Raw genomic sequence first — 55,172 nt, 5'->3', positions numbered from 1 at the left:
ATCCTGGTCGTGATCGCCGCCGCCCGCACGATCCCGTCCGTCCGCTCGGCGAGCAGGCCGGTCGTCGACTACGCCGGCATCGCGCTCGTCGCCGTGGGCTCCAGCGCCCTGATCCTGGCCACGAGCTGGGGCGGGAACGAGTACGCCTGGGGCTCCGGCGTCATCATCGGGCTCTTCGCGGGCGGGATCGTCGCCCTGGGCCTGTTCTGCCTGGTGGAGACCCGGGCGGCCGAACCGATGCTGCCCATGCGCCTCTTCGGGAACCCGGTCTTCACGGTCTGCTCCGTGCTCAGCTTCGTCGTCGGCTTCGCCATGCTCGGCGCGATGACCTTCCTGCCGACCTACCTCCAGTACGTCGACGGGGACTCCGCGACCGTCTCCGGTATCCGCACCCTGCCCATGGTCGTCGGCCTGCTCATCGCCTCGATCTTCAGCGGCAACGTGGTCAGCAAGACCGGCCACTACCGAATCTTCCCCATCGTCGGCTGCCTGGTGATGGGCGTCGGGCTCTATCTGCTCTCGCTCATGGAGCCGGGCACGAGCACCTGGCTGGCGTCGCTGTACATGTTCGTCCTCGGCACCGGCATCGGCCTGTGTATGCAGGTCCTCACCATCGCCGTGCAGAACACCGTGGACTACGCCGACCTGGGCACCGCCACCTCGGGCGTCACCTTCTTCCGTACGCTCGGCAGCTCCTTCGGCACGGCCGTCTTCGGCACGATCTACGCCAACTCCCTGGAGCCCCACCTGACGACCGGGGTCCGGGAGGCGGCCGCCGTCGCCGGGGGCCTCGGGCTCGACCCCGCAGCCGTGGGACGGGCCGCGCAGAGCCCCGCCGGGGTGCACGGCCTGCCGGACGCGGTCGCGGAGCCGATCGTGAACGCCTACGCCGACACCCTCCACACCGTCTTCCTGTGGACCGTGCCCGTCGCCGCCGTCGGCTTCGTCGTCGCCCTCTTCCTCAAACAGGTGAAGCTGCGGGACTCGGCGCGCGCCGCCGCCCCCGACATGGGCGAGGGCTTCGCCTCCCCCACCACGTCGGGCGACTCGGCGAGGCTCCTCGAACTGTCCGTCGGACGGATCCTGCGCCGCACCGACCTGGACACGGCCCGGCGGATCGTCGACGCGTCCGACACCCGGCTCGACGTGGCGGGCGCGTGGGCGGTGATGCAGGTCGAGCTGTACACCCTGACCGTCGGGCACGCGAGCCTCGGCCTGATCGCGGCCGGCCGGCGGGTGCCGCCCGAGGTGCTCCTGCCCGTCTTCGACCGGATGGTCGACGAGGGCTTCCTGACCCGCGACGGCAACCTGCTCTCCCACACCCCGGCGGGCCGCCGGGAGGCGGACGTCATCACCCGCGCCTGGGGCACCTGGCTCACCGACCGCGTCGAACGCGAACGCGGCCGCCCCAGCGGCCCCGAACTGCGGGCGGCGACGGACGCCATCGCGAAGAAGATCGTCGCCGAGGACCTGGCGAACGGCCTCCCGCGCTCGGGGTCGCGCGCGGTGGCGGGCACCCGCTGAGGACGGGTTACTCCGTGAAGTCCCCGTCCACGTACACCCACGCCCCCTCGTGCCGGGCGAAGCGGCTGCGCTCGCGCAGGGCGCCCGGGGCGCCGTCGTGGGTGTAGCGGGCCGTGAAGGTGACGGTGCCGTGCTGGTGGAAGGCGGTGCCCTCGGTGGTCCCGTCGATCTCCAGGCCGGTCCAGCGGAGGCCCGGGTCGAAGTCGACCTCGCCCGGTCGCGTCTCCGGCGCCCAGGTGCGCAGCAGGTAGGACTCGTCGCGGACGACGAAGGCGCTGTAGCGGGAGCGCATCAGGAGTTCGGCGGTGGGCGCCGTGCCGCCCGCACCCGTGTGGAAGCGGCCGCAGCACGTGCCGTAGGCGGCGCCGAGACCGCAGGGGCAGGGCGAGTCCGGGGTAACAACGGGGGCGGCGGGGGCCGGGGCGGTGCGGGATGCGGTGCGGGGGCGGGTCTTGCGTCGGGACATGGGGCCCATTGTCCCCCGGCCCGTGTGCGAGGGGTCCCGGCAGGGGCGTCCGAGTAGCGTACGGGCATGAAACTGACGATTCTCGGAGGCGGCGGATTCCGGGTGCCGCTGGTGTACGGCGCGCTGCTCGGCGACCACGCCGAGGGGCGGGTCACCCGGGTCACCCTGCACGACCTCGACGCGGGGCGGCTCTCCGCCGTCGCCCGGGTCCTGGCGGACCAGGCCGAGGGGGTGCCGGACGCGCCGGAGGTGACGGCGACGACGGACCTGGACGAGGCGCTGCGCGGGGCGGACTTCGTGTTCTCGGCGATCCGGGTCGGCGGTCTGGAGGGCAGGGCGGCGGACGAGCGGATCGCGCTCGCCGAGGGGGTGCTCGGGCAGGAGACGGTGGGCGCGGGCGGGATCGCGTACGGCCTGCGGACCGTGCCCGTCGCGACCCGCGTCGCCCGGCGGGTCGCCGCGCTCGCCCCGGACGCCTGGGTCATCAACTTCACCAACCCGGCCGGCCTGGTCACGGAGGCGATGTCCCGGGTCCTGGGCGACCGGGTCGTCGGCATCTGCGACTCCCCCGTGGGCCTGGGCCGCCGGGTCGTCCGGATCCTGGGCGCGGACCCGGACGAGGCCTGGATCGACTACGTGGGCCTCAACCACCTGGGCTGGCTGCGGGGGCTGCGGGTCGGCGGCCGGGACGAGCTGCCCCGGCTGCTCGCCGACGAGGAGGCGCTCGGCTCCTTCGAGGAGGGCCGGCTCTTCGGCCCCGAGTGGCTGCGCTCGCTCGGCGCGATTCCCAACGAGTACCTGCACTACTACTACTTCAACCGGGAGGCCGTGCACGCCTACCGGACCGCCGAACGGACCCGGGGCGCGTACCTGCGCGACCAGCAGGGCGCCTTCTACGAGGAGATGGGCAAGCCCGGCACCCCCGCCCTGGCCGCCTGGCGCCGTACGCTCGCGGACCGGGAGGCCACCTACATGGCGGCCAACCGGGAGGCCGCCGGGGTCGGGGAGCACGACGAGGAGGACCTGGAGTCGGGCGGCTACGAGAAGGTGGCGCTCGCCCTGATGCGGGCGGTCGCGCGCGACGAGCGGACGACGCTGATCCTCAACGTGCGCAACGGCACGACGCTCTCCGTGCTCGACGCGGACGCGGTGATCGAGGTGCCCTGCCTGGTCGACGCGAACGGCGCCCGGCCGGTGGCGGTCGCCCCGCTGCCGTACCACGCCGTCGGTCTGGTGACGGCCGTGAAGGCGGTGGAGCGGGAGGTGCTGGCGGCGGCGGAGAGCGGGTCGCGGGAGACGGCGGTCAAGGCCTTCGCGCTGCACCCGCTGGTGGACTCGGTCGCGGTGGCCCGGCGGCTCGTGGAGGGGTACGCGGCGGAGCACCCGGGGCTCGCGTACCTGCGGCGCTGAGCCGATCGCGCCGGACCGTCGGTGCCGAGCCAACGGCGGCTCCGTACGGCCGGGCGATACGGCCGACGGACGTCTTCCACCGGGGCGGGGCGCGGCCTAGGCTCGCGCCCCATGACCTTACGCAGCAAGGGAGTTCGGCTCGTCGCGGCCTGTCTGCTGGCCGCCGGCCTGACGGGAACGGGGCCGGCCGCGGCGGAGACGGAGGCCCCGGGCGGGGAGCCGGTCGTCGTCCCCGTCCAGACCACCGGGCCCGCCGACCGGCGGTTCAACCTGGTGTTCCTGGGCGACGGCTACACCGCCGAGGAGATGCCGGAGTTCCGGGCGGACCTCGAACGGCACCTGAACACCCTGTGGAGCATCGAGCCCTTCGCCTCCTACCGTTCGTACGTCAACGTGTGGGCGGTGGAGTCCCCTTCGGCGCAGTCCGGGGTGGACTGCGACCCCGGCCTCGACGCGCCCGCCCGGGACACCGTGCTCGACATGGGCTTCTGGGGCGGCTGCGATCCGGGCAGCGTGCAGCGGCTGCTGACCGTCGACGGCCGGAAGGCGGCCGCGCTCGCGGACCTCGTCCCCGGCACGGGCGGCGCCGGCCGGCAGGTCGTCGCCCTCGCCCACAGCTCCACCTACGGCGGCGCGGGCGGCGGCTACGCGACCGCGTCCGGCGGCAACGCGCTCTCCGCCCTGATCACCCCGCACGAGATCGGGCACTCGCTCGGCGGCCTCCAGGACGAGTACGACTACTACGCGCGCGGGGTGCCGGGCGGCACGTACTCCGGCCCGGAACCGGACTCCGCCCACCACACGCTCCTGACCGAACGGCAGATGCGGGAGCGGCGGACCAAGTGGTGGCGCTGGCTGGGCGAGGAGAGCGAGTCCGGCGGGGTCATCGGGCGCCACGAGGGCGGGCTGTACAGCACGAAGGGGGTCTGGCGGCCGAGCCGGCACTCCCTGATGAAGACCCTCGGCTACGCCTTCGACCAGGTGGAGCGGGAGGTGATGGTCCGGGCGATCTCGGCGAAGGTGGACCTGGTCCAGGACCACACGCCGAACACGGCGCCGATCGGGGCGGACCGGTCGGCGTGGGTGGACGTCCTGCATCCGGTGGGCGGCGAACTCGCCGTCACCTGGCGGCTGGACGGGCGGGTCCTGGACACGCGCGGCGCCCGCACCGTCGACCTGCGGAGGCTCAGGCTCTCCCCCGGCCCGCACGCGCTGACGGCGACGGTCACCGATCCGACGCCGTTCGTCCGCGATCCGGCGGTCCGCGCCTCCGAGGCGCTCACCCGGACCGTGCGCTGGACGGTGGACCCTTCGCTGACCACGGCCCGGGAGCCGTTCCGGGCCGCGTTCGCCGGGCACACCCCGACCGGCTCGCCCGTCGGCGCCCGGAGCGTCGTGCACGCGGACACCACCCACGCGGTGGACGGCACCCCGGCCGTGCGCTGGCACCTCGACGGGCGCCCCGTCGCGACGGGCGACCGCAACGACCGCGACCTGGACCTGGGCGCGCTGCGGATCGCCCCGGGGACCCATGTGCTCACGGCCCGGCTCGCGGGCACGGGGCGGGAGTTGCGCTGGACGGTCGACGCCCGCCCGGCCACGGCCGCGTACGAGCTGTCGGAGCCGCTGCGGACGGTGCGGCGGCCGGGGAGGCCGGTGGAGTACGTGTACGACGGGGCGTTCACGATGCGGCTGACCGCGCGGGACGACCGGGAGGGCGCGGTGGTGAGCCAGTTCCGGGTCGACGGCGACGGCTGGTACACGTACTACGGCTGGCCGACGGACGCGGACGCGCCGTTCCGCTTCTCACCGGGCGGCACGGAGATCGACGGCCTCGTGTACGGGAAGCTGGGCCGGAGCCGGGCGGTGCCGTGGGACGACGCGACCCCGGACCACGGCACCCACACCGTCGAGTACCGCACGGTCGACGCGGCCGGGAACACGGGCCCGGCGCGGAGCTTCCTGGTGACGCTGGTGCCGCCGGAGGGCTGAGACGGGTCGGCCCCGTGGACCGGGAGGGTCCACGGGGCCGCCGAGCGCGCCGTTCGTACGGGTGGGGTCAGGGCTTGCGGGCCACGGCGGCCCAGCCCGGGATGGGCTCGTCGCCCGGGACCGGGACGGGCTCGCCCAGCTCCGGGTGCCATTCGGCGGTGAGCGAGACGCCCGGCTCGACGAACTCCAGGCCGTCGAAGAACGCGGCCAGCTCGTCGCGCGAGCGGGGCCGCAGGGTCAGCCCGCGCGCCTTGTACAGGGCGGCCGCCTGCGCCGCTCCCTCGGGGTTGAAGTCCCCGGTGACGTGGGAGAGGACCAGGTAGCTGCCCGGCGCGAGCTTGTCGACGAGCTTGGAGACCAGCTCGTACGCCCCGTCCTCGTCCCCGACGAAGTGCAGCAGGGCGAGCATCGACAGCGCGATGGGCTGGTCGAAGTCAAGGACCTTTCCGGCCCTTTCGAGGATGACCTCGGGCTCGCGGGCGTCCGCCTGGATGTACTCGGTGGCCCCCTCGGGGGTCGAGCGCAGCAGGGCGGCCGCGTGCGCGAGCACGATCGGGTCGTTGTCGCAGTAGACGATGCGGGACTCCGGCGCGGCCTCCTGCGCGATCTGGTGCAGGTTGGGCTCGGTCGGGATGCCGGTGCCGATGTCCAGGTACTGGCGGACGCCGCGGGCGCTGAGCCAGCGGATGGCGCGGTGCATGAAGGCCCGGTTGACGCGGGCCATGTCCCGGCCCCGGGCGTCGACGGTGAGCAGCTGACGGGCCATCGCCTCGTCGACCGGGTAGTTGTCCTTGCCGCCCAGGAACCAGTCGTACATGCGCGCCGGGTGCGGCTTGCTGGTGTCGATGCGTATCTCGGTCCGCGGGGCTGCGGGGTCCTGGGTCATCGGCTCTCCTGGTCGGGATGAACGGGTGGCGCTACAGCAAGAGTTACGCGACGGTAGGGGCGGGACGGAAGGGTCAGGTGAGCAGAAAGTCAGCCTGACCGGATTTTGCCCCCAGGATGAAGGCTTCCATCTCCCTGTGGGTGTAGATGAGCGCGGGTCCTTCAGGGTCTGCGGACTGTCGCACGGCGACCCTGCCGTCGGCCAGCTTCATGGCCTCCACGCAGTTGCCCCCGTTCCCCCCGCTCCAGGGCTTGTGCCAGCCCTCGGCACCGAGCTCCGCGGCGGGCATCCCGTTGTATATGCGATCCATTCACAGCTCCTTGCGGAGATTCCGGAGAATCTCCTTCGTGCGTTGTGCAGTCGCGGCCTGAGCCGCCATGCGGTCCATGACCTCCAGGTGGGATGCCACCTCGGGACGCGCGTCGAGATAGACCGCGCCGGTCAGGTACTCGCTGTAGACCATGTCCGGGAGTTCGGGCATGGCGAAGCGGAAGAGGACGAACGGTCCGTAGGTGCCGGGGTGGTGGCCGGACGCGAACTCCGCGATCTGCAGGGTGACGTTCGGCAGCTCGGACGCTTCGAGCAGCCGGTCGAGCTGGTCGCGCATCACTTCGGGCCCGTCGCCGACCGGCCGGCGGAACACCGTCTCGTCCATGATCACCCAGAACTTGGGGGCGTCCTCCCTGAGCAGCAGGGACTGGCGCTCCATCCGCAGGGCTACATGCCGCTCGGCGTCCTCTTCCCTGGCGGCGTCGCTGCCGCCTCCGACCGCCCCGCTGCGCAGAATGGCACGGGCGTACTCCGCGGTCTGGAGCAGACCGGGAACGAACTGGGGCTCGTACGCCCGGATGAGGCTCGCGGCCCCCTCCAGGCTGACGTACATGGAGAACCAGCCGGGCAGCACGTCGTGGAACCGCTGCCACCAGCCGGGGAGGTTGGCCTCCTCCGCGAGGGCGACGAAGCCCTCCGCCTCGGAGTCCGTGATCCCGTACTCCTTGAGCAGGAGCTGGACGTACGGGATCTTCAGCGCGACCTCGGCGGTCTCCATCCGCCGGACGGTGGCCGGGGCCACCCGGAGGATCTTGGCGGCCTCTTCCCGCTTCATGCCGGCCCGCTCGCGCAGGTCCTGCAACCGCTTTCCGAGGACGACCTGTCCCACCGTGGGGGCGGACCGCGGCTCGCTCACTCCCAGACCTCCCCGACGCGCTGTTTTGGACGAGTGTGCCACGAAGCCGGTCCAGAGAGAACACGGCACTCTGCAATTTTCAGAGTGCCACTTGCCAAGTGTCCGACTCAGGAGGACAGTGTTCCGGTGAACCAGTACACGCTGCCGTCGTGCGCCTTCGCGCCCCGGCGCGGCGCCGTACGGCAAGTCCTGCCCACTGTTGTGAGGAACCGGTCGTGGCTTCTGGTAACGCGCAGCCTTCAGGTCTCATGAGTCCCCGTGTCATGGCCCAGCGCCCACAGCCCCAGACCGATACCGGCGCCGTGCGGCGCTTCGCCTTCGAGCTCCCGGCCCTCACCGCGTCGGTCGCGCGGGCCCGCCGGCTCGCGGAGGAGCGGCTCATCCTCTGGGGCTGCGGCCCCGAGATACGCGACACCGTCTCCCTGATCGTGTCGGAGCTGGTCACCAACGCCGTCGTGCACACCGCGAGCGGCCGTTTCGTCTGCGAGCTCCGCGAGGGCGAGGAGAAGCTGCGGATAGCGGTGCGGGACGAGGGCGGCCCGGCGGGGCCGCGGATCCGCGACTGCGGCGAGGACGAGCGCGGCCGCGGGCTGATCATCGTCGACGCGCTGTGCAGCGCCTGGGGCGCCGAGCGCACCGGCCACGGCACGTCGCAGACCGTCTGGGCCGAGCTGGCCCACGGCACGGGGGAAGCGTGCTGAGGTCGATGGCGACCCGCATCATGGTGCCGCGGGCCCGCCGCCACTCCGGGCTCGGCCTGGCCCCGGCCGCCGGACGCCCCCTGGAACTCCGTCTCGAACGGGACGGCGACCGCACCGCCGGCTCCTTCCCCGCCGCGCGCGGGAGCCTCGGCCCGTCGGGGCCCGTGCCCGTCCGGCAGCCGGACGCCACCATGCGCCTCGCCGTCCCCGCCGGACTGCACACCGGCCTCGGCCGCGACGCCGTCGGCGTCCCCGCCCGCTTCGGCTTCAAGATCCTCTCCCGGCTCCCCGCCAACGGCTGCGTCTACGCCGACTCCGACTGGTGGTGGTGGCTGGTCCCGGCCGGTTCCGACCTGGACCTGACCTGGCCGCTGCCCGCCTGCTACGCGCCGGGCGCGAAGATCCCGGACCGCCGGCCCCGGCTGATCCACCACCCCGACGGCACCTCGCCCTACACGCCGCCGATCCCCCTCTACCTGCTGACCTGCCAGCTGACGGGCATCGCCCCGGCCTGGTCGGCGTCCTCGGTGCGCAGCGCGCTCTGACGCGCACGGGCCGTCACGGCATAGGGTCGGGTCCATGTTCACTCCGCAGGGTCCCGGCCTCCGCGAACTGACCGTCCAGGCCCTCTCCTCGGTCGAGCACGGTTACGACCTGCTCGCGGAGAAGTTCGACGCGACCCCCTTCCGCACCTCCGACCGGCTTCTGGACGCGGTGACCCGCACCCTGGAGACCCTCGGCCCGTTCGACTCGGGCCTCGACGTCTGTTGCGGCACCGGCGCGGGGCTCGGCGTCCTCCGCGCGGTCTGCGCGGGCCGGGTCACCGGGGTCGACTTCAGTACGGGCATGTTGGCCGAGGCCCGCCGCGCCCACCCCGACGCCGACCTGGTCCGCGCCGACGCCCTGGCCCTGCCCTTCGGGCCCGCCTTCGACCTGGCGGTCAGCTTCGGCGCCTTCGGCCACTTCCTGCCGGACGAACAGCGCACCCTCTTCACCCGGGTCCACGCCTCGCTGCGCCCCGGCGGCACCTTCGCCTTCCCCCTCCCGGCCCCGCCCCGCGTCGGCTCGCGCGCCTACTGGACCCTGTGGGGCTTCGACGCGGTGATGCGGGTCAGGAACGCGCTCTGGCGCCCGCCCTTCGTCATGTACTACCGCACCTTCCGCCTCACGGACGTCCGCACCCGCCTGGAGTCGACCGGCTTCGACGTCTCCCTCGTCCCGATCGAACCCCTGGGCCGCCTCGAGAACGGCAGCCCGCGGTGCAGGCTGGTGGTGGCGCGGAAGACTTAAAGGTGTCTCGCGTCAGTCGTTCTTGATCACACTGAGCTTCGGCCGCATGGCACCGAAGCCGCCAATCCGACACTCGACGCCACGGACGTCGATGCCGTACACGAGGCGGATATTGCGCACCTTGATGATCGTTCCCTTGCCGTACGGTCGCCGTGCCCTCGACGGCCGGAACCCACTCGTAACCGCGTTCAGAGCGCACCATCAACATGTTCATCGCATAGATGTACTCGCCGGAGCGCTGGAGGCAGGGACAGGTTCTCGCTCGTTTTCCCACGGTAGGCACCTGCCCCGGCGCTTCTCCCGTGCACTCCACGGACACTTGAACCCATTCACGAGAAAAATGGTCAATTTAACCTCATTTGCCCAGAATGGTACGTAATGGTCTGCGGCATTGCTTCCCACACCCCGAATAGGATCTCGCCGTGTCCCAGACCTCGACGGAAGACCATTACGCACGTGCTGCGCTGCGCCATCATGACGACGCGATCTATCTCCACGACGATGGTCGGCTGCCCAACGCAGATCATCACTTTGGCTTCGCTGTGGAGTGTGCCCTGAAGAGCTTGATCCTTCGGTACACCCAGGCATCAATGGAGCCGATCAAGCCGGGCAAGCCGCCGAGCGTAAAGCCCTGGGCTCCTGACGCAGCAGGGAAGCCCAAGCAGTTCGGCCACCTTCCAGTCCTATGGTCCGACGTGGCACTTCTTCTGCACGGCCGAGGCGGAAGCATACTGTCCGGGGTCCTCGCAGCCTCCGAGCCGTTCGGCACTTGGGCCGTGGAAGATCGCTATCTCGACGGGACCACTGCCAACGACGTCGAGGTTCGCAGCCGCAGGGCGGCGTCCCAGGAGATTCTCAGCCTGCATCAGCAGGCGCTCATCGCTGGAGTGCTTACGTGAGCCACCCGACCGATCCAGTTCGTTTCGACCAAGCACGCCCGTTCGCAGAGGCCGCTGCCCGCGACGCAGCAGCCTCGGGGGCCGACGTTCTACTCGTCAGAGACATCCTGGGCAGGTTCTCTCTACTGGTGGACGACCGCACGAGCACAGTCGATGCGCACAAAGCCGAGGGTTGGCGGAGACGGCTCACGAGCAGTCTCGGCAAATACGCGGCCGACCGGCCAATTCTCTTCGCCTCCGACCTCTTCCAGCCCGACTCTCTGTTCGCTTCACCGAGAGCCTGTCCCTTGATCGGCTACAACCCCGGCCCCGGGGAAGGCCGTATCCATCTGCTCGAGAATACCGTCGTAGGTGAGGACTGGGCCAAGGTCAGCACCCCTGCCGCGGAAGTCGGTGGGGTCCGCACGGCGCGCACCGCCGTCCACGGGATCAAGGGAGGCGTGGGCCGGTCCACAGCCACCTTCATGCTGGCTAAGCACCTTGCCGACCTGGGGCATTGTGTACTTGTTGCGGACTTGGACTTGGAGTCCCCAGGCTCAGGCCCCCTGCTGGTCGCGGAAGACCAACTCCCTCAGTACGGAATCGTCGACCAACTCGTGGAGTCGGCTTTGGGAAACGATGAAGGCTTGGACCTTGTGGCGCAGGCTACCCATGCGCACGTCAAGGGCAACGGTGAGCTTTGGGTCGCGCCGGCCCGCGGGCAGGGGGCCCCGGGAGCCGAGTACGCCTACGTAGAAAAACTCAATCGCGTCTACGCCGACGTACCGGCCCAGAGCCTTTCAGATTTCGCGGACCGGCTGGAGGCAGCCGTCAACGCCTGCGAAGAGGCCGTCGCGAGGGCGAGCCGCCGCCCGGACGTAGTGATCATCGACAGTCGTGCCGGAATCCACGACATCGCAGCCGTCGCCCTCTCGCGCCTCTGTGATCTGGCACTTCTTTTTGGCAGCGACAACCGACAGACGTGGGAGGGCTATCGCGACCTTTTCACAGCATGGCGCTCTTCGGGGCAGGCTCCCGCGATCCGAGAGAAGTTGCGAATGGTCGCCTCGATGGTCCCAGACTCGGCGGACCGCCCTAAGGAGCAGTACCTGGAGACCTTCCGCGACCACGCCTGGTCTTGCTTCTCTGTCCTGTACGACGACCTTGTCGGCGATGACGCTTCGGGGTTCAACCCCAGCCCGGAGGATGAGTCGGCGCCACACGCACCGATCCCCATCTTGTTCACACTGGAACTCGTCGGCCTCGACGCCGCCGCAGCATCCGGCTGGGGCGACCGCTCGTTCGTTCGAACTGCGTACGATTCATTCCTGGAAACCGCCACCCGCCTGATGATCGAGGGACCGTGACCGTAATGACTACTCCGCTTGGAGCTGAGGAGTACCGAGACTTGCTGACCGCAGCACTCCCGGACGCCCAGGATGCGGACACGGTGCAACCAACACTCTCGAACCTCTTCACACCGGACAGTCACCGTTTGGCGCTCCATATGGATACGACTGTCGTTCGCGGCGGTCGCGGAGTAGGCAAGACCTTCTGGTACAGGACACTCCTAGATGATCAGCTGCGCGAGGTAGCAGCCGAGGAGTACCGCATCGAACGACTCCGGCATCTGAAAGTTCACCCCGGTTACGGTACTAGAATCGCCCCACAGTTCTATCCGAGTCCGAATCTGCTGCGCAGCCTGCTGGATGCCGGAGTGACCCCGTATGATCTCTGGAACACTGTGCTCCTTGTGGCACTCGGCCAGCCTGAAATTCAGCGGCCCATGCAGTGGCCAGAACGCATCCAGTGGGTCAAGGAACACCCTGAGGAACGTGACCTGACCATCGCCGAAGCCGATCACCGAGCTCTGGCCGAAAAAGCCACGCATCTCATCCTCTTCGACGCGTTGGAGCACCTGCACCGAGACCGCGGCCAGGCTGACCGCCTCGTCGCAGGCATCCTGCAGCTCGCTCTGGAGATGCGCCTGGGGACGAGGAACATCCGCTGCAAGATTTTTATCCGACCTGACATGTTCGACGGTGCACTGCTGCACTTCCCTGACGCCTCGAAGCTGACGGCCAATGCGGCCAGCCTAAAGTGGAGCACCACTAACCTCTACGGTCTCTTCTTCCACTACCTTGGCAACCATGACAGCAAAGGGGCGGAGCGCTTCCGCTCATTGCAGGAAGGCTGGACCGAGCACACGCATGGTCGACACCTGCTGCCCCCCGCGCTGCTAGGCGATCAAGGTACTCAAGCGGACATGTTCGGCCGGCTGGCAGGCGCCTACATGGGAGCGAACTTCCGCAAGGGCATCACGTACACCTGGTTGCCGAACCACCTCATGGATGGGGTCGAGCAGGTCAGCCCGCGTAGCTTCCTCAACGCCCTGGGGATGGCAGTCAACGAGACGCGTAGCGACTACGCGGCACACCCGTACGCCATCCACCATGAGGGAATCCGACGCGGTGTGCAGTCCGCATCACGCACGCGCGTCGGTGAGATCAGAGAGGACATGCCGTGGGTGCACACCGCCATCGCTCCGTTGAACGGTCAGCAGGTACCCATCGACCAAAATCTCTTGCTGGGGCGTTGGACCGAGGCCGATCTGACCGCGCAGCTCCAGCGTGAGTCGGACCGTGCCAGTGCAGCGGGAAGTGGTGCAGAAGTACGGACAGGCCCCCGATACCCGGATGATTACCTGCGCCTGATCGACGAGCTGATCGCCCTCGGCGTGATGCGGCGGCGCAAGGACGGCCGGATCGACCTGCCGGACGTATACCGGATCGCGTTCTCCATCGGACGCAAGGGGGGTGTGCCGAAGGTGCAGTCCTGAGACCGCCGCGTCTCGGCCCACCTCCCTGCACCGAGTCCGCTGACCATCATCGGAATACAACAGGGTGAGTGGGACTGCGCCCTACACCGACGGAGAGTAGACGGGAGGCTCAACGTTCCCCCCAAGGACCCGAGGGGGGACGTTGAGCTGCTGGTCGCGGCACAGCCGAAGAAACAGAAAGACCCCAGGTCAACTGGGGTCTTCACTGGTGTCCGAGGGGGGACTTGAACCCCCACGCCCGATAAAGGGCACTAGCACCTCAAGCTAGCGCGTCTGCCATTCCGCCACCCGGACTAGGTGTTTTTGTCGTTTCGGGGTTTCCCCCGCGGCGACAGAGATAACTCTACCAGGGGTTCGAGGCGCCTTTCACCAGCGTTTTCCGTGGTCAGTGGGGTGCGGCGGGTCCGTCGGCCCCGGTCCGGCCCGAAGTGCCCGGACGCGCGCACGACGGGTGCTTCTCTCCTCACGGAGAGTGGTGCGGGCCTCCGGGCGGGCCGGTGGAGCTCGACGCCCCCCGACGCCGGCTCCGTGGGAGCCACCTTGGCGACCGTCTGCGGTCCAGGCCAATGCTTCGGAGGGAGTCCGTCAGGTCGGCCCGGGCCGCTTCCGGAGGGTCAGCGCACTCCGGTCAGGCGGGCCGAGACGACCACGTTGCCCTCGTAGCCGCCCTTCTCGGTGAACGGGCCGCCGCAGGTGATCAGGCGCAGCTCGGGCCGGCCGGAGTCGGCGTAGACCCGCTCGGCGGGGAAGCCCTCCTTGGGGACGAGCTCGACCCCGTACACGGTGAAGACGGCGGTCCTGCCGTCGCGGCGGAGGACCTCGACGCGGCTGCCCCGGCCGACGGCGCCGAGGTCGTAGAAGACGGCCGGTCCCTCCGGGGTGTCGACGTGGCCGACGACGACGGCGGTGCCCCGCTCGCCGGGGGTGACCGCGCCGGTGAACCAGCCCGCGAGCCGGTCGGCCTCCGGCGGCGGGGCCTCGATCCAGCCGTCGGCGTCGAGCCCGACCTCCGTGACGGGCGCGTCGACGTGGACGGCCGGGACGCGGACGCGGGCCGGGGGCGAGGCGGGCAGCGAGCCGGGGCCGGACGCGGGGGCGGGGGCGGTGGCGTCGGCGCGGGCCGTGGCGGGGGCGGGGGCGGCCGCGGCGAGGGGCTGTGGCGGTCCCGCCGCCCGCAGTTCCTCCGTACCGCCGCGCACCAGGTGCACGCCCACCAGGAGGACGACGGCGACGGCGCCCCAGGCGCCGTGCCGGCCCGTACCGTCCGTTCGCCCCACGTCCGCTCTCCTCCACGACGACCGCGCGGCCGTGTGGTCTCGTATGGCGCCCCTCCGTCCCGGACCTCGTCACACCGGGGCGGAGGGGCCGTTTCGGTCCCCTGTCGGTCCCGGCCGTCAGGAGCGGCCGTCGGCGGTGCGGCGGCGGGTCAGGACGACGGCGGAGCCGAGCGCGCCGACGATGAGCAGGGCGCCCGTCACCACCTCGGCCGTGCCGAGCCCGTCGGCCTCCGCGCCGGAGGCGGCGGTCCCGTAACCGGCCTTCACGCCCTTCTGGGCGCCGGTGTGGACGCCGGGGTCGGCTTCGGCGAGGTCGGGGGGATCGACGGGGACGGGGGCGTGTTCCACGGCCCCGCCGTCGCCGTCGTGTTCCCGGGGCTCGCCTCCGGAGACGGTCAGGGTGGTGGTGCCGCGCTCGCCCTCGCAGTCGAAGGTGATCTCGTACTCGGCGCCGGCCTTGGCGTCGGCGTCCACGGTCGCGGTGCCCGGACGGCCCTCTTCCAGGGTCACGGCGTCGAACACGCCGGAGGTGACCGTCACGGACGGCACCTCGCAGCCCTCGGACGTGAGGGTGACGGTGCCGCCGGGGGCGACCGCCGCCGGGGTGACGGAGAAGCCGAACGACGTGACGGCGCCCGCGCCCTCGTCCGCCAGGGCCGCCGGGCCCGCCGTCATCACGGCGGCGGCGCCGAGCAGGGCGGCGGAAGCGGCGGCACGTATCGCACGCATGGCGTTCCTCCAGATCGCGCGAGGGCCCGGACGCGAAGCGGTTCCGCCGTCGGAAGGGACGACCCTCACCGCGTTCGAAGTTAGGTCCGCCCCCGGCCCGCCGCCACCGGGCTCCGCCGAACGGGGCACGGGACCCTCAGGGCCCCGGCCCGGCCGTCGCGGGGTCCGTCACGGAACGCGGATCACCTGACCGGCGTACGAGAGGTTGCCGCCGAAGCCGAAGAGGAGGACCGGGGCGCCGGAGGGCAGTTCGCCGCGCTCGACCAGCTTGGCCAGGGCCATCGGGATCGAGGCGGCGGAGGTGTTGCCGGAGTCGACGACGTCGCGGGCCACGACCGCGTTGACGGCGCCGATCTTCGCGGCGAGCGGCTCGATGATGCGCAGGTTGGCCTGGTGGAGGACCACGCCCGCGAGCTCCTCGGGGGTGACGCCGGAGCGCTCGCAGGCCTTGCGGGCGAGGGCGGGGAGCTGCTGGGTCGCCCAGCGGTAGACGCTCTGGCCCTCCTGGGCGAAGCGGGGCGGGGTGCCCTCGATGCGGACGGCGTGGCCCATCTCCGGGACCGAGCCCCACAGGACCGGGCCGATGCCCGGGGCGGTCCCGGCCTCGGGCTCCTCGACGGCCTCGACGATCACGGCGCCCGCGCCGTCGCCGACCAGGACGCAGGTGGTGCGGTCCGTCCAGTCGGTCACGTCGGTCATCTTGTCGGCGCCGATCACCAGGACGCGGCGGGCCCCGCCGGCCCGTACGGCGTGGTCGGCGGTGGCCAGGGCGTGGGTGAAGCCGGCGCAGACCACGTTGAGGTCGAGGGTGGCGGGCGAGGTCATGCCGAGGCGGGCGGCGACGCGGGCGGCCGTGTTCGGCGAGCGGTCGATCGCGGTGGAGGTGGCGACGAGGACCATGTCGACGTCGTCGGGGACGAGGCCGGCGGCGGCCAGGGCCTTGCCGGCGGCGTGCGCGGCGAGTTCGTCCACGGGCTCGTCGGGCCCCGCGACGTGCCGGGTGCGGATGCCGACCCGGCTGGTGATCCACGCGTCGTCGGTGTCGACGAGTCCGGCGAGGTCGTGGTTGGTCAGCACCTTGGCGGGCTGGTAGTGCCCGAGCGCGGCAATGCGAGTGCCCGTCATGCTCAGGGTCCCCCTAGGTGGTTCGTTCGTCCGGCAGGACCACCCAGTCTTGCCAGCGACTGATGGGTAACCGGTGACGTAAACCACCAACATTCCCCCGTAACGCTTGGACGACCGTGACAAGGGCCCGGGCGGGGCACGGCTCCCGCCCGGGTCCGCCTCCCACCGGTTCCGTACGGGGCGTACGGGACGTACGGGACGTGCGGGGGTCAGTTCTTCGGCGGGTCGACCAGTTGCAGGGCCAGGGTCGCCGGGGGCGGGGCGATGCCGGGGCCGCCGGCCTCCGTCCAGGCGAGGATCTCGTCGAGGCAGTCGTCGTCCAGGGCAAACCCGACCCACGCGGCCCGTCCGCCGCGCCGCCGGCCCTCGGTGGAGGGCTGCACCACGACGATGTTGGCCTGGGCGCAGGGCCCGAGGCAGTCGCTGGTGCGGACGAGCAGTCGGCCGCCGGAGGCCGCGGCGGCCTCGCGGAGCCGGGCGAGCTGGGCGTCGTGGTCGGTGCCGGGGTTCTTGCGGGCGTCGCCGCAGCAGCAGCCCCGGCAGACGACGAGGGAGCAGGGGCGGGCCCCGTACCGTATCGGCGCCGGGGTCACTCCGGGCCGTCCAGGGTGATCGCGGAGACGGGGGCGACCGTCCCGAGGCGGGGGAAGTCGAGGGCGACGGAGGCGCGGTGCTCGTCGGCGGTGAGGGCGGCCATGGCGTCCTCGGCGAAGACGAGTCCGTAGCCGAGGTCGCAGGCGGCGCGGGCGGTGGACTCGACGCCGAGGTTGGTGGCGATGCCGCCGAGGACGAGGGTGGTGGCGCCGAGGCCGGAGAGCAGCTCGTGGAGGCCGGTGTCCTGGAAGCCGCCGATGGTCCGCTTGACGACGACCGGGTCGCCGTCCCGGACCAGGTCGGGGACGAGTTCGCTGCCGGGCGGCTGGCTGTCGGTGTTCGGGCGCTCGACGCGGAGGTGGACGACGGGGGCGCCGGCGTCCCGGAAGGCGTCGGCGAGCCGGGCGGAGGCGGCGAGGACGTCGGTGCCGGGGCGGGGGGCGAGGGGCAGCGCGACGATGCGTTCCATCAGGTCGACGAGGACGAGCGCGGTGCGGCCGGGATCGAGTGCGGGCATGGAAGCACCGTAGCGGCCCCGATGATCACCGAGGGGGGAGCGGGGGTGTGATCCGGCCTACGGGGGCTTGCCCGGCGGGGCGGGTGGGGCCGGCGAGGCGGGCGGAGGGCGTACGGGCCGGAGGCCGGGCGGGGCGGGGCGAGGGAGGGCGCGTACGGGCCGGGTTCCGGGGATCTGGGGACCGGAGGCCGGAGGCGCGGGCAGGGGGAGGGCGTACGGGCCGGGCTCTGGGGCCCCGGGGGGCCGGGACCCCGGAGGCGAGGCGGCTGTCGTTCGAGGGGCGGAGTCTTCCCTCACCCCGCCTGTCTCCGGTCTGGCTGGCAAGACCCCCCTCAGCGGTCCCGTACGGTCGCCGGTTCGGGCCTCTCCCGGGTTTCCGGTGCGGCGGCCGGTTCGCCGTCGCGCGCGCGGCGTTTCGCGATGACCGCGCAGACCATCAGCTGCATCTGGTGGAAGAGCATCAGCGGGAGCACGGCGAGGGAGGCCTGGGGGCCGAAGAGGACGCTGGCCATCGGGAGCCCGGCCGCCAGGCTCTTCTTCGAGCCGGCGAACTGGATCGCGATCCGGTCGGCCCGGTCGAACCCGAGGCGCCCGGCCCCGTACCAGGTCACCGCCAGCATCACCGCGAGCAGGACGGCCTCGACGGCGAGGAGCAGGCCGAGCCGGGCGGGGGTCACCAGGTGCCAGACGCCGGCGACCACGCCCTGGCTGAAGGCGGTGTAGACGACGAGCAGGATCGACCCCCGGTCCACGTACCCGAGGACCTTCTTGTGGCGGACCAGGAAGCCTCCGACCCAGCGGCGCAGGAGCTGGCCCGCGAGGAACGGCACGAGGAGCTGGAGGACGATCCTCAGGATCCCGTCGGCGGAGAGGCCTCCCCCGCTGCCGCCGAGGAGCACCGCCGCGAGCAGCGGCGTCAGGACGATGCCGGCGAGCGAGGAGAACGAGCCGGCGCAGATCGCGGCGGGCACGTTGCCGCGGGCGATCGAGGTGAAGGCGATGGAGGACTGGATGGTGGACGGCACCAGGCAGAGGAAGAGGAGCCCGCCGTAGAGCTGGGGCGTGAGCACGGCGGGGACGAGTCCGCGCGCGGCGAGGCCGAGGAGCGGGAAGAGCAGGAAGGTGCAGCCGAGGACGGTGAGGTGCAGCCGCCAGTGCCGCAGGCCGTCGAGCGCCTCGCGGGTGGAGAGCCGGGCGCCGTAGAGGAAGAAGAGGAGGGCCACGGCCCCGGTCGACGCCCCCTCCACGACGGTGGCGGCGGCCCCGGAGGCGGGCAGGAGCGCGGCGAGGACGACCGTGCCGAGCAGCGCCAGGACGTACCGGTCGACGGGCAGCCGGGAGAGGAGGCGGAGGGCGCGGCCGGTGGTGCGGGGGGTCATGGGCTCCACTGTCTGTGCGCTGCGGCGGGCCGGGGGTCTGTGCGCTGCGGCGGGTCGGGTGCGGGGGTGTCCATCCTGCTCCACGGCCCGGTGATCGGGAATCCCGTACAGCGCTCTGACTGTCATCGCGGACCGCGATAACGTCGTCCCGTGTACGAGCCCACCCAGCTGCGCACCTTCCTCGCCGTGGCCCAGACGCTGAGCTTCACGCGGGCCGCGGACCGGCTCGGGCTGCGGCAGTCGACCGTCAGCCAGCACGTGCGGCGCCTGGAGGAGGCGACCGGGCGGCCGCTCTTCAGCCGGGACACGCACCGCGTGGAGCTGACCGAGGACGGCGAGGCGATGCTGGGCTTCGCGCGGACGATCCTCCAGGCACACGAGCGGGCGGCGGCGTTCTTCGGCGGGACGCGGCTGCGGGGGCGGCTGCGGTTCGGCGCGTCGGAGGACTTCGTGACGACCCGGCTGCCGGAGATCCTGGAGTCCTTCCGGCGCGAGCACCCCGAGGTCGACCTGGAGCTGACGGTCGAGCTGTCGGGGACGCTCCAGGCCCGGCTCGCGGCCGGCCGGCTCGATTTGATCCTCGCCAAGCGGCGGGGCACGGAGGGCGGGGGCCGGCTCGTCTGGGAGGACTCCCTGATCTGGATCGGGGCGCCGGGGCTGCGGATCGAGCCGGACCGGCCGGTGCCGCTCATCCTGTACCCGCCGCCGGGGATCACCCGGGCGCGGGCCCTGGAGGCGTTGGAGGCGCAGGGCCGGGCGTGGCGGATCGCCTGTACGAGTTCCAGCCTGAGCGCGAACGTGGCGGCGGCCCGCGCGGGCCTCGGGGTGATGGCGCACACCCGGGGCCTGGTGCCGCCGGGGCTCGTCCCGGTGCCGCCCCGGGCGGGGCTCCCGGACCTCGGCGAGGTGGGCTTCGTCCTGCGGAGGGGGCGCCGGGGCGGGGAGGCGCAGGAGGCGGCGGACGCGCTCGCGGAGGCGATCCTGGCGGGCGGCGACCGGCTGCACCGCCCGCGCTGACGGAGCGGGCCCCGGCGTCCGGCGCCCCGGCTGACGGCGCGGCCCCCCGGCCTCCGACGCCCCCGCCGTCGGAGCCGCCGTCCCGTACGGGCCCGGCCATGAGGGGGCCGTCGTGAGCGGTCCGTACAGATTCCGTGGAGATTCGCGCCCGGCGGACGTACCGCGCGGTACGCAAGAGCCCCGCCGTGTCGCCGACTTGGCTCCCCCACCCATTCTGACCTGTGGGAACGGTGAATGTCCCGGCTTGGTGAAGGTCCTCCCGCCGGGCAGTCGGGTGGGGTACCGTCGCCCGCGCCGTACGGAGAGCGACCAACGGGCTTTTTCAGCCATCGAGCCGTCGAGGAGCAGGTCAGTGCGCGAGTTCACCGTGCCGCCCGTCGAGGCGGCGCCTCAGATCGGCGGTCTGGCGGACGCCGTGTTCGCGCACGCCGTGGCCGACCCGGACCGGATCGCCTTCGGCCGCAAGGGCCCGGACGGGCGGTGGCGGGATGTGACGGCCGCCCGGTTCCGGGACGAGGTCGTGGGCCTCGCGAAGGGGCTGGTCGCGGAGGGGGTGCGGTTCGGCGACCGGGTCGCGATCATGGCCCGCACCCGGTACGAGTGGACGCTCTTCGACTTCGCCCTGTGGACGCTGGGCGCGCAGCCCGTACCGGTCTATCCGACCTCCTCCGCCGACCAGGTCCTCTGGATGCTGCACGACGCCGAGGTCACGGCGTGCGTGGTGGAGCACGAGGACCACGCCATGACGATCGGCTCGGTGATCGACCGGCTGCCCCTGCTGCGGCGGCTGTGGCAGCTGGACGCGGGCGCGGTGGCCGAGGTGACGGCGGCGGGGGCCGGCATCGACGAAGAGGTCGTGCACCGGCACCGGCGGGCGGTGACCCCGGAGACGGTCGCGACGGTCATCTACACCTCGGGGACGACCGGCCGCCCCAAGGGCTGTGTGATCACCCACGGGCACCTGATGTTCGAGACGGACATGGTGACGGGCCGCTGGGAGTCGGTGTTCCGCTCCCGGACCGGGGAGCGGGCGTCGACGCTGCTGTTCCTGCCGCTGGCGCACGTCTTCGGGCGGATGGTGGAGGTCGCGGCGGTCCGGGGCGGGGTGAAGCTGGGGCACCAGCCCGTGATGGCGGCGGCCGAGCTGCTCCCCGACCTGGAGGCCTTCCGGCCGAGCTTCGTGCTGGCCGTGCCGTACGTCTTCGAGAAGCTCTTCCGGGCGGCGCGCCGCAAGGCGGAGGGCGAGGGGAGGGCCGGTCCCTTCGACAAGGCCGTGGAGGTGGCGGTGGCGTACGCGGAGGCGCTGGAGCAGAAGGCGTTCGGGCGCGGGCCCGGGCCGTCGGCGGCGCTGCGCGTCCAGCACCAGTTCTTCGAGAAGACGGTGTACGGGAAGGTCCGCGGGGCCCTGGGCGGGCGGGTCCGGCACGCGATGTCGGGCGGTTCGGCCATGGACCGCAGGCTGGGCCTCTTCTTCGCGGGGGCGGGGGTCACGGTCTTCGAGGGGTACGGGCTCACCGAGTCCTCGGCGGCCGCCACGGCGAACCCGCCCGAGCGGATCAAGTACGGCACGGTCGGGCAGCCGATCCCGGGGACGACGGTGCACATCGCGGAGGACGGGGAGGTGTGGCTGCACGGCGGCCAGGTCTTCTCCGGCTACCTCAACGACCCCGGGGCGACCGCCGCCGTCCTCAGCGACGGCTGGCTGGCCACCGGCGACATCGGCAGCCTCGACGAGGACGGCTATCTGACGATCACCGGGCGGAAGAAGGAGATCCTGGTGACGTCGGGCGGCAAGAGCGTCTCGCCCGGGGCCCTGGAGGAGCGGGTGCGGGCGCACCCGCTGATCGCCCAGTGCATCGTCGTCGGCAACGACCGGCCGTACATCGCGGCCCTGGTGACGATCGACCAGGAGGCGGTGGAGCACTGGCTCGCGATGCAGGGGCGGCCGCCGCTCGCCCCGGCCGAGCTGGTGCGGGACCCGGCCCTGGAGACGGAGATCCGGCGGGGCGTGGTCGCGGCGAACACGCTGGTCTCGCAGGCCGAGTCGATCCGGACCTTCCGGATCCTGGCGCACCCCTTCAGCGAGGAGCACGGGCTGCTCACCCCGTCCCTGAAGCTGAAGCGGAGGGCGATCGAGCGGGCGTACGCGACGGAGGTCGCGGCGCTGTACGGCTGAGCCGGGGAGGTCCCGGATGGTCGGCGCGGGGGTGCGGACGGACGAACCGGAGCGCCGTTCGCGGAATGCGGAGCGGCCCGTGATCGTTGACGCTGGGAGTACCCCGTACGACCTCACACGACGTAAGGATCTCCCTCACGTGAGCACGGACAGCAAGGTTCCCCAGGTCACCCTGAACAACGGCGTGCCGATGCCGCAGCTGGGCTTCGGCGTCTGGCAGGTGCCGGACGACGAGGCGGAGAAGGCCGTGGCGACCGCCCTGGAGGCCGGCTACCGCTCGATCGACACCGCCGCGATCTACGAGAACGAGCGGGGCACCGGCCGCGCCGTCGCCCGGTCCGGGATCGCCCGCGAGGACCTGTTCGTCACCACCAAGCTGTGGAACAGCGAGCAGGGCTACGACACGACGCTGCGCGCCTTCGACGCCTCCCTCGACAAGCTGGGCCTCGACCACGTCGACCTGTACCTGATCCACTGGCCGGTCCCGGCGAAGGACGCGTACGTCGACACCTACCGGGCGTTCGAGAAGATCCTCGCGGACGGGCGCGCCCGGGCGATCGGCGTCTCGAACTTCCTCCCGGAGCACCTGGAGCGGCTGATCGGCGAGACGTCGGTCGTGCCCGCCGTCAACCAGATCGAGCTGCACCCGCAGCTCTCCCAGCAGGCTTCGCGCGAGGCGCACGCCCGGCACGGCATCGTGACCGAGGCGTGGTCGCCGCTCGGCCAGGGCAAGGGGCTCCTGGAGGTCCCGGCGATCGTCGCGATCGCGCAGAAGCACGGCCGGACCCCGGCGCAGGTGGTGCTGCGCTGGCACCTCCAGCTGGGGAACGTGGTGATCCCGAAGTCGGTCACCCCCTCGCGGATCGCCGAGAACATCGACGTCTTCGGCTTCGAGCTGGACGACGAGGACCTGGCCGGGATCGCCGCCCTCGACGAGGACCGGCGCCTCGGTCCGGACCCGGCGGAGTTCAGCGTCGGCGCCTGAGCGCACGGAACGCGCCGGGGGCGCCGGGGCCACGACGGCGGACCCCGGCGCCTCTCGGCGTGCCGGGACCGGCTACGCGGCGCCGGGGGTCTTGCGCGTGGTGACGTTCATGCGGTTCCACGCGTTGGCGGTGAGGATCAGGGCGATGAGCTGGGCGAGTTCCTTCTCGCCGAAGTGCCGGGCGGCCTCGGCGTAGACTTCGTCGGACACTCCCCCGGGCAGCAGGGTGACGGCCTCGGTCAGCGCCAGGGCGGCCCGCTCCTCCTCGGTGTAGAGGCTCGACTCCTCCCAGGCGGAGAGCTGGTAGATGCGCTCCTCGCTCTCGCCCGCCTTCCGGGCGTCGGAGGTGTGGTAGTCGAGGCAGTACGCGCAGCGGTTGATCTGGGCGGTGCGGATCTGCACCAGTTCGAGGAGGACCGGGTCGAGGCCCTCGCGGGCGGCCGCGTCGAGGGCGAGGACGGCCTTGAAGACCTTGGGGGCGACGGTGGAGAAGTCCATGCGCTGGGGAACCCGAAACGTTGTCATGCCATGACCCTAGGAGCGGAAACGGCCCACGGTAGGGTGCATTTCCATGCCAGAAACACGGGCCAATCGTCCGGCGCCCTCCGACTCCGGCTCCGGCTCCCGGCCCGGTCCCGGCGCGGAGGCGTCACCGGATCCCGGCGCGGAAACGCGGGCGGATCCCGGCACCGGCGCGGGCGTTCCCCGGGGTCCGGTCGCCGGGACCGATCTCCATCTGGAGCTGTCGGGCGGGGGGAGCCTGCGGAGCCGGCTGATGAACGCCCTGCGGGAGGCGGTCCGTTCCGGCCGGCTCGCCCCCGGCACCCGGCTGCCGCCCTACCGGGGTCTCGCCCAGGACCTGGGCATCGCCCGCAACACCGTCGCCGCCGCCTACGCCGAACTGGTCGAGGAGGGCTGGCTCACCGCCCGCCGGGGCTCCGGCACCCAGGTCGCCCCGCGCGCCGCCGCCCGGCCCGCCCGGGCGCACGGACCGCGCCGCAGGACCGTGCGCCGGGTCCTGCACGACCTGATGCCCAGCTCCCCCGACGCGGCCGCCTTCCCCCGTACCGCCTGGCTCGCCTCCGCACGCCGGGCCGTGGCGGCCGCTCCCAACGACGCCTTCGGCGTGGCCGATCCGCGGGGCAGGCCGGAGCTGCGGGAGGCGCTGGCGGAGTACCTGGCGCGGGCCAGGGGGGTGCGCGCCGAGCCCGACCGGATCGTGGTCTGCTCCGGTTTCGCCCACGGGCTGCGGCTGCTCGGCGGCCTCCTGGAGGGGCCGGTCGCGGTCGAGTCGTACGGCCTCGCGTTCCACCGGGGCGTCCTGGAGGAGACCGGCAGGTCCACCGTGCCGCTGGCGGTCGACTCCCACGGGGCGCGCGTCGGCGAACTGTCCGGCACCGGCGCGGAGGCCGTCCTGCTCACTCCCGCGCACCAGTTCCCCACCGGCGGGCCCCTGCACCCGGAGCGCCGGGCGGCCGTCGTCGACTGGGCCCGCGCCTCGGGCGGCCTCGTGGTGGAGGACGACTACGACGGCGAGTTCCGCTACGACCGGCAGCCGGTCGGTGCCGTGCAGGGGCTCGATCCCGACCGGGTCGTCTACATCGGCTCGGTGAGCAAGAGCCTGTCGCCGGCCCTGCGGACGGGCTGGATGGTGCTGCCGGGGTGGCTCGTCGACGACGTCGTCGCCGCCAAGGGGGCGCGGGAGATGTGGGCGGGGGTCGTCGACCAGCTGACCCTGGCCGACTTCGTCGCGCACGGCTCCTACGACCGGCACCTGCGGCACATGCGGCGGCGCTACCGGGGCCGCCGCGACCTGCTGGTGCGGACCCTCGCCGCGCGCGCCCCGCACATCGGGGTCAGCGGGATCGCGGCCGGGCTGCACGCCGTGCTCGAACTCCCGGAGGGCACCGAGGAGGCGGCGCTGCGCGCGGCCCGGCGGCAGGGGCTCGCCCTGGAGGGGCTGCGCTCCTACCGGCACCCCGACAGCGCGATGCCACCGCGCGACGGCCTGGTGATCGGCTACGGCACACCGCCGGAACACGCCTTCGCGGCGGCCCTGGAGGCCCTCTGCCTGGCGCTGCCCGACCCCCCGTGGGAAGCGGGGGCGACGGGTTCTGTCAGAGCCCGGACGTAGGGTCGGTGGGGCCCCCTGGGGGCCGGGGCGCCGGGTGCCCCGATCGGTCGGCGAGGAGTGAGGAGTCGGTGCGGTGAGCGGTGGGCCGGAGCTCGTGGAGGAGGGCCTCTACCGGGTGCGGAACGTGGCCAGCGGGCTGTTCCTTGAGGTGTACGAGGGGTCTTCGCGCGCGGGCGCGAGGGTGCAGCAGGGCACGGGGAACGGAACGCCCGGGCAGCACTGGCACATCACGGCGGTGCCGAACGGCGGCGGGCTCTACCACCTGGTCAACGCGGCCAGCGGGAAGCGGCTCGACGTCGCGAACGCGTCCACGGAGAACGGCGCGCGCATCCAGCAGTGGCGGGCGAACAACTTCGGCGCCCAGGAGTGGATCATCGAGCAGGACCTCCAGTCGCCCGGCACCGTGACCCTGGTGAGCTTCGTCAGCGGGCTGTTCCTGGAGGTCGCGGACGGCTCGCGGGAGGACGGCGGGGACGTCCGGCAGTGGGAGGACACCGACTCCCCGTTCCAGTGGTGGCGGCTGGAGCCGGTGTCCTGAGCCCGGTGACGCGGTCCGTCAGCCCTTGCGGGCGGTGTGGACGGTGCGGGCCGTGCGGTGGTGTGGGGACAGCGCGTCGGCCGGGTCGAGGAGCCGGTCGAGCGTCGCCTTGTCGTCCGGGTCGAGGCGGGCGCCGAAGCCGTCCCGGAGGCGCTCGTAGGGGGCGACGGCCGGCTCCCGCACGACCGGGGAGACGGGCGCGGGGAGGTCGGTGAGGAAGGCGCGGGTGCCGGACGGGGTGAGGCCGGCGGCGGCGAGGAGCGCCCGCCAGTCGTCGGGTTCGTCCTTGGAGCCGGGGAGTTCGGCGCGCATCTCGCCGAACCAGTCGGCGTTGGCGGCGTCGAGCCGGGCCTCAAGACCGGGCCGGCCGACCCGGTGTGCCGGGGCAGGTGCCGGGTGGGCAGGCCGCCCGGGTGGAGGACGTCCGCGAACTGCCTCAGGGCGGCGCCCTGGTCGCCGAGGTGGTGCGGGGAGTCGCCCGCCCGGACGACGTCGGCCCCGCCCAGGGAGCCGATGCCCTCGGGGAGTTCGGGGGTGCCGTCGACGGCGACGGTCTCGGCGGCCGGGAAGGCCTCCGCGAGCACGGCGGTGACGACGCCCGGTCCGCTGCCGACGTCGAGGACCCGGCGGACGCCCTGCGCGGGGGCGAGGGTGCCGAGCCAGGCGGCGGGGCTCGCGATCTCCGCCTGGAGTTCCAGGAGCGAGGCGAGCAGGTTCCAGTCGAGGTGGGTGCTGTCCTGGTGGTGGCCGTGACCGTGCCGGTGGCCGTGGCCCTGGTGGGATGCGTGATGCCGGCTCATGGCTCCAAGGTGCTGCGGGGGCGCCCGGAAGTGCGAGAAATGTTGCCGGTACGCCGGTACGGCAAAGGGCGCGCGGCCGGTGCGCGCCGCTTCACACCCCGGCGCGGTGCTCCTGCGGGCTGAGGCCCCGTACCCGCTTGAAGGCGGCGCTCAGGGCGAACGCGCCGCTGTAGCCGACCTGTCGGGCCACGGACTCGACCGTGGCGTCCGTCCCGCGCAGCAGGTCGGCGGCGAGCGCGAGCCGCCAGCCGGTGAGGTACGCCATCGGGGGCTCCCCGACGAGGGCGGTGAACCGGCGGGCGAGCGCGGCCCGGGACGCGCCCGTCCTCGCGGCGAGCGAGGCGACCGTCCAGGGGTGGGCGGGGTCGTCCTGGAGCAGCCGGAGCGCCGGGCCGACCACCGGGTCGCCCATCGCCCGGTACCAGGCCGGGGGTTCGGCGCCGGGGCGGGAGAACCAGGCGCGGACGGCGGAGATGAGCAGCAGGTCGAGGACCCGGTCCAGGACGGCGCTCTGGCCGGGCTCGTCGCGGGAGATCTCCTCGTCGAGGAAGGGCATGAGGGGGCAGTGCCACGCGTCGGCGGGCAGGTGGAGGAAGCCGGGCAGGGCGTCGAGGAGCCGGCGGCCGACCTCGCCGTCCAGCCGGTAGGTGCCGACGAGGACGGTGGTGCCGCCGTCGGGGGCGTTCCCCCAGGTGCGGACGCCGAGCCTCATGCTCCGGTCGAGGGGCTCGCCGGTGAGGGTGGTGCAGTCGCCCTCGGGGCCGATCAGGGCGCGGGGCGGGGTGCCGGGGGCGTCCGCGACGGTGTACGGCTCCGGGCCCCGGACGACGGCGATGTCCCCGGGCCGCAGCAGGACGGGCGCGCCGGTCCCGGGGGCGATCCAGGTCTCGCCGCCGGTGACGCACATCAGGCAGAGCGGGGCGCCGTCCTCGACGCGGACGGACCACGGCGGCTCCATGACCATGCGGAGCAGGAAGGCGCCCTTGGCGCGGGGCCCGTCGAGGAGTCCGGCGAGTGGGTCCATGGTCCGCAAGCCTAGGACCTGTCCGGCGGATCATGGCCGGGGCCGCGGCGCCCGGCACGGCCCCGACCCCGATCCGCCGGACAGGCCCTGGGCGAGCGCGTGAGACGCACGCGTAGGGACGTGAGACGGCGCGACATGGGCCCGTGGGGCCGCGGGCGGGAGTCTTGGGGCATGACGACGCACACGCGGAACACACAGACGGTCCTGGTGACGAGCGCCTCCGGCAAGACCGGGCGGCGCGTGGCCGAACGGCTCGCGGCGCGCGGGGCGGTGGTCCGCGCCGGGTCCCGTACCGGCACGACCCGCTTCGACTGGGAGGACCCGGCGACCTGGTCCCCGGCGCTGCGGGGCGCGGACGCCGCGTACGTGGCCTACTACCCGGACCTGGCCGCTCCCGGCGCGGTGGAGGCGATGGAGGCCTTCGGCCGGTTGGCCGCGGAGCACGGGGTGCGGCGGATCACGCTCCTGTCGGGGCGCGGGGAGCCCACGGCCGTGGCGGCGGAGGACGCCCTCCGCACGGCGGCCGCCGGGGCCGGGGACGGGGCCGAACTGGCCGTCGTACGGGCCTCGTTCTTCGCGCAGAACTTCTCCGAGGGGATACTCGCCGAAGGGGTCGCGGAGGGCGAGCTCGTCTTCCCCGCCGGGGACACGGCCGAGCCGTTCGTCGACGCGGACGACCTGGCGGACGTCATCGTGGAGACCCTGACGGCGGACGGTCACACCGGCGCGGTGCACGAGGTGACCGGGCCGCGTCCGCTGGGCTTCGCGGAGGTGGCGGCGGAGATCGCGCGCGCCTCGGGCCGCCCGGTGGTCTACCGGCCGGTGCCGGAGGCCGCGTACGCGGAGCTGCTCACCGGCTTCGGGCTCCCGGCGGACGAGGCGGCCTGGCTCTCGGCCCTCTTCACGACGCTCCTCGACGGCCACAACTCCTCGGCCACGGACGGGGTGAAGCGGGTCCTGGGCCGCGAGCCGCGCTCCTTCGCCGCGTTCGCGACGGAGACGTGGGGCGGGAACGGAGATGGGGACGGGGACGGGGGCGGCGCTCAGTCCCGTTTGGTGAAGGAGGCCAGCCGGTAGCGGGGGTCGGGGCGGCGGCGGTCCTGGTCCGGCAGGGCGGCCAGGGCTTCGGCGAGCGCGTCGACGGCGGCCGGGTCGCCGCGGAACCAGGAGGCGAAGTACCCCGCCCGCAGCTTCCGTGCGGTGTCGCGCGGGGTCCTGCCCTGGCCGTGGCCGGTGAAGCGGGTGCCGGGGGCGGGGTCGAGGCCGTGGGCGGCGGCGTACCGGGCGATCAGGTCGGCGCGGTCGGAGGCCGCCCCGGCCGCGCGGTGGGGGCGCAGGACCGCGTCGACGTCGCTGCCGACGTCGTGGGCCGCGTCCTTGTCGACGGTGGCGATCAGGACCCCGCCGGGCCGCAGCACGCGGGCGGCCTCGGCGACGACGTCCGCCGCGAAGGGGACGAGGTGGAGCAGCCAGACCGCGCAGACCGCGTCGAGGGAGGCGTCGGGCAGCGGCAGGCGCCGGGCGTCGGCGCGCACGGTCCGGCCCGGCACCCGCCCGGCGGCGACCCGCAGCATGGCGTGCGCGGCGTCGGCCCCGTACACGCGCAGACCCGGGCGGACGAGCCGCTCGGTGACGAGGCCGGTGCCGCAGGCCAGGTCGAGCAGGGTGCGGGCGCCGGGCGGCACGAGCCGCAGGACGGCCCCGGCCGCCGCCTCCGCCCGGGGCGTGCCGCCCCGGGTGCGGTCGTAGTGCGCTGCCTCGGCCTCGTAGTCGAGCACGGTCTCCGCCATGGCGGCGATCCTACGGACCCCGCCGGGCGGGCGGCGGGTCAGCGGGCGCCGTGACCGGGGGCGATCCGCTCGACGCGCTCGGCGAGTTCGAAGTCCTTCCCGGTGAGGGCGCCGCCCGCGGAGTGGGTGTGCACGGAGAGGGCGACGGAGTCGTATCCGAGGGTCAGGTCGGAGTGGTGGTCCAGCTCCTGCTGGATCTGGGCCACGTGGACGACGAGGGCGGTCGCCGCGAAGTGGTCGCCGAGCCGGTAGGCGCGGGTGAGGCGGTCGTCCTCGACGGACCAGCCGGGGAGTTCCCTCAGGCGGTCCTCGATCTCCTTCTGGGACAGCGGTTCTGCGGGCACGGCGGTGCTCCCTCCGATGGGGTGGCGGACGGACGGACGGGCGGACGGTGGGGGTGCGCGGGGGTTCCCGGGAAAGGTACCCGGGCTCCCCCTCTGGGATACCGTCTGGCCATGACGACTGTCGTGAGCGACACGGGAGTGGGGCCGCTGCTGCGCGGATGGCGGGAGCGGCGCCGGCTCAGCCAACTGGAGCTGGCGCTGCGCGCGGGCTCTTCTGCGCGGCACGTCTCGTTCGTGGAGACGGGTCGTTCGCGGCCGAGCGAGGAGATGGTCCTGCGGCTCGCCGAGCACCTGGAGGTGCCGGTGCGGGAGCGGAACGCGCTGCTGCTCGCCGCCGGTTACGCGCCCCGCTACGCGGAGTCGCCGCTCGACGCCCCGCGCCTGGAGGCGCTCCGGGAGGGCGTCGAGCGGCTGCTGCGGGGGTACGAGCCGTATCCGGCGCTCGTGGTGGACGGCTCGTACACGGTGGTGGCGGCCAACCGGGGCGTCCTGCTGCTGCTCGACGGGCTGCCCGAGCACCTGCTGACCCCGCCGCTGAACACGATGCGGATCGCCCTGCACCCGGAGGGCCTGGCGCCCCGGATCCGGAACCTGCGGGAGTGGCGGGGCCATCTGCTGTCGCAGATGGAGCGTCAGATCGCCCTGGTCCGCTCGGAGTCGCTGCGGGAGCTGTACGAGGAGGTGGCGGCGTATCCGCTGCCCGCCGGAGCGGTCGACGAGCCGGAGGAGGCCGATCCGTATCCGTACTTCGCGCTGCCGATGCGGATCGAGCACGAGGGGCGGGTGCTGTCGTTCGTGTCGTCGATCTCGACGTTCAACACCCCAATGGACGTGACGGTCGCCGAGCTGGCCATCGAGACGCTGATCCCGGCCGACCCGGAGACGGCCGCGCACCTGCGGTCGCTCGCGGAGGCCGACGGGTCGCCCGCTAACGGCTGACGGCCCGCAGCGCGGTCCACTGGAGCACGGCGAACCCAGCGACGGTGGCCGCCTGGAGCGGTGTCCACACCAGACCGGCGGTGGTCGGCTCCAGCCAGGCCACCAGGGCGACGACGCTCAGGACGGCCCACAGCAGATTGGCGTCGACGACGAGCTTCACGGCGGCGGCCGGGGGCTGCGGGCGGCTCGCGAGCCGGGCGACCCCGGCCGCGAACACGACGAGGAACAGGCCGAGTCCGAGCAGCGGGCCCGCGTCGATTCCGAGGAGTTCGCCGAGGGGGCGGGAGGCGACGGCGTAGGCGAGGCCGTTGGCCCCGGTGACGGCGGCGTCGAGGGCGAGGAGGCGGCGCACCGCCGTGTGGGGGCGGGAGACGCGGGCGGGACCGGCGGACAGGGCCTGGGACATGGCGGATCACCTTCCGGGGACGTACGGGTGGTGGGCCCGGAGCCCGGACGGAGTGCGCCGCCCGGGTTCCGGTGCTCATGAGCATGGCGGGCGGCGGGCGGGGGGTCGATGACGTCGGAGGTAATGCGGCGGGCTCCGGGGGCCGTTCAGTACGCGGCCGGGCGTTCCCGGACGAAGGCGCGCAGCCGGGCGGTGTCGGCGGCGGTCCAGCCCGGGGGCGGCAGGACGGCCGCCCAGCCGTCGACGGATCCGGCGCCGTAGCGGTGGCCGTGCGGGGCGTCGACCCCGTAGGAGACGGCCATGTCGACGGAGGTCTGCCAGAAGGCGACGAACGGGAACCAGGTGACCTCGGGGGTGACGTCGGGGCCCCGCGGTTCGTCCAGCCAGGCGGGGCGGTCGAGGAGGAGGTCGGGCGACCACCAGACGACGGGGTCGGAGGCGTTCTGGAGGTAGACCGCGCGCGGGTGCCCCCAGGGTCCTCCGGGGCGGGCGAGGTCGGTCTCGGGGAACTGGGCGAAGCGGATGTGGGCGCCGTTCCGGTACTCGGGGCGCCACACGGGGCTCGCGGGGTCGCGGTCGCGGCGGATCTCGCGGGAGATCGGGGAGAAGTTCGGGGCGCCCATGAGGAGGGCCCCGTCGGTGGAGGCGAGGAGGTCGTCGGCGCCGTCGAAGGAGGCCTCGACGGCGTAGGCGCCGAGGCTCTCGCCGGTGACGACGAGCCGGGGCCGGCGCTCGGCGGGCAGGGCGTCCAGCCGGGCCCGTACGGCGTCGAGCAGGGCGCGGGTGGCCTGCCCCGCCTTCTCCTTGTCGACGAGGAAGGAGACCCAGCTCGGGAGGTACGAGTACTGGACGGCGACGATCGCGGTGTCTCCGCCGTACATGTACTCCAGGGCCTCGGCGACGTTCGGGTCGATCCAGCCGGTGCCGGTGGTGCCGGCCACGGCGAGGACCGCCCGGTCGAAGGCGCCGGTGCGGTCGAGTTCGCGGACGGCCAGGCGGGCCCGGGCGGCGAAGGGGCTGGTGTCCTCGAAGGCGCCGGGGAGCGCGGAGGGGACGTACACGCGGACGGGGTCGAGGGCGGGCCGGCCGCTCCAGGCGGTGAGGGCGGCCCGGGTGGGGGTGGAGCCGGTGAAGTTGCGGCCCTGGTATCCGAGGTCCCGCCAGGGGACGAGGGAGCCGGGGCCGCCGGAGACGTGCCGGGAGACGGGGCGCCGGATGCCGTCCTTGGTGCCGTCGTTGGTGGCCTCGGCGACGCGGTCGGCGAGGTCGACGATCCCCCGTTCGAAGACGATGTCGCGGACGCCGACGAGGACGGCGAGGGTGGTGAGGACGGTGCCGAGGGCGAAGGCGACGGGCCGGGGCATGAGCCGGCCGAGCAGCCGTATCAGGGTGACGGCGCCGAGCCGCACGGCCCGCGCGACCAGGAGCGCGGCGAGCAGGAGGCCGAGCGCGATCAGGGCGATCATCGGGGTGTGCCAGGTCAGGGACGGCGGGAGGCCCTGGAGGACGCGGAGCTGACGCTGCATCCGGGCGCTCTCGGAGATGAGCCAGACGGCGAGGACCGGGCTGAGCAGCCAGTACGCCTGCCAGCAGCGGGCGCGGACCCGGTCGGACGGGTGCCGGGGGCGGGGCACGGCGGCCCGGAAGGCCCAGGCGAGGGCCGAGCCGAGGGCCGAGCCGAGGGCGTAGCCGATGGCGGCGGTGATGCCGCCGACGAGCCCCTGGAGGTACCAGGGCCGGGGCACCAGGGAGGGGGTGAGGCTCGACCAGAAGAAGACGGTGGCCACGCAGAGCGCGGTGAGGTCGGGCCAGCGCCGGACGCGGTACGAGGGGTGGGGGCGGTCCCAGTAGGGGTGCCGCGCGAGGGCGAGCGCGCGGGCGGCGGCGCGGCGGGGCCCCGTGGGAGCGGGGACGCGGTCGTGGTCCGGGGCGGCGCGGGGGCCGGGGACGCGGTCGAGGGGGGTGGGGCGGGCGGCTTCGGGGCCCGGGCCGGACGCGGGTCCGGCGGACCGATCGGGGCTGGTGTTCCGGTCGGCCGAGGTCATCGGATCATCCTCGCGCCTCCGGACACCGGTCCGCACACCGGTTTTCGCCGTGTCCCGCGCCGGGCCGTTCCCGGGTGTCAGCGGACGGGTTCGCTCCGGGACGAGGGCGGTTCCGGGGCGGGGGCCGGGGTGGAGTCCGGGGCCGGGGCGCCGGGTTCGGGGGCGGCGCGGTCGGCGCGCTGGGCCCGGGAGGCCTCGGCACGCATCAGGGCGTGGAGGACGGCGAACGGATCGACGGGCATGGCGAAGCTCCTCGCGGTGCGAAGGGTGATGGGGGGGACTGCCGGGGGCGCTCGGGCCTCTCAGCAGCGCATCACCACGCACCGGAGCGCGTTCCCGCGCGGGGCGGGGGCGGAGGGCTTCCGGCGGTGGCTGCGGCCGTGGTTCCGGCTGTGCCTGCGGCGCGCGTGGGGACGCAGGCCGGTGCGGTGCCGTCGGGTGCGGCCGGGGGCCGCGGTGTCGGCGGCGGCCTGGTCGTGGGTCTCGCCGACCGGGTCGGGCGCCGGTGCGGCGGCCGCGGCGGGGGAGCGGGGAGGCGCCGGAGAGCAGGGCCGGGGCGCCGGTGCCGAACAGCGCGGCGAGGACGAGGAGCAGGACGACCCAGCGGTGGCGGCCCGTGCGCGCCCGGCGGCCCGCCGGGGCGGCGGGCGCTGCGGTCGGCTCGGGCACGGGGCTCACGGAGATCCGTACTGCCCCGCCCGGGTCCCGGCGCGGCGCCCGGCCCCCGAGATCCGCCCGCCCGGCCTACGCCCGGCCCCGGGATTCACCGCCCCGGCGGTCAGGACCGGCCGAGTGTTCCCCCCGCCGGGCGGCCGGACCGACGGCTCCCGCTCCGGAGGACCCGGTCAGGACTTCCCGTCCCGCACGACCGGCCCCGGCGCCACTCGCTCCGAGAGCCGCCGGGTCAGTGCTTCTTGTCCCGTACGGGTGGGCCGTGGACCGGGCTTCCGGTCGAGGGGCGGGCGGGCCCGTCGGCCGGGCCGGGCGCAGGGTCCGCGGCCGGGGCGCGGGCGGAGCCGTCGGGCGGACGGTGCGGGTCCGGGCGGGGCGGGGCCGTTTCCACCGGGACCTGGGGGCCCGAGGACTCGCGGAGCCAGCGGCGCAGTACGCGGTGGATCTGTTCCGCGCCGAAGAGTTCCTCCCCCTCCCCCACCGGGGGCGAGAGTTCCGGCGGTGAGAGCAGGAAGGGGTGGGACTGCTCGCCGCCGAGGCCGCCGTGCGAGCCGATCTGCTCCTCGAAGGCGTGCACGGCGCCGGTCTCCGGGTCGTACATGGAGTTGACCATGATGTCCGCGACGTGCGGGAAGCCGTCCGTGCGCCGCACGGCCCGCGCCGCGCCCGGCCCGAACACGGCAAGCGGCCCGTCGTCGGTCAGCTCCGCGACCGGGACCTCGGTGCCGTCCCCGGCCAGGACCACCGAGCCGTGTTCGGCGCTCGCCACGAGGACGAAGCCGACGCCCGGGTGGTGGGCGAGGGTGCGGAGCAGGGCCGGGTGGCGCCGGTCGATCTCCTCCCGGGTCATCCGGTGCGGCACGTCGGGGAAGGAGACGAGACCGAGGTTGCCGGAGGCGAGGACCACCGGTTCGGAGGGCTTGGCGGGCAGTTCGCGCGCCGTCTCGCCGCCCTCGTCGACCGGCCGGTGCAGCGCGCTGCGCAGCGCGTCCCTGGCCGCGTCCCGTGCCTCCGAGCCGCTGCGGGTGCGCCGTACCCGGCGCGGCACGGGCAGTCCGCACCCGGCCCTGACCAGGTCCTTGAGCGTCAGGCCGTACACCGCCTCGAAGGTCTCGCCGGGGCTCTGCCCGTGGTCGGAGAGGAGCACGATCCGGTAGGGGCGCGGGGCGTGCTCGGCGACGTCGGCGATCAGCGCGACCGCGCGGTCGAGGCGGCGCAGGACCTGGTCGGTGTCCCGGCCGTGCGGGCCGGAGTGGTGGGCCACCTCGTCGTACGCCACGAGGTCGGCGTAGACGGCGGTCCGCCCCGCGAGCATGTCCCCCATCACGGCCGCGACCACCACGTCCCGCTCCACGACCGTCGCGAAGGCCCGGACGAAGGGGTACGTGCCGCCGCGCGAGATCCTCGGGGTCTCGTGGCGCAGCCGCGCCCGCGTCGACTGGTACGCCTCGCGGAAGCACTCGGTGACGAACGACCCGGCGGTGCGGACCGCGTTGGCCGGGTCGGAGAAGTACGCGAAGTAGCCGGCCCGGGAGCGGTTGCGGCGGCCGCGCCGGGCGGCCACCGACAGGACGAGGGCGACCTGTTCGGCGCCGCCGCTGAAGAGGTTGCCCCGGGAGGCGCCGTCGTACGAGAGGAGCCCGCCGTCGCCGGTGCGGCGCACCGCCCGCCGCTGGAGCTCGACGGCACCGGCCGGGCGGTTCGACACCATGAGCCGGCCGGTGTCCTTCTCGTACCAGCGGAAGGCGGGCACGTCCTCGTTGGAGCCGTGCAGGATCCCGAGCTGGCTGGCGCCGGTCTGGCTGGACCAGTCGGTGTGCCAGGGGGTGAGCCGGTGGCCGGCCTCCAGCCAGGCGGCGACGGTCGGCATGAGCCCGTCGGCGACGGCGTCGCGCAGCACCCGGTGGCCGACGCCGTCGAGCTGGAGGAAGACCGTGCCGGGGGCGGCGTCCGCCGAGGCCCCGGGGTCGCGGGGCCGGGTGCGGCCGGTGAGCCGGTAGAGGCGGCTCCGGTAGGCGTCGTCGTCGCGGACGGCGAGACCCGTGGAGGTGGCGGAGGCGACGGCGGACATGACGGCCGCGACCACGACGGCGGTCTCGGGGTCGGCGGCGCCGCGCCCGTCGGGGGTGAGCCAGAGCGCGACGAGCAGCAGCGAGCCGTTGAGGAAGAAGCCGAGCAGGCCGAGGACGAGGGCCGGGACGAGCAGCAGGGCCCGGACGAGCAGCGGCCACACGAGGGCGCCGAGCAGGCCGAAGGCGCCGGCCGCCCAGGCGGCGGTGATCGCGGTGCGGGTGAGGCTGTCCCCGTCGGGGGACTGGAGCTGGAAGTCGGGGAGGAGTCCCGCGAGGAGGAGCAGGGTGAGCGTGGACACCGCCCACACCGCGATCACGCGCCCGAGCGCGCCTCCCGCGGACCGCCAGCCCCGCGCGGATCGCCAGCCCCTCCCGGGCCGCCGATCCGTCTCGGACCGCCCGCCCGTCCCGGACCACCGGCGGCCGGTGCCGCCCCCTCGCCCGTCGCCCACGCCCGCCTCGCCTTTCAGCCGTTTCCTGCCCCAAGCGTGTCACAACGCCCACGGCGGGACCGGAGGAAGGCCCGGCGGAGGTCGCACGAGGTCAGGGACCGTTCTACCCGGCGGAGGCCGACGGAATCAGGAGCCGTCGTACCCGGCGGAGATCGGTGGAATCAGGAGCCGTCGTACCCGGCGGTGGGCATCGAGAGCCTCCGGTGCACCCCGGCCTTGGCGGCCGTGTCGTACACCGGCTCGTCGGGGCGGACCGTCTCCAGGCGCACCCCGCGCCGCTCGCACTCGGCGCGGAAGCCGGTCACGGAGGTCAGGGCGCGGGCGAGGACCCGTTCGCTGGCCGCGACGAAGAGGTCGACCGCACCGGCCTCCACGTCCGCCCACAGTGCCTCGTGGTCGGGCCGGATGCCGTAGAACAGCAGCTGGCGGGCGATCACGTACCCCCGGTCCTCGGCCCAGCGCGCGCACACCGCGTGCTGGCCGCGCGTGTCGACGAGGAAGGGTTCGTTCTCGAGCTCTTCGAGCGGGGTGAGGCTGGCGATCGCCGCCACCCGAACGTCGTCCATGGAGGGACCCTACTGCGGGAAGGTGCGGGCGAACATCCTCCGGTGCCCGCCCGGGACATCTACCCTCGTTACGGGGGTACGGAGGGTGCGGGGGCACGAAACGGACGGAAGGCGGCACGCGGTGGAGGTCACCTGGTGGGGTCACGCGACCTGCACGGTCGAGGACTCCGGGGTCCGCTTCCTCACCGATCCGCTGTTCGCGCGGCGGCTCGCCCATCTGCGGCGCCGCCGGGGCGCCCCGCCGCCGCCCGAGGCCGCGACGGCCGACGCCGTCCTCGTCTCGCACCTGCACTCCGACCACCTCCATCTGCCGTCGCTCGCGCGGCTCGCGCCCGGGACGCGGGTCCTGGTGCCGCGCGGGGCGCCCGCCGCCGTGCCGGGGCTGCGCAGGCTGGAGCGGGCCGGGCTGCGCCTCACCGAGGTGGCGGCGGGCGACGAGGTGACGGTGGGGGGCGTGACGGTACGGGCCGTCCCCGCGCTGCACGACGGGCGGCGGCTGCCCGTGGGGCCGCACCGGGCGCCCGCGCTCGGGTACGTCGTCGAGGGCGAGGCGCGCACGTACTTCGCCGGGGACACCGGTCTCTTCGACGGCATGGCGGAGGCGGTGGGCCCGGTGGACGTGGCGCTGCTCCCGGTGGGCGGCTGGGGGCCGTACCTGGGGCCGGGGCATCTGGACGCGGGCCGGGCCGCCGAGGCGCTCGCGGAGCTGTCCCCGGCGGCGGCGGTGCCGGTGCACTACGGCACGTACTGGCCGATCGGGCTCGACGGGGTCCGGCCGCACGAGTTCCACTCCCCCGGCGACGAGTTCGTCCGGCACGCGGCGCGGCTCGCGCCGAAGGTGGCGGTGCACCCGCTGGGGCACGGCGAGCGGGTGCGGCCGGAGGTCGCCCGGTGATCGACGGGATCGCCCGGTTCGTCACGGCGGTGCGCGAGCTGCCGCCGGAGTCCACGCAGCAGGCCGTCGGCTACCCCTCGCTGTTCCTGCTCGTGGCGCTCGGCGCGCTGGTGCCGGTGGTGCCGACGGGCGCGATCGTCAGCTCGGCGGCGGTGGTGGCCTTCCACCAGACCTCGCCGCTGTCGCTGCTCTTCGTCTTCCTGGTGTCGGCGTTCGCCGCGTGCCTCGGGGACGCGGCCCTCTACTGGCTGGGGCGGCGCGGGGTGCACTCCGACAAGGGCTCGCGGTGGCTGGCCGCGCTGGAGGGCCGGGTCACGCCGGAGCGGCTCGCGCACGCGCGGGAGCGGCTCGACGCGCACCAGGTGTCGGTGCTGGTGCTGTCCCGGCTCGTGCCGGCGGGCCGGATCCCGGTGATGCTGGCGTGCCTGCTCGCGGAGATGCCGCTGCGCCGCTTCGTCCGGGGGGACGTGGCGGCCTGTCTGGCGTGGGCGGCGACGTACCAGCTGATCGGGATCCTGGGCGGTTCGCTCTTCCCGGAGCCGTGGCAGGGGGTCGTGGCGGCGGTGGGCCTGACGGTGCTGCTCAGCGCGGTCCCGGCGCTGTGGCGGCGGGTGCGGGGGGCGCGCCCCGGGGCGGCGGCCGCCGAGGCGCCCGGCGGGTCACGGCACGAGCACCCGTGAGCCGCCGATCGGCAGGTCCCACAGGTCCTCGCGGGCCAGGCCGGCCTTCTCCCAGGCGGCCCTGACCCGGGTGAGCGGTTCGAGGACGGGCTCGCAGGAGAGCACGAAGGTGGCCCAGTGCATGGGCGCCATCCGCCGGGCCCCCAGGTCGCGATGGGCCCGGACGGCCTCCTCGGGGTCGGTGTGGACGTCGCGGAGCCACCAGCGCGGGTCGTAGGCGCCGATCGGGAGCAGTGCCAGGTCGATGCCGGGGTGGCGGCGGCCGATCTCGGCGAACCAGTGGCCGTAGCCGGTGTCCCCGGCGAAGTACACGCGGTGTCCGGAGCGGTCGGTGAGCACCCAGCCGCCCCACAGGGAGCGGCAGGTGTCGGTGAGGGTGCGCTTGGACCAGTGGTGGGCGGGGACGAAGTCGAAGCGGACGCCGTCGAGTTCGGCCGCCTCCCACCAGTCGAGCTCGGTGACCCGGCTGAACCGGCGGCGGGTGAACCAGCGGCCGAGGCCGGCCGGGACGAAGACGGGGGTGTCGCGGGGCAGCCGCTTCAGGGTGGGGGCGTCGAGGTGGTCGAAGTGGTTGTGGCTGATGACGACGGCGTCGACGGGCGGCAGGTCCTCCCAGCGGATGCCGACGGGGGTGAGCCGGGCGGGGGTGCCGAGGATGCGGCGGGACCAGACGGGGTCGGTGAGGACGGTGAGGCCGCCGACGCGGACCACCCAGCTGGCGTGCCCGGCCCAGGTGACGGCGAGGGTGTCGGGTCCGGCGGGCGGGAGCGGGCCGGGCTCGAAGGGGAGCAGCGGGACGTCGCGGAGGCCCTCCGGGCGGGGGCGCACGGCTCCTTCGCGGGCGAAGCGGGCCATGGACCGGACGCCGGGGAGGGGTGCGGTCAGCCGGTCGGCGAAGGTGCGCGGCCAGTCGTGCCGGATCCGGCCGACGGGCTGGAGGAGGGATGCGGGGACCGTGGCGCGGTCGGTCTCGTACGGCGCGGCTGCCGTCCGTTCGGTCATCTGCGGGCTCCGTTCCGTTCGGCGCTTCATGGCGGGCTCGTGGGGCGTCGGCGGGCGGCCGGGGTCACCGGAGTTCCTCCAGCGCCGCGCCGAAGTCCGCGAGGGCCCGGCCCACCCGGGGAAGCTCCAGGGGGTCCTCGGCCCCGAGGGCCTCGGTCCGCTCCTCCCCCGTGGTCCCCAGGAACATGCGCGTGCCGAACCGGACCCGCAGTGCGCCGAGTTCGTCGCCGAAGCGGTGTCCGCCGGCCGCCGGGGCGCCGAGCCGTTCGGTGAGGAGGCCCTCCAGTTCCAGGGAGTCGGTGACGCCCCGGGCGGCGAGGCCGGCCCGCAGCGGTCCGAGGTCGGCGTAGAGGTGGCGGCCGGCCCGCGGGGGCAGGGCGAGTCCTCCGGCGGCGAGGACGGCGCGGTGCGCGGCGGCGGCGAGGCGTCCGTGGACGGCGGCCGCGTGCCGGGCCTGCGCGGTGACGTCCTCGGGTTCGTCGAGGGCGTGGGCGACGGCGGGGGCGAGGGGGCCGGGGAGGACGGAGTCGAGGACGGTGAGGACGTCGAGGACGCGGGCCCGGGGGTCGGTCCAGCGGTCGGCGCGGGCCGGGTCGGTGGGCGGGAAGCGGGCGACGGCGCAGGGCCAGGCGGCGGGGGTGAGCGCGCCGCCGAGGTCGATGAGGACGGTGACGTCGTCGGGGCACATCTCGGCGGGGCTGACGAGCACGGTGTCGTGCGGGTCGTGGAGGGTGTCGCGCCAGGTCTCGTCGCTGACGACGTGGAGGCCCTCGGCGACGGCGGCCTCGCAGGCCTCGCGGAGGAGTTCGGGCGGGGCGACGGTGCCGGTGGGGTCGTCGGCGACGGAGAGCAGCAGGACGCGGGGGTCGCCGCCCTCGGCGCGGATCCGCCGGACGGTTTCCAGGAGGGCGTACGGGTCGGGGACGCCGCCGCACTCGGCGGGGGTGGGCACGTGGTACGCGGGGCGGCCGAGGAGCCGGGCCTGCGGGGTCCACCAGGCGGGGCAGGGGCGGGGCAGCAGGAGGTCGCCGCCGTGGGCGGCTATGAGGGCCAGGAGCAGGGCGGGGGCGCCGGGGGCGGCGACCACGTCCTCGGGGTGGGTGCGCAGGCCCCGGCGCCACCAGTGTCCTGCGGCGGCCTCGCGCAGGACGGGGCCGCCGCCGGGCGGTTCGGGGGCGGCGCGTCCGGCGGCGGTGGAGAGGAGGCCGGCGAGCACGGGCGGGACGGGCAGGCCGGTGTCGGGGGCGGGGGGACCGTAGCGCACCGGGCCGCGCCCTTCCGGAGCCTTCTGCGGCATGTCCCGTACCTCCTGAGCGCACGGGGGCGCCGGGCACGGCACCCTCGTGCCCTTTATACGGAGTTTCGGGCGTTTCCGCCGCTTCTGGGGTCGGTCCGGGGAGGGGCGGGGCGGTTCAGGCGACGGTGACGGGGTGGCGCACGACCGCGTTGAACAGGTAACCCTGGGTGTTGTGGACGGCCCGCTCGGGCTGGACGTTCCCGGCGGCGTCGGTGGTGCGGGAGAGCAGGGTGACCTGCCCGGGGCGGTGCGGGCGCCACGGGGCGCTCCAGCGGACCCAGCCGTCGCGCCGGGGGGCGTCGTGGAGCTGGGCGGGGCGCCAGTGGGCGCCGCCGTCGACGGAGACCTCGACCTTCCGGACGGGGGCGAGGGCGGACCAGGCGCGGCCGGTGAGCCGGTGGACCCTGCCCGCCTCCAGGGTGGCGCCGGAGGGGAGCTGGTAGCCGGACTTGAGGGTCTGGCGGCCGAGCGGGGCGCTGCCGCCCTCGGGGTGGGCGTCGCCGAAGAGCCGGTACCAGTCGGTGGACCAGGGGGAGGCCAGCGGGCGGGTGGAGACCTCGATGTCGCCGAGCCACTTGATGGAGGCGATGCCGATCCAGGAGGGCACGACGAGCCGGACCGGGTACCCGTGGTCGTACGGGAGGGGCTCGCCGTTCATCTCGTACGCGAGGATCACGTCGTCCAGGGCCTTGGCGATCGGCAGCGGGCGGCGCACCCGGCCGTAGTCGACGCCGCCGGAGACGTACGGGTCGTCGAGGCCGCGCGGCTGGACGGCGACGGCGTCGCGGGCGATCCCGGCGCGCCGGAGGACGTCGGCGAGGCGGACACCGCGCCAGCGGGCGGCCCCGACGGCGCCCAGGGTCCAGGCGGTGCCGCTGACGGTCTCGCCCTGCTGGCTCGTGTAGTGGCTGCGGCCGTTGCCGGCGCACTCGATGAGGGCCGTCCGGGTGACGGACGGCAGGTCGCGGAGCTGCCCGTAGGTGAGGTGGACGGGGTTGCGGCCGTGGAGCCCGTCGCCCCAGAGCGTCAGGCGCCAGTCGCGGGCGTCGAGGACGGGGGTGGAGGTGTGGTTGCGGACGAAGAAGCGGTCGGCGGGGGTGAGGTAACCGGTGTCCGCGAAGGCGTCGAACCGCGCCTCGGCGTTGGTGCCCCGGACGGTGAAGTGCTCGGCGGGGAGCGCCTTGACGATCCCGGGCGCGGTGGGCCCGGCCGCGACCGCCGCCCGCGCGAGGGCGGTGGTGGACGCCGCGTGCGCGGGGTCCGCGGCGGCGAGCCCACCGAGGGCGGACACCGCCGGACTCGCGGCGAGCAGCTTCAGCAGGGAGCGTCGGGCGGGCACGGACGAGTACGGCACGGGTCTCCTCGACGGGACGGCACAGGGGGGCGACCGGACGGCGGCGCGCCGATCCTAGGGGCACGGAACACCTTCGTACGGCCCGTTCATACGCCTGTCATGGAAGCCGGGTGGAGACCTGGCAGACGCGAGGCCGAGGCGCCGTGCCGACCGGAAAATGCGAGGCCGCCGAGGCGGGGTCCGGCGCAGAATGCGGCATGTCGATACGTGAAGCGCGTCCCGCGGACGCGGCCGCCCTCGCCGCCGTGCACGTCCTGTCCTGGCGGGCCGCCTACCGCGACCTGCTCCCCGGCCCGTACCTGGCGGCCCTGGACGTGGCGGAGCGCGCCGCCGCCTGGCGCGCCCGCCTCACGGCGCCGGACCGGCCCACCGTGCTGCTCGCGACGGAACCGGGGCGGGACGGGGACGGCCGGCCGGTCGCCTTCTCCTGCTTCCGCCCGTGGCCGGGCGAGGGGTTCGATCCCGCGCCCACGGCCGAACTGGCCGCGCTGTACGCCCTGCCGGAGGCCTGGGGCACGGGGGTGGGGCGGGCGCTCCTGTCCGCGACCACCGGGGCGCTCGTGGCGGCCGGGTTCCGCTCGGCGGCGCTGTGGGTGTTCGCGGGGAACGAGCGGGCCCGGAGGTTCTACGAGGCGGCGGGCTGGCGGGCGGACGGCGAGGCCGTACGGGAGGAGACGGGCGGCAGGGTCCTGGAGGAACTCCGGTACCGGAAGGACCTGTTGGACTGAGGGATTGTCCACATGTCAAGACGTGGGTCTCATTATGCGGCCGGGGCGCATACCGTGGAGGCATCCGTCCACACCGAGGGAGCCGGTTCGATGACGCACGCCTCCGTACCGCCCGGGGTCCACGGGACCGCCGTCTACACCCATGGCCACCACGAGTCGGTCCTGCGTTCGCACAGTTGGCGGACCGCCGCCAATTCCGCGGCCTATCTGCTGCCCGAGCTGCGGTCGGGGCTGGACGTCCTGGACGTCGGCTGCGGGCCCGGCACCATCACGGCCGACCTGGCCGCGCTGGTCGCGCCGGGCCGGGTGACCGGGGTCGACGCGGCCGAGGACGTGCTGGCGAAGGCCCGTGCCGTCGCGGACGGGCGCGGTCTGGAGAACGTCCGGTTCGCCGTGGCCGACGTGCACGCCCTGGACTTCCCCGACGACTCCTTCGACGTCGTCCACGCCCACCAGGTGCTCCAGCACGTCGGGGACCCGGTGCGGGCGCTGCGCGAGATGCGGCGGGTGTGCCGCCCCGGCGGGATCGTCGCCGCCCGGGACAGCGACTACGGGGCCTTCGCCTGGTTCCCCGACGTGCCCGCCCTGGACGGGTGGCTGGAGCTGTACCACCGGGTCGCGCGCGCCAACGGCGGCGAACCGGACGCGGGCCGGCGCCTGTTCTCCTGGGCCCGGCGGGCAGGCTTCACCGACGTCACGACGACCGCCGCCACCTGGTGCTTCGCCACCCCCGGGGAGCGGGCCTGGTGGAGCGGCCTGTGGGCGGACCGCACGACCGCCTCCGGCTACGCCGACCTGGCCGTCTCCGGCGGCCACGCGACCGCCGGGGAGCTGGCGGCGATCGCGGGGGCCTGGCGGGAGTGGGGCGGGCGGGAGGACGCCTGGTTCATGGTCCCGCACGGGGAGATCCTGTGCCGGGTGCCGTGACCGCCCCTCACGGGCCCGGGCGCATCCGGAACTCGTAGGCGTCCGGCAGGGATTCGTCGGTGAGCCGCGCCCAGAGCTCGCCGAGCGTCTCGGCGCCCTCGCCCAGGTCCGCCACCTCGAAGCCCTCGTCGAAGACGGCGCGGGCCGCGTCCGGCCGCCCCTCCGCGAGGAGGATCCGCGCCTCCAGGAGCCGGAACGCGCCCCTCCCCCGCACCTCCTCCGGAAGCCGCGTCCACAGCTGCCGGGCCCGGTCGGTCCGGCCGGTGGCGAGCAGCGCCGTCACGGCCTCACGGCCGAGGGCGGCGGCCACCGCCCCGCCCCCACCCGAAGCGGCGTGGTCGGCGAAGGCCTCCGCGAACCGCTCGGCGGCCCGCTCCGGGTGCCCCTCCTCCCGGTCGGCCACCGCCAGGCAGTACAGCAGCGGCCAGGACGCGTCGGCCCCGCGCAGCCCCCGCTCCCAGCTCCGTACCGCCTGGGCGCGGTCCCCGGCGTGCCACTGGGCGATGCCGAGGTGGTACTCGGTGGAGGGGTCGGCCGGGGCGGTCTCCAGCATGTCCCGCCAGGGGGCGGAGACGAGCGGCGCGCCGGGCCCGGCGCCCTTCGCCGGGGGCGGCAGGACGCCGGTGCGCAGGAGTGCGCGCCACGGTTCCTGCTCCGGCCCGAGCGTCGACTCCGGGAAGGGCGTACCGGGCAGCTCGTACCCCCCGCGCAGGACTTCGAGGGCGCCCCAGCCGGAACCGGCCGCGAGGACCGTCTCCGGCGCGGCGTCGGCGGCGCCCTCCCGCCAGGCGGTGTACGCGGCGTCGACGGCGGTACGGGGCAGGGCGCCGTCCAGGGCCCGTTCGACGTCCGTACGGGCCGCCGTCCAGTCGTCGCCGAGCGCGGCGGCCGGGTCGGCGGCCAGCGGCCCGTACGCCTCCAGCCAGCTGGACTCCGCCTCGCCCGGCAGCTCCAGGTGCTCCAGCTGGGTGCGGGCGAGCCCGGCCTGTATCTCGGCGTAGCCGGGGGCGCCGGGTTCCGTCAGCCACTCCTGCCAGCGGCGGCCGCCGCGCCCGGTGCCCCAGACGAAGAGCTTGCGGCCGCGCAGGGCGTCGGTGGAGGTCTGGACGAGCCCGGTGCCGTCCGCGTCGAGGGCGGCGATCCAGCGCCGCCGCCCGTCCGGGAGGTCGTAGAACCAGTCGGCGGCGTGGCCGCTGTTCAGCGGGTACGTACGGTCGGTGCCGGTGCCGTCGACGGGCACGGGCACCCGGTCCAGGGCGCGTTCGTAGCCGTGGTGCCAGGCCGCGTCGGCGGGCGCGAGGACCCGCCGGTCCTCGGGGGCGGCGGTGTTGGACCACCAGAAGACGGGCGCGGGGCGCTCGTGGGGGTTGCGGATCCGGACGCCGACGTACAGGAAGTCGGAGCCCTCGGGAAGCCACAGGTCGACCTGGAACGGCAGGTCGCGCAGCCGCTCCCACTCCCACAGCCGGAGCATCGGGCCGCCGTCGGGGGCGCGGACGGTCGCCGCGTGGAGGGGCGAGCAGGAGAGGGCGGTGTGGCCGGTGGCGCCGATGTTCCACTCGACGCCGCCGGCGAACCAGGCGCCGTTGAGCGCGAAGGCGGCGGGCTGGAGGACGGGGTTGCGGTGGACGAGCTCGCGGCCGGTGGGCTTGTGGTGGAGGGAGTGGATCCGGCCGCCGAGGCCGGGGAGGACGGTCGCCCGGAGCCGGTCGTTCTCGATCACGATCGCGTCGAGGTCCGTGGGGACGCGGTCGCGGCCGTAGCCGTCGCGCAGGGAGACGGGCAGGAGGCTGCGCAGCGGCGCCCGGCCGATGCCCCGGGCCATGTCGCGCGGGAGTCCGGCGAGGGTCCGCGCGTCGACGGCGTGCGCCCCGGCGCGGGCGGGGGCGCGCAGGGCGGGAAGGGGGTTGTCCGGTCCCAACGGGGCCGCGGGCAGCGTCAGTACGGCACGTCGTACGGTCGTCATCGCCCCATGGAACACGGTGGGATCCGTCCTGACCAGGGGTTCCCGGCGCCGGGCCGCGGCGGGGCCCGGCGGGCGGGGCGGCCGGATATTCCGGGCGGCGCGGGGGCCCGGCGTCGTACGGTGACGGGTCGGCGCGCCGCCGTGGCGGGCCGGGAGCAGTGGCACCCGTGGCACAGGGAGTACGAGGAATGGGCACGCAGCACACCTACCGGGTCATCGTGCGCGGCACGTTCGACGGCCTGTCGGAGGAGAGCCGGTCCCGGCTGCTCGCCGAGGCGGACGAGCACGGGATGACGGCGATGCGGTTCACGGAGGAGGGTTCGCTGGCCTACGACCGGATGCTGAAGCACTTCTCGTACCGGCTGGTCGTCGTCTCCGACGCCGAGGACGGCGAGGAGATGGCGGGCACGCTCGCGGAGGACCGGGTGGAGCGGGCGCTCGGGGAGCTGGGCCACGGGTACAAGGGACTGCGCTCGACCGTGACGGACCTCGACACGATGAAGATCAACCGCAGGCGCTGAGGCCGTCGCGCGTTCACGCCCCGGGTTCCGGGGCCGTGACCGCCCAGCGTTCGTGGTCGCGCCACGCGCCGTCGATGAACAGCATCGCGGGCGAGAAGCCCTCCAGACGGAAGCCCGCGCGGCGGACGAGGGCACGGGAGGCGGCGTTGCCGGGCTGGACGTTCGCCTCCAGGCGGTGCAGGTCCAGGGGCCCGAAGGAGTGCGCCACGACCAGGCCCAGGGCCTCGGTGAACAGACCGCGCCCGGCGGCGTGCGCGAAGGCGCCGTAGCCGAGGGCCCCGCTGCGGAAGGCGCCGCGGACGATGTTGTTGATGTTGACGAACCCGGCGATCCGACCGCCCTCCTCCCGCTCGCACACCAGGAACCCGACACGCGCCGGGTCGCCGAGGAGCGTCCCGACGTAGGCGGCGTACGCCTCGGGTGTGCACGGCGGGAACAGCCACGGCCGGTGCAGTTCCCGGCTCTCCCGGGCCCGGGCGGTGAACTCGTCGGCATCGGCGAGCGAGAAGGACCGCAGACCCACGCGGGGGCCGAGGGCGAGGTACGGGCCGGGGGCGTCGGGGTGCGGGCCTGGGGTGTGGGGCATGTGGCCAGATTATGCGGAGCGTTCGCGCAGGACTGGGTAGCCACAGATCGTACGGATGCCACGCCGGTCAGCGTCCGGACCCTCGGACATGGAAGCAGTCAGTGGAAACCCATGCGAATACTGCTTGTCCAGGGGTATCCGCGAATGTGATCCTTCTGTCGAACGAGAAGGATGTACGACATGGCACATGCCCGCTGGCACCACATCGTCATGGAGTCGCAGCGCCACGCCCTGAAGGCAGTTGATGAATGGAACTGCTCAGACGGCAACTACTCCGACTTCCTCACTCACATGCACAAGGCGTGGCACTACCTGCTTCACGCGGAGTTCCACAAGAACAAGATCGACTACCACTACAAGGATTCCAAGACCGGCCGATACAAGCTGATCGACGGTGAGCCGAAGGCCTGGGATCTGGAGTGGTGCTTGAAGATGCGCTATCCCAACACTGACGACAGCGTCCGGCTGAATGCCGAGCTCTTCGTCGCGCTCCGCAACAAGGTGGAACACCGGTACGAGCACAACCTGAAGATCATCACGGGCGGCAAGGCTCAGGCGCTCGTCATGAACTACGAACAAGAGATGGTGACCTTCTTCGGCTCCAAGTACAGCCTCGCCGATCGACTCCGCTTCCCGATCTCCCTCCAAGCGCTCACCGCTGAGGGGCGCAAGCAACTCCAGGAGGCGGCGAAGAAGCTCCCGAAGCACACTCGCGACCTGGTGGCGAAGTTCGAAGCGGACATCGACCAGGCCGTACTGGACGACCTCCGGTACGACTACCGTGTCCGACTCGTCCCCATCGTCGGCCCGAAAACGGAGGCCGATCTCGCGATCAACTTTGTCAAACTTGACGAGTTGACCGAGGAGGAGCGGAAGGTCATGGTCGAAGCCGGGCGCAAGGGCATGGTCATCATCAAGGACCGGCATGTCGAGGTGGCAGACAAGGACAAGCTGTTGCCGAAGCAAGTCGCTCGTCAAGTTGAAGCGCAGGTACCCTTCGAGTTCCGCATTCAGCCTGAGCACACCGAGATGTGGCGACGGCTCGGCGTACGACCCACCGCTGACGCCGCCGATCCGTATAGCACTGACGCCAGGTACTGCGTCTACAACGAAGCGTTCAAGAGCTACGCCTATACACCGGCCTGGGTGAAGCGGATCGTCAAGGAAATCGGCACGACAGAGAAGTACCGGGCTTTCTTCGGCAAGGAGCCGCGCATGAAGACGATCATCCCCTTGCCGAAGCAGACGGGCTCGCCCACCGCGGAGAGCGAGACCCACCCGCAGAGCAAGAGCGCCTGACGGTGAGACCGCCCGAGTCGCAGCGGAGGCCAAGCCCTCTGCTCACGAGAGCCTCAACCCACCCATGCACAGCGATGCTGCGCATGGGCAGCAATGGATGCAATCTTCTCGTTTTTCAGGTCACCCAGACCAAGTCAAGCGGACGTCTGCGATTGGTACAGCAGATCACCTTGCCGAACGCGTCAATTCAGTAAGTCTTTTCCGACTTCACGTCGTGCTTCAAGTCGGCACTCACCCTGCGGGAGGCGCTGTTGAGGCGGCAATAGGTTACGCAGGGACCGCCGACCTGGGAGGATCCACTCATGGAGAACAGTGCGTTCGGGCCGGCCGGGGCAAACTCGAACCTTGAGTGCCAGATCTACGTCGCCGCTCCCAGCCGTGATCGGTTGATGGAGCGGCTGGCAGCGACACTGAACGTGCCGTTCGGACCAGATCGCGTGCTCTCGTACGGGTGCGTCGAGGTGGATTGGGAGCACAACGACTACGAAGGCACTGGCGCCGACGTGGAGTTCCTGGACTGGCACTCGCTCCTTGTGTGCCAACCTCGTCGCGACGCCTCAGCAACTGCTGCCGCGTCGGACACGGCAACGGTTCTGGAAGCGGTCCGGGAGGCCGGTTACCGGGCCGTCCCCGTTTGCGACTACGAAGATCTTCTGGAGAAGCCGGACACTGAACCTCGTCGAACCTGACGGGTGGTTGGATCGATGCCCCTGGCGGGGGCATGAAGAAAGCTCCTGGTAGACGGGCCCACAACCAAGATCACCAGCCCTTCGGGGTGTTCTCGTGCTCGACCACCCGTCCCCCATCGATCTGTCCAGCCGCGCCGTGGAGCACCTCTCCAGTTCTCTCGCAGGCCACCGCCGTCGCATCACAAGGGCCACACCCGTCGGGGTGCGGTTCGAGGCAGTCGTACGGGACAGGGTCAGCGACGGGCGCCCGTACGGAACCGGTCACCGGCGGCCCCGTGCGGCGCCCCTCAGCGGCGGGCCGTGCGGACGCGGGGTGGGCAGGTCTCGCCCCGGCGGACGACTCCGATCATGACGGTGGTGCGCCGGTCGAGGTCCGTGCCCGCCGCCGGGTACTGGGTGCAGACCTGCCAGCGGGACGGCCAGAGGACCCGCCGGTCGCGGCCGCTCACGTCGTGGACGTCGAGCCGGGTCCGGCGGTCGAGGCGGGTGAAGACCCGCCACAGGCCCAGACCGAGGAAGTCCGGCACCGTCCGTCCTTCCGGCTCGTCCCCGGCCCCGGAGGTCTCCTCCGCCGAGGTCGCGGCGACGGCCGCGAGCGCCAGGAGGGCGACCGCCCCGACGGCGGCGGCCCGCCTCACTTCCGCCTCCCGCCGGGCCGGGACGCGCCCGATCCCGTGTCCGCCGTCCGTTCCCTGTCCTGGGGACTCATCGTTCCGGGCCTCTCCTCGTCGTAGCCGGCCGCCGCCGTGGGACCAGAATGAGGGGGACGGAGCCCCGCCGTGACGGTGAGGAGAGCCGTACGGGTGACTTGTCAGACAACGCGGCCCGGCTACCGTGGTCCCGGAAGCGGGGCCGACGACGAGAAGAGGAGGGGCCGTGGCGGTCAGCGGACAGCGGCGGCGGCCGGTCGTGGCGCTCTACGAGCGGATCGCGGACGCCGTCCACGACGGCACCTACCCGCCGGGCTCCACGCTCCCCTCCGAGCCGAAGCTCGCGGCCGAGCTGGGCGTGAGCCGGCCCGCCCTGCGCGAGGCGCTGCTGCTGCTCCAGGAGGACGGCGTCCTCACCGTGCGGCGCGGGGTCGGCCGGACCGTGAACGACCGCCCGCCCCGGCGCGGGTTCGAGCAGGTCCAGCCGCTGGAGGAGCTGATCGGCGGCGGCGCCCCGCTCCGGGTGCGGGCGCTCCTGCGGACGGTCGAGGAGCCGACCGACTTCACCGCCCAGCACCTGCTCGCCCCGGCCCGCGCCGAGCTGCGGTTCTGGGAGTCCGTGCTGGTCGGGGAGGGTGCGGCGGCGGCCCTGAGCCACGAGTGGGCGGTGGCCGGCGAGCTCCTCGACCGGGTGCACCCCGAGTTCGCACGGGCCCTGCGGGAGGCGGAGGGCGACGGACGCCCCGCCGTCTCCATGCTCTCGGTCCTGGTCGGGGCCTCGCGCGAGACGGCCCTCGGCGCGCACAGCGGCATCACGGCGACGCTGCTCGGGCGGCGGCGCGGGGACCAGCTCGGGCGCCCGGCGGACACCCCGGCCGTCCTGGTCACCCAGGTCGTACGGGTCGGCGAGGTCCCGGTCCTGGCCGCCAAGCACATGCTGCCGACGGGGGCGCCCGCGCTGCCGGTGCTCCAGTCCCACTGAGCGCACCGGCCCTTGGAGAGGGCGTCGCAGCGCGCCCCCGCTCCGTGGCGTACACTTCCCCGCCATGCACTTGTCTGACAACCTCACCGCGCCCGCCGCCACCCCCGTCTCCGACTGGATCCGGCGGGCCCCCAAGGCCGTCCTCCACGACCACCTCGACGGCGGGCTGCGCCCCGCGACGATCGTCGAGCTGGCGCGCGAGTGCGGTTACACCGCGCTGCCGACCGAGGACCCGGCCGAGCTGGCGGTCTGGTTCCGGGACGCCGCCGACTCCGGTTCGCTGGAGCGGTACCTGGAGACCTTCGCCCACACCTGCGCGGTGATGCAGACCCGCGAGGCGCTCACGCGCATCGCGGCCGAGTGCGCCGAGGACCTGGCTGCGGACGGCGTCGTCTACGCCGAGGTCCGCTACGCCCCCGAGCAGCACCTGGAGGGCGGCCTGACCCTCGACGAGGTCGTCGAGGCGGTCAACGACGGCTTCCGCGAGGGCGAGCGCCGCTCCGGCGGCCGGATCACCGTCCGCACCCTGCTCACCGGGATGCGCCACACGGACCGCTCCCTGGAGATCGCGCGGCTCACGGTCGCGCACCGGGACAACGGCGTGGCGGGCTTCGACATCGCGGGCGGCGAGATCGGCAACCCACCGGCCCGTCACCTCCCCGCCTTCCAGCACCTGAAGCGGGAGAACTGCCACTTCACCATCCACGCGGGCGAGGCCGTCGGCGCGGAGTCGATCCACGAGGCCGTGCAGGTCTGCGGCACCGAGCGGATCGGCCACGGCGTGCGGATCACGGACGACATAGCCGAGGACGGCACGCTCGGCCGGCTCGCCTCGTACGTCCGGGACAACCGGATCGCCCTGGAGGTCTGCCCGACCTCCAACCTGCAGACGGGCGCGGCGAAGGACTACGCCACGCACCCGATCGACGAGCTGCGCCGGCTGGGCTTCCGGATCACACTCAACACGGACAACCGGCTGGTCTCCGGCACCACCATGAGCGAGGAGTTCCAGCACATGGCGGACGCCTTCGGCTACGGGCCCGAGGTCTTCGAGGAGTTCACGGTCGCCGCCCTGGAGGCCGCGTTCCTGCCGCTGCCGGAGCGCCGGCGGCTGATCGACGAGGTCGTGCGCCCGGGGTACGCGGCGCTCTGAGGACCGCGGAGGGGCGGGTCCGCGCGGGATGCGCGGGCCCGCCCCTCCGGGTTCTTCCGGGGTCGCCCCGGGGTTACTTCGCGAAGCCGTAGTCGAGCAGCTTCTTGACGTCCGCCGTGCGGTTCGCCTCGGAGGACGAGGCGAGCACGGTGCCGATGACGGTCTTGCCGTTGCGGGTGGCCGCGAAGACGAGGCAGTACTTGGCCTGCGGGCCCGAGCCGGTCTTCACGCCGATCGCGCCGCTGTACGTGCCCAGGAGCTTGTTCGTGTTGGTCCACGACATGTACCGGTAGCCACCGGTCTTCGTGGTCACCTTCTGCTGCGTGGACTTGGTCGCGACGACGGTGCGGAACGTGGAGTTCTTCATCGCGCTGCTCGCGAGCTTCGTCAGATCGCGCGGGGTCGAGTAGTTCTGGCCATTGCTTATTCCGTCGAACGAGTCGAAGCGGGTGTTCTTCATGCCGAGGTTCTTGGCCTCGGTGTTCATCTTGCCGATGAACGACTTGACCCGGGCCGCGCGCGTGGTGCCGGTGCCGAACTTGTCGGCGAGCGCGTAGGCCGCGTCGCAGCCGGACGGCAGCATCAGGCCGTAGAGGAGCTGCCGGACGGTCACCTTGTCGCCGACGATGAGCCGGGCCGAGGAGGCGTTCTTCGCGACGATGTAGTCGCTGTAGGCCTTGTCGATCGTGACCTTGGCGTCGAGGTTGAGGCCCTTCTGGGCGAGCACCACCTTCGCGGTCATGATCTTCGTGGTGGACCCGGTCGACCGGCGGGTGTCCGCGGCCTTCCCGTACAGCGTCGCGCCCGTCCCGTTGTTCATGACGAAGCCGCCGGGGGCGGTGATCGTCGGGACGGCCGGCGCGGCGTGCGCCTGGCCGGCGAAGAGGCCGCCGGCCAGGACCGCCGAGGCCGTGAACGCGACCGTCACGGCACTGCGCACCCCGAGAGTGGGAGTCTTCAAAGTCTTCTGCCCTTGGATCGATGCCTTCCGGGCCCGCAACGGGCCCGGCGCACACAAGACGCACGAGGGGGCCCGATGGATGTACGGGCGGGGGCGTGATGTTCCTCGCATTCCCGAGCCGCCCCGGAGGCACCCCGGAGCCGCCCCCGGGCAGGCACGGAGCAGTCGCGGAGCAGGTGCCGGTCAGGCGCGGCAGCGCAGCATCGTCAGCGGCGGATTGGCGGCGAGGTCGTCCCAGAAGCCCTCGTCGTACGCGCGCAGTCCTTCGGGGGAGATCTCCAGGGGGACCCAGGTGACCTCGTCGAATCCGGCCGCCCGCAGGCTCTTCTCGTACACCTCGCGGCTGGGCGGGTTCGCCTCGAAGGAGATCGGCGGGTCGAGGAGGGCGGTGATCCGCACGCGCGGTCCGACCTCGGTCTCCTCGCCGAGCGATTCACACAGGAAGCCGTACTTGGCGAGCGACGGCCCGTCGAAGCGGAAGTCCGGGTTCTGTCCGAAGACGAAGAACTCGGCCCCCGGCACGAGGCTGCGGTGGACGGCGCGGCACATGCGCTCGACGGTGGCGACGCCGTCGGCATAGTTGAACAGCTGGACCCCGACCGCGAGGTCGAAGGGTTCGTCGAAGGCGCGCAGTTCGGCGACGTCCCCGACCTCGTAGCGCACGCCCAGCGGGTCGCGCTCCTCCAGGGACCGGGCCGCGTCGACCATCGCCCCGGAGATGTCGACGCCGAGGACGTCGGACGCGCCCCGGCGCTTGAACTCCCTGCTGTAGAAGCCGGTCCCGGAGGCCAGGTCGAGGACCGTCCTCCCCCGGACGTCCCCGACGAGGCCGAGGACGCCGGGCACCTCTCCGTAGCGGGCGAGCGGGAGCGTCTTGAAGCCCTCGAACGCCTCGCCGATCCCGTCGTACAGCTGACCGCTCATCGTGCCGTTCCCCTCGTCGTGGCGTCGGCCTTCGGGCAGGCCGGGGCCCCTGGCGGGAAGTCTCTCCCCGGCCGTCCGGGGGGCCGTACTGGCGGAACCCACGAAACCGGGACGGTCGTTTCGTACTCCGATCCGCCGGACGGCCCGTCAGCCCACCCTTCCGCGCACCAGGGGCAGGGAGAGCGTTCCCGTCGATTCGGGGGCGCTGGCGACCGTCACCGGCTTGACGCCCCGGTTGCCCGCGTACGCCGTGTCGCTCGCCGCGATCACGAACTCCAGCCGGTGGCCGGTCTCGTAGCGGTGGACGATGCCCGGCAGTTCGACCGTGAACGGGCGGGTGACGTCCGGCACCCGGACCGGCGCGACGAGCCGGTTGACCAGGGTCTTCGTGCCGTCGGGGGCGACGTCGTAGAGCTTGGCGAAGAGGACGAGCTTGTCGGCGGCGTCGCCGGAGCCCTGGACCCGCTCGGTCGCCGGGGAGACGACCTTCAGGGTGGCCTTCGGCGCGCCGACCAGGTCGACGGGGGCGGTGAGCGGGGCGCTGGTCCAGCCGAGGTGGGTGCCGGGGGTGTCGTACGGCCGGGGGTCGGGCAGTCCGATCGTCCCGGCGAGCGAGGACTCCGAATGGCTCGTCGGAACCAGCCAGTTGGTGTACGTGCGGGAGCCCCGGGCGACCTTCGCGCGGTCGTCGACGAGCTTGCCGTTCCCGGAGAGGTACAGCTCCTGGCTGAGCGCCGGGACCTCGTCGGCGGTGCCGTAGCCGTCCTCCGCGTCCCGGTACCAGGCGAAGGCGGGGCCGGTGTCCGCCGCCGCGTCCTTCCGCAGGTGCCGGTCGAACCAGGCGAGGATCCGCTGTCCGACGTAGCTGCCCTCCGGGTTCCCGAGGTCGAGTTCACCCGGCCTCTGTCCTCCGCTGTGGCCCCAGGACTGCCAGATCATGCGGGTGTCGACGCCGCGCTCGCGGAGCCGGTCGTAGGTGGCCCGCGCCTCGTTGAGGTTGAACAGGGTGTCGGACTGCCCCTGGACGATCAGGGTGGGGGCGGTGACCCGGTCGAGGTAGGAGACCGGGGAGACGCTGCGGGCGTAGGCGAGCGTCTTCGCGGTCGCGGCCGCGGGGAGGCGGCCGGAGTTGAGGAGCCGTACGGTCTCGCAGGCGTCGGTGGTGAAGTGCAGGCAGCCGAGCGCGTTGATCCGGCTGGGGTCGAGGGAGGGGACGAGCAGCGGCTGTCCCTCGCCCATGAGGTAGAAGCCGTTCGCCCACTGCCACTTGAAGACGCCGGGGGTGGCGCGGTCGGCGGCGTTGGGGGCGAGCGAGTACGCGAGGTCGTGCCAGGTGATGAGCGGAACGAGGGCGTCGAGGCGCCGGTCGACGGAGGCGGTGGCGAGCTGCACGGCGCCGCCGTACGAGCCGCCGATCATGCCCACGCGCGGGTCGCCCGCGCCGTCGCGGACGACGAAGTCGGCGCGGGTGCCGTCGTCGGCGGCCCGGGTGCCGGCGAGGAAGTCGACGAGCCGGGAGGCGGCCCGGCCGTCGGTCTCCGGGTCGTCCAGGGAGATCAGGCAGCCGGACTTGCCGAAGCCCAGGCCGGAGTAGACGAGGCCGACGTAGCCGCGCGCGGCGAAGGCCTTGCCGATGGCGTCGGTGGAGCCGTCGCTCTTGCTCCCGCCGAAGCCGTTGGTGGCGAGGACGGCGGGCGCGGGGTGGTCGGCGTCCACTCCGTCCGGCCGGTAGAGGTCGGCGTCGACCACACAGCTCCGGCCGCCCGCCTGGACGGTGAACTTGAGCGGGGTGACGGTGTACGAGC

The 55,172-nt window shown here is 73.6% G+C and carries 53 protein-coding genes, 1 tRNA gene and 1 pseudogene (2 of these 55 cut by a window edge); 25 read left to right on the top strand and 30 right to left on the bottom strand.

Going from position 1 to position 55,172, the window contains the following annotated elements; translation table 11 throughout:
- Positions 1 to 1,524, top strand: partial view of an MDR family MFS transporter gene (locus tag ACIQVI_RS02310; RefSeq protein ID WP_403590023.1) — the 3' portion only. It extends 570 nt beyond the left edge of the window; 1,524 of the gene's 2,094 nt are visible here — the last part of the coding sequence; the start codon falls outside the window, past its left edge; its stop codon occupies positions 1,522 to 1,524.
- Between the two features lie 7 nt (positions 1,525 to 1,531).
- Here the strand turns inward: ACIQVI_RS02310 and ACIQVI_RS02305 are convergent, their stop codons facing one another.
- A complete protein-coding gene (locus ACIQVI_RS02305) occupies positions 1,532 to 1,990 on the bottom strand; it encodes a YchJ family metal-binding protein (protein WP_351972917.1) in 459 nt (152 codons plus the stop codon).
- Positions 1,991 to 2,056: 66 nt separating this feature from the next.
- Here ACIQVI_RS02305 and ACIQVI_RS02300 point away from each other — a divergent pair, with 66 nt between their 5' ends.
- Positions 2,057 to 3,400: a 6-phospho-beta-glucosidase gene (locus ACIQVI_RS02300; protein ID WP_403590021.1), complete on the top strand. Its 1,344-nt coding sequence runs from the start codon at positions 2,057 to 2,059 to the stop codon at positions 3,398 to 3,400.
- A gap of 111 nt (positions 3,401 to 3,511) precedes the next feature.
- Complete coding sequence (locus ACIQVI_RS02295; RefSeq protein ID WP_403590019.1) at positions 3,512 to 5,392, top strand: M64 family metallopeptidase; 1,881 nt, start codon at positions 3,512 to 3,514, stop codon at positions 5,390 to 5,392.
- Between the two features lie 67 nt (positions 5,393 to 5,459).
- Here ACIQVI_RS02295 and ACIQVI_RS02290 read toward each other — a convergent pair whose 3' ends face one another.
- From ACIQVI_RS02290 to ACIQVI_RS02280, 3 genes are all read right to left on the bottom strand, one after another.
- Positions 5,460 to 6,278, bottom strand: coding sequence for an SAM-dependent methyltransferase (locus ACIQVI_RS02290; RefSeq protein WP_351972914.1), 819 nt, complete (start codon positions 6,276 to 6,278; stop codon positions 5,460 to 5,462).
- A gap of 73 nt (positions 6,279 to 6,351) precedes the next feature.
- Complete coding sequence (locus ACIQVI_RS02285; RefSeq protein ID WP_403590017.1) at positions 6,352 to 6,588, bottom strand: DUF397 domain-containing protein; 237 nt, start codon at positions 6,586 to 6,588, stop codon at positions 6,352 to 6,354.
- Positions 6,589 to 7,464 carry a helix-turn-helix transcriptional regulator gene (locus ACIQVI_RS02280; RefSeq protein ID WP_121829728.1) on the bottom strand — a complete coding sequence of 292 codons (876 nt, stop codon included), beginning with the start codon at positions 7,462 to 7,464 and terminating at the stop codon, positions 6,589 to 6,591.
- Between the two features lie 263 nt (positions 7,465 to 7,727).
- On the opposite strand from ACIQVI_RS02280, the gene ACIQVI_RS02275 reads away from it, so the two are divergent.
- The 6 genes from ACIQVI_RS02275 to ACIQVI_RS02250 all read left to right on the top strand — a co-directional run bounded on the left by ACIQVI_RS02275 (position 7,728) and on the right by ACIQVI_RS02250 (position 13,172).
- Complete coding sequence (locus ACIQVI_RS02275; RefSeq protein WP_403590015.1) at positions 7,728 to 8,165, top strand: ATP-binding protein; 438 nt, start codon at positions 7,728 to 7,730, stop codon at positions 8,163 to 8,165.
- Positions 8,166 to 8,356: 191 nt separating this feature from the next.
- Positions 8,357 to 8,710: a hypothetical protein gene (locus ACIQVI_RS02270; RefSeq protein ID WP_351972919.1), complete on the top strand. Its 354-nt coding sequence runs from the start codon at positions 8,357 to 8,359 to the stop codon at positions 8,708 to 8,710.
- A gap of 34 nt (positions 8,711 to 8,744) precedes the next feature.
- Positions 8,745 to 9,455, top strand: coding sequence for a class I SAM-dependent methyltransferase (locus ACIQVI_RS02265; protein WP_403590014.1), 711 nt, complete (start codon positions 8,745 to 8,747; stop codon positions 9,453 to 9,455).
- A 422-nt stretch (positions 9,456 to 9,877) separates the two neighbouring features.
- A complete protein-coding gene (locus tag ACIQVI_RS02260; protein ID WP_403590012.1) occupies positions 9,878 to 10,354 on the top strand; it encodes a hypothetical protein in 477 nt (158 codons plus the stop codon).
- Entirely contained in the window at positions 10,351 to 11,700 is a 1,350-nt protein-coding gene (locus ACIQVI_RS02255) for a KGGVGR-motif variant AAA ATPase (protein WP_403590010.1), read from the top strand. Before ACIQVI_RS02260 ends, ACIQVI_RS02255 begins: the two co-directional genes overlap by 4 nt.
- A gap of 41 nt (positions 11,701 to 11,741) precedes the next feature.
- A complete protein-coding gene (locus ACIQVI_RS02250) occupies positions 11,742 to 13,172 on the top strand; it encodes a hypothetical protein (RefSeq protein WP_403590008.1) in 1,431 nt (476 codons plus the stop codon).
- Between the two features lie 206 nt (positions 13,173 to 13,378).
- Here ACIQVI_RS02250 and ACIQVI_RS02245 read toward each other — a convergent pair.
- The 7 genes from ACIQVI_RS02245 to ACIQVI_RS02215 form a co-directional block, all read right to left on the bottom strand.
- Positions 13,379 to 13,466, bottom strand: a tRNA-Leu gene (locus ACIQVI_RS02245).
- A gap of 320 nt (positions 13,467 to 13,786) precedes the next feature.
- On the bottom strand, positions 13,787 to 14,449 hold the full coding sequence (locus ACIQVI_RS02240) for a class F sortase (RefSeq protein WP_403590006.1): 663 nt from the start codon (positions 14,447 to 14,449) through the stop codon (positions 13,787 to 13,789).
- A gap of 117 nt (positions 14,450 to 14,566) precedes the next feature.
- Complete coding sequence (locus tag ACIQVI_RS02235; RefSeq protein WP_403590004.1) at positions 14,567 to 15,178, bottom strand: hypothetical protein; 612 nt, start codon at positions 15,176 to 15,178, stop codon at positions 14,567 to 14,569.
- 168 nt (positions 15,179 to 15,346) lie between these two features.
- Complete coding sequence (locus tag ACIQVI_RS02230; protein ID WP_351973298.1) at positions 15,347 to 16,303, bottom strand: beta-ketoacyl-ACP synthase III; 957 nt, start codon at positions 16,301 to 16,303, stop codon at positions 15,347 to 15,349.
- Between the two features lie 209 nt (positions 16,304 to 16,512).
- On the bottom strand, positions 16,513 to 16,896 hold the full coding sequence (locus ACIQVI_RS02225; RefSeq protein WP_121833081.1) for a (2Fe-2S) ferredoxin domain-containing protein: 384 nt from the start codon (positions 16,894 to 16,896) through the stop codon (positions 16,513 to 16,515).
- Positions 16,893 to 17,414 (bottom strand): isochorismatase family protein, encoded by a 522-nt coding sequence (locus ACIQVI_RS02220; RefSeq protein WP_403590001.1) that lies wholly within the window; start codon positions 17,412 to 17,414, stop codon positions 16,893 to 16,895. The genes ACIQVI_RS02225 and ACIQVI_RS02220 overlap by 4 nt, the downstream gene beginning before the upstream one ends.
- Before the next feature lie 332 nt (positions 17,415 to 17,746).
- On the bottom strand, positions 17,747 to 18,793 hold the full coding sequence (locus ACIQVI_RS02215; protein WP_403589999.1) for a bile acid:sodium symporter family protein: 1,047 nt from the start codon (positions 18,791 to 18,793) through the stop codon (positions 17,747 to 17,749).
- Between the two features lie 150 nt (positions 18,794 to 18,943).
- Between ACIQVI_RS02215 and ACIQVI_RS02210 the strand changes: the two genes are divergently transcribed.
- From ACIQVI_RS02210 to ACIQVI_RS02200, 3 genes are all read left to right on the top strand, one after another.
- Positions 18,944 to 19,810 carry a LysR substrate-binding domain-containing protein gene (locus tag ACIQVI_RS02210; protein ID WP_351973301.1) on the top strand — a complete coding sequence of 289 codons (867 nt, stop codon included), beginning with the start codon at positions 18,944 to 18,946 and terminating at the stop codon, positions 19,808 to 19,810.
- 352 nt (positions 19,811 to 20,162) lie between these two features.
- Positions 20,163 to 21,986, top strand: a complete 1,824-nt coding sequence (locus tag ACIQVI_RS02205) for an AMP-dependent synthetase/ligase (RefSeq protein ID WP_403589997.1) — start codon at positions 20,163 to 20,165, stop codon at positions 21,984 to 21,986.
- Positions 21,987 to 22,176: 190 nt separating this feature from the next.
- On the top strand, positions 22,177 to 22,971 hold the full coding sequence (locus tag ACIQVI_RS02200) for an aldo/keto reductase (RefSeq protein WP_351973303.1): 795 nt from the start codon (positions 22,177 to 22,179) through the stop codon (positions 22,969 to 22,971).
- Between the two features lie 72 nt (positions 22,972 to 23,043).
- On the opposite strand, the gene ACIQVI_RS02195 is transcribed toward ACIQVI_RS02200, so the two are convergent.
- Complete coding sequence (locus ACIQVI_RS02195) at positions 23,044 to 23,496, bottom strand: carboxymuconolactone decarboxylase family protein (RefSeq protein WP_351972496.1); 453 nt, start codon at positions 23,494 to 23,496, stop codon at positions 23,044 to 23,046.
- A gap of 250 nt (positions 23,497 to 23,746) precedes the next feature.
- Here ACIQVI_RS02195 and ACIQVI_RS02190 point away from each other — a divergent pair, with 250 nt between their 5' ends.
- Together ACIQVI_RS02190 and ACIQVI_RS02185 are read left to right on the top strand one after the other, a co-directional pair.
- Positions 23,747 to 25,105: a PLP-dependent aminotransferase family protein gene (locus ACIQVI_RS02190; protein ID WP_403589995.1), complete on the top strand. Its 1,359-nt coding sequence runs from the start codon at positions 23,747 to 23,749 to the stop codon at positions 25,103 to 25,105.
- Between the two features lie 73 nt (positions 25,106 to 25,178).
- On the top strand, positions 25,179 to 25,643 hold the full coding sequence (locus tag ACIQVI_RS02185) for an RICIN domain-containing protein (RefSeq protein ID WP_403589993.1): 465 nt from the start codon (positions 25,179 to 25,181) through the stop codon (positions 25,641 to 25,643).
- Positions 25,644 to 25,661: 18 nt separating this feature from the next.
- Here ACIQVI_RS02185 and ACIQVI_RS02180 read toward each other — a convergent pair.
- Positions 25,662 to 26,443: pseudogene (locus tag ACIQVI_RS02180) on the bottom strand (class I SAM-dependent methyltransferase).
- Between the two features lie 91 nt (positions 26,444 to 26,534).
- Positions 26,535 to 27,467, bottom strand: a complete 933-nt coding sequence (locus ACIQVI_RS02175; protein ID WP_351972491.1) for an AraC family transcriptional regulator — start codon at positions 27,465 to 27,467, stop codon at positions 26,535 to 26,537.
- A gap of 171 nt (positions 27,468 to 27,638) precedes the next feature.
- Between ACIQVI_RS02175 and ACIQVI_RS02170 the strand changes: the two genes are divergently transcribed.
- Positions 27,639 to 28,544, top strand: a complete 906-nt coding sequence (locus tag ACIQVI_RS02170) for an NmrA family transcriptional regulator (RefSeq protein ID WP_403589991.1) — start codon at positions 27,639 to 27,641, stop codon at positions 28,542 to 28,544.
- Here ACIQVI_RS02170 and ACIQVI_RS02165 read toward each other — a convergent pair.
- Positions 28,511 to 29,257 (bottom strand): class I SAM-dependent methyltransferase, encoded by a 747-nt coding sequence (locus tag ACIQVI_RS02165; RefSeq protein ID WP_403589989.1) that lies wholly within the window; start codon positions 29,255 to 29,257, stop codon positions 28,511 to 28,513. The two genes, ACIQVI_RS02170 and ACIQVI_RS02165, sit on opposite strands and share 34 nt — an antisense overlap.
- 38 nt (positions 29,258 to 29,295) lie before the next feature.
- On the bottom strand, positions 29,296 to 29,601 hold the full coding sequence (locus ACIQVI_RS02160; protein WP_053641596.1) for a 4a-hydroxytetrahydrobiopterin dehydratase: 306 nt from the start codon (positions 29,599 to 29,601) through the stop codon (positions 29,296 to 29,298).
- 111 nt (positions 29,602 to 29,712) lie between these two features.
- On the opposite strand from ACIQVI_RS02160, the gene ACIQVI_RS02155 reads away from it, so the two are divergent.
- The gene (locus ACIQVI_RS02155; protein ID WP_351972489.1) at positions 29,713 to 30,540 is read left to right on the top strand and encodes a helix-turn-helix transcriptional regulator; all 828 of its coding nucleotides are present in this window, start codon (positions 29,713 to 29,715) and stop codon (positions 30,538 to 30,540) included.
- Here ACIQVI_RS02155 and ACIQVI_RS02150 read toward each other — a convergent pair.
- The 5 genes from ACIQVI_RS02150 to ACIQVI_RS02130 form a co-directional block, all read right to left on the bottom strand.
- Positions 30,530 to 30,946 (bottom strand): hypothetical protein, encoded by a 417-nt coding sequence (locus ACIQVI_RS02150; protein ID WP_403589987.1) that lies wholly within the window; start codon positions 30,944 to 30,946, stop codon positions 30,530 to 30,532. The genes ACIQVI_RS02155 and ACIQVI_RS02150 overlap by 11 nt on opposite strands.
- 146 nt (positions 30,947 to 31,092) lie before the next feature.
- Complete coding sequence (locus ACIQVI_RS02145) at positions 31,093 to 32,991, bottom strand: alpha/beta hydrolase (RefSeq protein WP_403589985.1); 1,899 nt, start codon at positions 32,989 to 32,991, stop codon at positions 31,093 to 31,095.
- 77 nt (positions 32,992 to 33,068) lie between these two features.
- A complete protein-coding gene (locus ACIQVI_RS02140; protein WP_403589983.1) occupies positions 33,069 to 33,233 on the bottom strand; it encodes a hypothetical protein in 165 nt (54 codons plus the stop codon).
- Between the two features lie 662 nt (positions 33,234 to 33,895).
- Complete coding sequence (locus tag ACIQVI_RS02135; protein ID WP_403592198.1) at positions 33,896 to 36,043, bottom strand: phage holin family protein; 2,148 nt, start codon at positions 36,041 to 36,043, stop codon at positions 33,896 to 33,898.
- 305 nt (positions 36,044 to 36,348) lie between these two features.
- On the bottom strand, positions 36,349 to 36,753 hold the full coding sequence (locus tag ACIQVI_RS02130) for a recombinase family protein (protein WP_351972483.1): 405 nt from the start codon (positions 36,751 to 36,753) through the stop codon (positions 36,349 to 36,351).
- Positions 36,754 to 36,874: 121 nt separating this feature from the next.
- Here ACIQVI_RS02130 and ACIQVI_RS02125 point away from each other — a divergent pair, with 121 nt between their 5' ends.
- Positions 36,875 to 37,648, top strand: a complete 774-nt coding sequence (locus ACIQVI_RS02125) for an MBL fold metallo-hydrolase (RefSeq protein ID WP_403589981.1) — start codon at positions 36,875 to 36,877, stop codon at positions 37,646 to 37,648.
- Complete coding sequence (locus tag ACIQVI_RS02120; protein WP_403589979.1) at positions 37,645 to 38,328, top strand: DedA family protein; 684 nt, start codon at positions 37,645 to 37,647, stop codon at positions 38,326 to 38,328. The genes ACIQVI_RS02125 and ACIQVI_RS02120 overlap by 4 nt, the downstream gene beginning before the upstream one ends.
- On the opposite strand, the gene ACIQVI_RS02115 is transcribed toward ACIQVI_RS02120, so the two are convergent.
- The 3 genes from ACIQVI_RS02115 to ACIQVI_RS02105 form a co-directional block, all read right to left on the bottom strand.
- Entirely contained in the window at positions 38,308 to 39,330 is a 1,023-nt protein-coding gene (locus ACIQVI_RS02115) for an MBL fold metallo-hydrolase (RefSeq protein ID WP_351972433.1), read from the bottom strand. The two genes, ACIQVI_RS02120 and ACIQVI_RS02115, sit on opposite strands and share 21 nt — an antisense overlap.
- A gap of 64 nt (positions 39,331 to 39,394) precedes the next feature.
- A complete protein-coding gene (locus tag ACIQVI_RS02110) occupies positions 39,395 to 40,627 on the bottom strand; it encodes an aminotransferase class I/II-fold pyridoxal phosphate-dependent enzyme (RefSeq protein WP_351972434.1) in 1,233 nt (410 codons plus the stop codon).
- Positions 40,628 to 40,742: 115 nt separating this feature from the next.
- Complete coding sequence (locus tag ACIQVI_RS02105) at positions 40,743 to 41,981, bottom strand: sulfite oxidase (RefSeq protein WP_403589976.1); 1,239 nt, start codon at positions 41,979 to 41,981, stop codon at positions 40,743 to 40,745.
- Between the two features lie 197 nt (positions 41,982 to 42,178).
- Here ACIQVI_RS02105 and ACIQVI_RS02100 point away from each other — a divergent pair, with 197 nt between their 5' ends.
- A complete protein-coding gene (locus ACIQVI_RS02100; RefSeq protein WP_403589974.1) occupies positions 42,179 to 42,709 on the top strand; it encodes a GNAT family N-acetyltransferase in 531 nt (176 codons plus the stop codon).
- Between the two features lie 90 nt (positions 42,710 to 42,799).
- Complete coding sequence (locus ACIQVI_RS02095) at positions 42,800 to 43,636, top strand: class I SAM-dependent methyltransferase (RefSeq protein ID WP_403589972.1); 837 nt, start codon at positions 42,800 to 42,802, stop codon at positions 43,634 to 43,636.
- Between the two features lie 7 nt (positions 43,637 to 43,643).
- Here ACIQVI_RS02095 and ACIQVI_RS02090 read toward each other — a convergent pair whose 3' ends face one another.
- Positions 43,644 to 45,602 (bottom strand): DUF5107 domain-containing protein, encoded by a 1,959-nt coding sequence (locus ACIQVI_RS02090; RefSeq protein ID WP_403589970.1) that lies wholly within the window; start codon positions 45,600 to 45,602, stop codon positions 43,644 to 43,646.
- Between the two features lie 188 nt (positions 45,603 to 45,790).
- Between ACIQVI_RS02090 and ACIQVI_RS02085 the strand changes: the two genes are divergently transcribed.
- Positions 45,791 to 46,123: a DUF6204 family protein gene (locus tag ACIQVI_RS02085; protein ID WP_403589968.1), complete on the top strand. Its 333-nt coding sequence runs from the start codon at positions 45,791 to 45,793 to the stop codon at positions 46,121 to 46,123.
- Positions 46,124 to 46,136: 13 nt separating this feature from the next.
- Here ACIQVI_RS02085 and ACIQVI_RS02080 read toward each other — a convergent pair whose 3' ends face one another.
- Entirely contained in the window at positions 46,137 to 46,709 is a 573-nt protein-coding gene (locus ACIQVI_RS02080; RefSeq protein ID WP_403589966.1) for a GNAT family N-acetyltransferase, read from the bottom strand.
- Positions 46,710 to 46,889: 180 nt separating this feature from the next.
- On the opposite strand from ACIQVI_RS02080, the gene ACIQVI_RS02075 reads away from it, so the two are divergent.
- Both ACIQVI_RS02075 and ACIQVI_RS02070 read left to right on the top strand, forming a co-directional pair.
- On the top strand, positions 46,890 to 48,008 hold the full coding sequence (locus ACIQVI_RS02075; RefSeq protein ID WP_403589964.1) for a DUF3644 domain-containing protein: 1,119 nt from the start codon (positions 46,890 to 46,892) through the stop codon (positions 48,006 to 48,008).
- A 302-nt stretch (positions 48,009 to 48,310) separates the two neighbouring features.
- A complete protein-coding gene (locus ACIQVI_RS02070; protein ID WP_403589962.1) occupies positions 48,311 to 48,697 on the top strand; it encodes a hypothetical protein in 387 nt (128 codons plus the stop codon).
- Between the two features lie 287 nt (positions 48,698 to 48,984).
- Here ACIQVI_RS02070 and ACIQVI_RS02065 read toward each other — a convergent pair whose 3' ends face one another.
- Positions 48,985 to 49,335 (bottom strand): hypothetical protein, encoded by a 351-nt coding sequence (locus ACIQVI_RS02065; protein ID WP_403589961.1) that lies wholly within the window; start codon positions 49,333 to 49,335, stop codon positions 48,985 to 48,987.
- A 238-nt stretch (positions 49,336 to 49,573) separates the two neighbouring features.
- On the opposite strand from ACIQVI_RS02065, the gene ACIQVI_RS02060 reads away from it, so the two are divergent.
- A complete protein-coding gene (locus ACIQVI_RS02060; RefSeq protein ID WP_403589959.1) occupies positions 49,574 to 50,329 on the top strand; it encodes a GntR family transcriptional regulator in 756 nt (251 codons plus the stop codon).
- Between the two features lie 64 nt (positions 50,330 to 50,393).
- Positions 50,394 to 51,482, top strand: a complete 1,089-nt coding sequence (locus ACIQVI_RS02055; protein ID WP_376230685.1) for an adenosine deaminase — start codon at positions 50,394 to 50,396, stop codon at positions 51,480 to 51,482.
- A 73-nt stretch (positions 51,483 to 51,555) separates the two neighbouring features.
- On the opposite strand, the gene ACIQVI_RS02050 is transcribed toward ACIQVI_RS02055, so the two are convergent.
- From ACIQVI_RS02050 to ACIQVI_RS02040, 3 genes are all read right to left on the bottom strand, one after another.
- A complete protein-coding gene (locus ACIQVI_RS02050; RefSeq protein ID WP_351972111.1) occupies positions 51,556 to 52,422 on the bottom strand; it encodes a D-alanyl-D-alanine carboxypeptidase in 867 nt (288 codons plus the stop codon).
- Between the two features lie 204 nt (positions 52,423 to 52,626).
- Positions 52,627 to 53,367, bottom strand: coding sequence for a class I SAM-dependent methyltransferase (locus tag ACIQVI_RS02045; RefSeq protein WP_403589957.1), 741 nt, complete (start codon positions 53,365 to 53,367; stop codon positions 52,627 to 52,629).
- Positions 53,368 to 53,514: 147 nt separating this feature from the next.
- Positions 53,515 to 55,172, bottom strand: the 3' portion of a protein-coding gene (locus tag ACIQVI_RS02040; protein ID WP_403589955.1) for a CocE/NonD family hydrolase. 124 nt of this gene lie beyond the right edge of the window; only the last 1,658 of its 1,782 coding nucleotides appear in the window; its start codon lies off the right edge, out of view; the stop codon is at positions 53,515 to 53,517.

This window comes from Streptomyces sp. NPDC098101 (assembly GCF_044760185.1).
Lineage (GTDB): Bacteria > Actinomycetota > Actinomycetes > Streptomycetales > Streptomycetaceae > Streptomyces.
Note: the sequence above shows the minus strand (reverse complement) of the source record. Positions and strands in the feature narration are given on the sequence as shown.

Excerpts from the sequence above, each read along its gene's own strand:
- ACIQVI_RS02165 (WP_403589989.1), bottom strand. The coding sequence starts at position 29,257 with ATGGCGGAGACCGTGCTCGACTACGAGGCCGAGGCAGCGCACTACGAC.
- ACIQVI_RS02195 (WP_351972496.1), bottom strand. The coding sequence starts at position 23,496 with ATGACAACGTTTCGGGTTCCCCAGCGCATGGACTTCTCCACCGTCGCC.
- ACIQVI_RS02170 (WP_403589991.1), top strand. The coding sequence starts at position 27,639 with ATGACGACGCACACGCGGAACACACAGACGGTCCTGGTGACGAGCGCC.
- ACIQVI_RS02075 (WP_403589964.1), top strand. The coding sequence starts at position 46,890 with ATGGCACATGCCCGCTGGCACCACATCGTCATGGAGTCGCAGCGCCAC.
- ACIQVI_RS02080 (WP_403589966.1), bottom strand. The coding sequence starts at position 46,709 with ATGCCCCACACCCCAGGCCCGCACCCCGACGCCCCCGGCCCGTACCTC.
- ACIQVI_RS02235 (WP_403590004.1), bottom strand. The coding sequence starts at position 15,178 with ATGCGTGCGATACGTGCCGCCGCTTCCGCCGCCCTGCTCGGCGCCGCC.
- ACIQVI_RS02095 (WP_403589972.1), top strand. The coding sequence starts at position 42,800 with ATGACGCACGCCTCCGTACCGCCCGGGGTCCACGGGACCGCCGTCTAC.
- ACIQVI_RS02270 (WP_351972919.1), top strand. The coding sequence starts at position 8,357 with ATGCGCCTCGCCGTCCCCGCCGGACTGCACACCGGCCTCGGCCGCGAC.
- ACIQVI_RS02155 (WP_351972489.1), top strand. The coding sequence starts at position 29,713 with ATGACGACTGTCGTGAGCGACACGGGAGTGGGGCCGCTGCTGCGCGGA.
- ACIQVI_RS02275 (WP_403590015.1), top strand. The coding sequence starts at position 7,728 with ATGGCCCAGCGCCCACAGCCCCAGACCGATACCGGCGCCGTGCGGCGC.
- ACIQVI_RS02090 (WP_403589970.1), bottom strand. The coding sequence starts at position 45,602 with ATGACGACCGTACGACGTGCCGTACTGACGCTGCCCGCGGCCCCGTTG.
- ACIQVI_RS02215 (WP_403589999.1), bottom strand. The coding sequence starts at position 18,793 with ATGACCCCCCGCACCACCGGCCGCGCCCTCCGCCTCCTCTCCCGGCTG.
- ACIQVI_RS02115 (WP_351972433.1), bottom strand. The coding sequence starts at position 39,330 with ATGACCGAACGGACGGCAGCCGCGCCGTACGAGACCGACCGCGCCACG.
- ACIQVI_RS02140 (WP_403589983.1), bottom strand. The coding sequence starts at position 33,233 with ATGCCCGTCGATCCGTTCGCCGTCCTCCACGCCCTGATGCGTGCCGAG.
- ACIQVI_RS02130 (WP_351972483.1), bottom strand. The coding sequence starts at position 36,753 with ATGGACGACGTTCGGGTGGCGGCGATCGCCAGCCTCACCCCGCTCGAA.
- ACIQVI_RS02290 (WP_351972914.1), bottom strand. The coding sequence starts at position 6,278 with ATGACCCAGGACCCCGCAGCCCCGCGGACCGAGATACGCATCGACACC.
- ACIQVI_RS02305 (WP_351972917.1), bottom strand. The coding sequence starts at position 1,990 with ATGTCCCGACGCAAGACCCGCCCCCGCACCGCATCCCGCACCGCCCCG.
- ACIQVI_RS02220 (WP_403590001.1), bottom strand. The coding sequence starts at position 17,414 with ATGCCCGCACTCGATCCCGGCCGCACCGCGCTCGTCCTCGTCGACCTG.
- ACIQVI_RS02085 (WP_403589968.1), top strand. The coding sequence starts at position 45,791 with ATGGGCACGCAGCACACCTACCGGGTCATCGTGCGCGGCACGTTCGAC.
- ACIQVI_RS02175 (WP_351972491.1), bottom strand. The coding sequence starts at position 27,467 with ATGGACCCACTCGCCGGACTCCTCGACGGGCCCCGCGCCAAGGGCGCC.
- ACIQVI_RS02230 (WP_351973298.1), bottom strand. The coding sequence starts at position 16,303 with ATGACGGGCACTCGCATTGCCGCGCTCGGGCACTACCAGCCCGCCAAG.
- ACIQVI_RS02150 (WP_403589987.1), bottom strand. The coding sequence starts at position 30,946 with ATGTCCCAGGCCCTGTCCGCCGGTCCCGCCCGCGTCTCCCGCCCCCAC.
- ACIQVI_RS02265 (WP_403590014.1), top strand. The coding sequence starts at position 8,745 with ATGTTCACTCCGCAGGGTCCCGGCCTCCGCGAACTGACCGTCCAGGCC.
- ACIQVI_RS02070 (WP_403589962.1), top strand. The coding sequence starts at position 48,311 with ATGGAGAACAGTGCGTTCGGGCCGGCCGGGGCAAACTCGAACCTTGAG.
- ACIQVI_RS02190 (WP_403589995.1), top strand. The coding sequence starts at position 23,747 with ATGAACGCCCTGCGGGAGGCGGTCCGTTCCGGCCGGCTCGCCCCCGGC.
- ACIQVI_RS02100 (WP_403589974.1), top strand. The coding sequence starts at position 42,179 with ATGTCGATACGTGAAGCGCGTCCCGCGGACGCGGCCGCCCTCGCCGCC.
- ACIQVI_RS02285 (WP_403590017.1), bottom strand. The coding sequence starts at position 6,588 with ATGGATCGCATATACAACGGGATGCCCGCCGCGGAGCTCGGTGCCGAG.
- ACIQVI_RS02055 (WP_376230685.1), top strand. The coding sequence starts at position 50,394 with ATGCACTTGTCTGACAACCTCACCGCGCCCGCCGCCACCCCCGTCTCC.
- ACIQVI_RS02110 (WP_351972434.1), bottom strand. The coding sequence starts at position 40,627 with ATGCCGCAGAAGGCTCCGGAAGGGCGCGGCCCGGTGCGCTACGGTCCC.
- ACIQVI_RS02295 (WP_403590019.1), top strand. The coding sequence starts at position 3,512 with ATGACCTTACGCAGCAAGGGAGTTCGGCTCGTCGCGGCCTGTCTGCTG.
- ACIQVI_RS02145 (WP_403589985.1), bottom strand. The coding sequence starts at position 32,991 with ATGACCTCGGCCGACCGGAACACCAGCCCCGATCGGTCCGCCGGACCC.
- ACIQVI_RS02045 (WP_403589957.1), bottom strand. The coding sequence starts at position 53,367 with ATGAGCGGTCAGCTGTACGACGGGATCGGCGAGGCGTTCGAGGGCTTC.
- ACIQVI_RS02300 (WP_403590021.1), top strand. The coding sequence starts at position 2,057 with ATGAAACTGACGATTCTCGGAGGCGGCGGATTCCGGGTGCCGCTGGTG.
- ACIQVI_RS02200 (WP_351973303.1), top strand. The coding sequence starts at position 22,177 with ATGCCGCAGCTGGGCTTCGGCGTCTGGCAGGTGCCGGACGACGAGGCG.